Genomic DNA, 57,053 nt, shown 5'->3' with positions numbered 1-57,053 from the left:
CGGCCGTATCCGGGCCCGTGGGCCGGACAATCGCCTCGCGCGGGGGGCGCGTGGATCGCACTTTCACGTCCAGTCGCCATTCCGCGCGGCTGTCAAACGGCGCGTCGCCGAGCCAGTTGATCTCGCGCACGGGCACGATCCGTTTGGCCAGCATGTCCTTGGGCCCAACGACAACCTGCCGCGAATCCACATCCAGTTTCACCACGTAGAGCGGATCCGCCAGACCACCGATCCCCAAGCCTCTGCGTTGTCCGATCGTATAGTGGATCACGCCGTCATGTGTGCCCAGTACCCGTCCGTCCGCATGAACGATCTCGCCCGGTTCCGCGGCGCCGGGGCGCAGTTTTTCGATCACGCTGGCGTAGTTGCCATTCGGCACGAAACAGATGTCTTGGCTGTCAGGTTTGTCTGCCACTGCCAGCCCGTATTTCGCCGCCAGCTTGCGGGTTTCGGCTTTGCTGGCCAGATGACCCAATGGAAACCGCAGGAAATCCAGTTGTTCGGGTGTGGTAGAGAACAGGAAATAACTCTGGTCGCGGGCCGGGTCGGCCGCCGAGTGCAATTCGGGTCCTGCTTGGCCAACAGCGCGCTGAATGTAATGACCGGTCGCCATGCAATCGGCGTCCAGATCGCGCGCCGTTTCCAGTAGATCCTTGAATTTCACCCGCTCATTGCAGCGGATGCACGGCACCGGCGTGGCGCCAGCCAGGTAGCTGTCGGCGAATTCATCGATCACCGCGTCTTTGAAGATGTTTTCATAGTCCAGCACATAATGGGGAAATCCCATGTCTTCGGCCACGCGGCGTGCATCATGGATGTCGACGCCCGCGCAGCAGGCGCCCTTTTTGGCCAGGGCGGCGCCATGATCGTAAAGCTGCAAAGTCACCCCGACCACGTCATAGCCTTCTTCGGCCAACATTGCGGCGACGACAGAACTGTCCACGCCGCCCGACATCGCCACGACAACCCGTGTGTCGGCGGGGGGTTTGGCAAAACCCAGGGAATTGAGCGGTGCATCGTCGCGAGCCATGGTTAAAACCTTGATTCAAAATTTGCGGAAAGCCTGCGGAATATAGGCAAATTCTCAGTATTCTCAAGGGGGCGTTTCACCCGACCTTAAGACCCCTGCGCCAAATTGATCGCGTGGTTACGACGAGGGTGAGACCTATGTATCTAAAAAAAGTGGATGGTCCGCGGGCAGTGACGCTGCCGGATGGAACGATCATGACCCGGGCTGACCTGCCACAGCCCGACACGCGCCGGTGGGTCGCGTCGCGTAAGGCGGCATTGGTCAAGGCGGTGGCGTATGGGTTGGTTTCAGAAAGCGAAATCCTCAAGATGTACGATCTGTCCGAAGAAGAATTTCGATCTTGGCAGGGGGCGGTCGCCCAGTACGGCGAAGCGGCGCTCAAGGCGACGGCGGTTCAGAAGTATAGACAACCATAGGTAGAATCTCGTAAAGTGTTAAAACTGGTAACGTGTAGTTAACCAATTTTGTTTTACCTACACCGGACAGAACGGTTAACGCGGAGACGAAACAATGCGCATCTTGCTGGTCGAAGACGATCCGACGACATCCAAGAGCATCGAACTCATGCTGAGTCATGCGAATCTGAATGTCTATGCCACCGATCTTGGTGAAGAAGGTATCGACCTTGCCAAGCTCTATGACTACGATTTGATCCTGCTGGACTTGAATCTGCCCGATATGAATGGGCACGAAGTGCTCCGCCAGCTGCGTCTTGCCCGGATCGACACGCCGATCCTGATCCTGACCGGCGCGGACGACACCGAAAACAAGATCAAGGGATTTGGATTTGGGGCAGATGATTACCTGACCAAACCGTTCCACCGCGAAGAACTGGTCGCGCGCATTCATGCGATTATTCGCCGTTCAAAAGGGCATTCCCAGTCAGTCATCAAGACCGGCCAGATTGAAGTGAACCTGGATGCCAAGACTGTATCAGCCAACGGCAAGGCCATTCACCTGACCGGCAAAGAATACCAGATGCTTGAGTTGCTGAGCCTGCGCAAAGGCACAACGCTGACAAAGGAAATGTTCCTGAACCATCTTTATGGCGGAATGGACGAGCCGGAACTCAAGATCATCGACGTGTTCATTTGCAAGCTGCGCAAAAAGCTCAGCAATGCGACTGACGGTGAAAACAACATCGAAACAGTCTGGGGTCGTGGTTATGTGTTGCGCGATCCCGAACCCGTCAGCGATCACCAGATCGCCATCGGGGCCTGACAACTTCCACTCACGGCGCTTTGCCTGAATAGGCAGGGCACGACAGCACTGGACCTCTCTCAGGTGTCCCCATAAATAATCAGGGCACATGCGGGGGGTCTTTTCATGTCTGACAGAGATACACCGGTATCGGAATTGACCGAGGCGGACGCGAAAAAGGAATTGGCCCGACTGGCTGATTTGCTTGGGGCCGCGAACACGGCCTATCATACGCAAGACGCCCCGCAGATCAGTGATGCCGAATATGATCAGCTGAAGCGACGCAATGCCCGGATCGAAGCGCGGTTTCCAGCGCTCAAAAGGGCCGATAGCCCGACCGATCAGGTGGGGGCCGCGCCGGCAGAAGGGTTCCCAAAGCTCACCCACACCGTTCCAATGTTATCGCTGGCCAACGCGTTCAACGACGATGACATCCGTGATTTCGACACCTCGGTGCGCAAGTTCTTGGGGCTGGAAACGGCGATCGAATATACAGCAGAACCCAAGATCGACGGGCTTTCGCTCAGCTTGCGGTATGAAAACGGTATCTTGGTTCAGGCTGCCACCCGCGGCGACGGGACCACAGGGGAAAACGTTACCGCCAACGCTTTGACCATCACCGAACGGATCCCGGACGGCGCCGAACATCCTGACATTCCGAACCGCATCCACGGTGCGCCGAAAATCTTGGAAGTGCGGGGCGAGGTCTATATGAGCCACGCAGATTTCGCAGCCCTGAACGCGGCCCAAACGGCCAGAGGGGCCAAGACTTTTGCAAATCCACGCAATGCGGCCGCCGGATCCTTGCGCCAACTTGATCCCGCGATCACCCGTTCGCGCCCACTTCGGTTTTTTGCCTATGCCTGGGGCGCGCTTTCTGAGCCGCTTGCCAAGACGCAACTTGATGCCATCCACCGCCTGTCCGAATTGGGGTTTGCAACCAATCCGCTGACCCGCCTGTGCACTGGCCCGGATGAGATGATTGAGCATTATCGCACGATCGAAGCGCAACGTGCCACGCTGGGCTATGACATTGACGGTGTGGTTTACAAGGTCAATGACCTCGCGCTGCAGGACCGGCTGTGGGTTCGCGCGTCGACGCCCCGCTGGGCGATTGCACACAAATTCCCGGCCGAATTGGCTTGGACCCGGCTGGAACGGATCGAAATTCAGGTCGGTCGCACCGGCGCGCTCAGCCCCGTGGCGCGTCTGATGCCGGTGACAGTGGGCGGGGTCGTGGTGTCAAACGCCACCTTGCACAACGAAGACTACATCGCCGGACGTGACAGCAAGGGTCATCCGATCCGCGATGGCAAGGACATTCGCGAAGGAGACTGGGTGCAAGTCTATCGCGCAGGCGATGTCATTCCCAAGATTGCGGATGTTGACCTGTCCAAACGCCCGGCAGATGCGAAAATTTTCGACTTCCCCAAAACATGTCCCGAATGCGGCTCGGCGGCGATCCGCGAAGACGGCGATGCTGTCCGGCGCTGCACCGGCGGCTTGATCTGCCCCGCGCAAGCGGTGGAAAAGCTCAAACACCTGGTCAGTCGCGGGGCGTTGGACATAGACGGGCTAGGCGCCAAACAGATCGAACAGTTTTACGACGATGGGTGGGTGCGCGAACCTGCCGATATTTTTACCCTCGAAGAACGGTTCGGCCACGGGCTTAAACAGCTTAGTAATCGTGAAGGCTGGGGCGAAAAATCGGCGAATGCGCTGTTTTTCGCGATCCGGAATGCGCGGCAGGTCAAACTGGCACGGGTGATTTTCGGACTTGGAATAAGGCACGTCGGCGAAAGCAATGCCGGTCTCTTGGCCGCCCACTACGGCAGCTGGGCGAATTTTGAAGCGGCCATGACCCGGGCACAGGTGGGCAGCGGCCCCGAATGGGACGAGTTGATGAACATTGACGGGGTGGGACAGGTCATGGCCCAATCGCTTGTCACCACTTTCCACCAAGACGCCGAGCGCGCATCAATCGACCGTCTGGTTGCCCATTTGCAGATCGAAGACGCCCCGCAGGCCGCTCATGACAGCCCAGTGTCGGGCAAAACCGTGGTCTTTACCGGTGCACTGGAAAAAATGACACGGGCCGAAGCCAAGGTCCGGGCCGAAGCGCTCGGGGCGAAGGTGGCTGGGTCAGTCAGTGCCAAGACCGATCTTTTGGTCGCTGGCCCGGGCGCGGGATCCAAAGCGAAAAAGGCCAAAGAATTAGGCATAGAAACAATTGATGAGGACGCCTGGCTTGCCCTGGTCGAAGGGAAATGACCGGACGTCCCGCCGACCTGTTTCCTCTTTTTGCCGGGCTCGAAACGCTTGACGGCGTGGGGCCCAAGACGGCCAAGGCATTTGCGGGCCTGAACGTGGAAAAACCGCGGGATCTGATTCTGACGCTGCCACATTCCGTCATTGACAGGGCCCGTCGGTCATCGGTGCTCGATGTACAGCCGCCCAGTGTCGTGACGGTCGAGGTGACCGTTTTGCGCCATCAACCGCCCTCGCGACGTGGGCTGCCATACCGGGTCCATGTCGAAGATGCGCGCACGGATTTTCAAATCGTGTTCTTTCGCGGAGGCGGGGATTGGATCACCAAACAGCTACCGGAAGGGGCGCGGCGGGTTGTATCGGGCAAGGTGGAAATTTTCGATGGAATGGCCCAGATCGTGCATCCCGATCACATTCTTCCGCCTGCTCAAGCAGATACTATTCCGGATTTCGAACCGGTCTACCCTTTGGCGGCGGGGCTGACGCAACGCGGCGTTGCCAAGGCGGCGCAGGCGGCGCTGGCGCGGGTCCCTGACCTTGACGAATGGATAGATCCGGCCCTGCGCGCGCGCGAAGGATGGCCGGCGTTTCAAACAGCCTTGCAAACCGCACATGCGCCACTTTCTCTTGATGAGATGTCCGCCACAGCCCCTGCGCGGCAGCGCTTGGCCTTTGATGAGCTTTTCGCGCATCAATTGACCCTTGCCCTGGCCCGCGCGGTGCAGCGCCGTGGCAAAGGGATGAAAACCCACGGCGACGGGTGTTTGCGGGGCAGGGTTCTAAGCGCGCTGCCCTATGAACCAACCGGGGCTCAAACCCGCGCCGTGGCCGAGATCGAAAGCGATATGGCCGCCCAGGCACGCATGAACCGCCTGTTGCAGGGCGACGTCGGGGCGGGAAAAACGCTGGTCGCACTCATGGCGTTGCTCATCGCGGTTGAGGCTGGCGGGCAGGGCGTGATGATGGCTCCGACCGAAATTCTAGCGCGCCAACACATGGCCGCGCTGAAACCGATTGCTGAACCTGCGGGTGTGACGATTGACATCCTGACGGGCCGCGACAAGGGCGGCGAACGGCGCGCCAAACTGGATGCCTTGGCGCGGGGCGACATCGATATTCTGCTTGGTACCCACGCGGTGTTCCAGCAGGATGTGGTGTTTCGCGATCTTCGCCTTGCCGTCGTGGACGAACAGCACCGCTTTGGCGTGTCTCAGCGTATGGAACTGGGCGCCAAGGGTCGGGCAGTGGACATGCTGGTGATGACAGCCACCCCCATTCCCCGCTCGCTCAGCCTGGCACAGTATGGCGACATGGATGTGTCTGTGCTGGATGAAAAGCCACCCGGGCGCAAATCGGTGACGACTGCGCTTGTGTCACTTGGTCGATTGGATGAAGTGGTTGCGCATCTGAAGAATGCAATTGCTGATGGCCGTCAGGCCTATTGGGTTTGCCCGCTGGTCGAAGACAGTGAGGTGAGTGACCTGTCGTCTGCCGATGCGCGGTTCAAAAGCCTGCGCGCGGCCATGGAAGACGGGGTCGTCGGATTGGTGCACGGACAAATGCCGCCTGCCGAAAAAGATGCGGCAATGGCGTTGTTCGAAGCGGGAAAGACCGCCGTTCTGGTGGCAACAACCGTGATTGAGGTTGGGGTCAACGTGCCGAACGCATCCATCATGGTGATCGAACGGGCTGAATCCTTTGGCCTGGCGCAGTTGCACCAGTTGCGCGGGCGGGTTGGGCGCGGGTCCGAGCAATCGACCTGCTTGATGTTGTACGCCGAACCGCTGAGCGAAACCGGCCGGCACCGGCTGGAAATTCTGCGTGGGACCGAAGACGGGTTCCGCATCGCCGAAGAAGACCTGGCCATGCGCGGGGCGGGCGATGTGATCGGCACGGCGCAATCAGGACTGCCGCGGTTTCGGATCGCCGACATTGAGCGTCAATCCGCCCTTATGGCTTTGGCTCAATCCGACGCGCGGAAATTGCTTTTGGATGATCCCAACTTGGAAACCCCGCGAGGGACAGCGGCGCGTATGCTGTTATGGTTGATGGAGCAGGACAAGGCTTTCCGATATTTGTCAGTGGGTTAGCCTATAGCGTTCTCTTTTGTTCGCGAATGTTCTCAAAAAGTTCTTTACTTAACGTCGCAAAGGTGAGAACAAAGAGCTAACAAATCATTAACCATGAGGCTCCCATGTTGACCGAGATCCGCTCCATTCTCTTCCGTTCGCAGTCGACTTTGGCCGGTGATGTGCTCGGCATGGTATCGATTGGTGTGATGTTCTTTGCCGGTTTGCATTTGCCCGGCATTCTCTGACTTTAGGTTTCTGCCTGCGTTCTGTTGGCGACCTGGCGTCCTGTCCCCAAGCTTTGGACGCGCTTCTCACGATCATCGCCTGCTCGTGACACATGGCCGGGGTTTACCTCATCCCTTGGCCGGGTCGCCGATCGACAGATACGCCACTTTCCGCCGCCTCCTGCCCCGGAGCGCGGCGGTTTTTTTAGGTTTTGTACGCCAATCGCAGACCGCCCCAGTGGCGACCCCTGATATAGATTGGAGCGGACAGATCCTTCATCAAGACAAAATTCCCACCGCCCATGTCGCGCCGATACATCTGCAGCAGAAAGGTCTGTGTATTCCGACCGGCTTTCAGACCAACCCGGTCGTCAAATATGCGCCGATTTCGACAATTGGCCATGTTCCATTCCGCATCTGCGCCCTGTTGCTGCGAGAATTTCTTGTTATGCGTTGGCAGATAGCCATTTCGGTCCACGGCCGCGCAAAACACCACCGATGGATCGAACGCGGCTGCGTCTTCCTGGATGGATGGCAAAAGGCGATCGGTCAGATCGGTGAACCGCGTTGTCATTTGTGCGGGGTTCGTGCCGGGAATGGGCGTATAGCGCGTGTCGAACAGCGCTTCTATCGTGATGTCGCCCCGATCGATTGCGTCTTCGAATGCAAGTGAAACCCGTTGCGCATCTTCCACCACGCGGGCGATAAACCGACCGTCCAGCGATTTGCCCCCCAATTCGACCGACTGCTGGACCATCGTTTCCGATGTATCGATCAGGTTTTGCGACTTGTCCCGTGCCTGGTGGATGCCCTCGGCGGTGTCGTGAACGCTGGCAGCAATGCTGTCAAAAGCCGGACGGAAGGTTTCCATCGCCTTGAGGGCCCGGGCAGCGTTATCCTGAATGTGGTTGGATTTGTCATGGGTCGAGCGCACGCCATCCGCAATGGCCAACAAGGCGCGGTCGGTTTCGGAAGACCGGTCGATGATTTCGCTGGCGTCCTTGCCAACGTCACCTGCTTCGACGGAAAGTTTCGATACCCACGATGACAGGTCCGTCACGGAACCTTCTATCTCGGCCGCCGCGCGAGAGGTCTTTTGGCTGAGTTCGTTGATCGCCTCGGCGACGACACCGAAGCCGAGTCCATGTTCGCCAGCGCGCGCCGCTTCGATCTTGGCGTTGATGGCCAGAATGTTCACCTGGCGCGCGATGTCTGCGATGTCGTTGTTCTTGGATTCCACTTGTATCAACGCATCGGCGACCTGGCCCATCCGTTCGACCAATGCGGCGACCCAGCCAGCCACGGAATTCGACTGTTGGCCGGATTGGCGCACGTAGTCGACAGAAGATTCGACCGTATCCAAAGTGCTCTTGGCGGTTTCCACCACTTCTTCGACTGCGCCGCGCACTTCACCGTTGGCAAACAACATGTCCTCAACACCGGCGGACACATCGGCCAGGCGCCGCAACTGGTCTTTTGATTTTTCGTCAACGCCGTCCAGGAACCCGGCCAGGTTCACCACGTCGAAACCCAAGCCCGAGGCCAGTTCGGCCATTACGGTGAGCCGGTCATCCCCATGCGGCACTTCGGCACAAGAGGCAATCCGTTCAGGGTTTTGCATTCGGCGATCTCCGTTCATCGAAACAGAGTTAGCCCAGAGTGTTTACCACGCCGTTAAGCGCCGGCTTGCTCCAATGCCTCTAGCGTGGCGTCAAATGCCAACATGATCGACGCATGGCGGTTCTTGAAGTCGCGGGCCGGGACCAGCGCATCGAACCCATCGAAAGGGGCGGTCGGAGGGGCGCCCCCGTCCTTCAGCATCGCCAAAAGTTGGTCACGCGCGGTCTGGACCTGCGCCCGGGTTGCCCCGATGACGTTGGTGCCGACCAAAGCGGCCGATGCTTGCCCGAGCGCGCAAGCCTTAACATCCTGGGCAAAGCGGCTGACCTTGCCATCATTGACATCCAGGTCCACGGTGACGGTCGATCCGCAAAGCGGCGAGCGCTTTTTCACGCTGGCGTGTGGCGCGTCCAGGCGGCCCAGATGTGGAATGCTGGCCGCAAGTTCCAGTATGCGGCCCGAGTAGAGCGAAACGAGATCGGCGTCGGACATGGGTTTCCTTCCCTTGGCTGGCCTCTTACATAGGCCGCGACACTGCCCACGGAAAGGATGCGCCATGACTTTCAACCCTGCAACCCTGCGCTATAACGACCAAGGTCTGATCCCTGCCGTTGCCCAGGACGCAACAAGTGGCGAGGTATTGATGATGGCGTGGATGAATGCCGAATCGGTCACGCGAACGCTTCTGACCGGCAATGTCACTTACTGGAGCCGCTCGCGGCAGGCGTTCTGGGTCAAGGGCGAAAGCTCGGGGCATGTGCAGAAACTGGTTGATTTTCGCGTTGATTGCGACCGCGATTGTATTCTTGTGACGGTGGATCAAACCGGTCCGGCCTGCCACACCAACCGTCGGAGCTGTTTCTACACGGCCGTGCGGGATGGCGCGGAAGTTGAACTGATGTCCCCGCAAGAATAGCGCCGCCCATACCGTGCCGAATGGGCCTGCGGGGCCCGCCATACGTCGGCGTAGGGTCAGAGCCCGACCATGCGCCGAATATCGCTCGGTGTGGCCCCGTCGGCCCGGTAGGCCGCGATGGCACGGGCGTCGTCGCGCTTGGCCAAGCGCTTGCCTTGGTCATCGCGGATCAGGCGGTGATGGTGATAGTCCGGTGTCGCCAGGCCCAGCAGTCTTTGCAGGACCACGTGGATTTTGGTTGCCTCAAACAGGTCCTGCCCCCGCACGACATGCGTTATGCCCTGAGCGGCATCGTCCAGGACGACCGAAAGGTGATAGCTGCCCAGAAAGTCCTTGCGCGACAGGACGACATCGCCAACCTCGCGCACCAACTCCTCTGGGGTGAAGGTGACCGTGCGGGTCTCAAGTGTCTGGATGTCGGTTATTTCGTGAAAATTCGCCATGGTCGTGCCACCACCCGGTCGATCGATCCGGCTGTCGCAAACTGCGCGCGCGGCGGTCTCCATGTGCAAGCGCAGCGCGGTCTGTTCCGGCATGGGGGTCGACGAATAGGCCGCGCCCGTCGCGTCGTGCCAACTGCGGCAGGTTCCCGGATAGATCAGCCCGTCTGGCCCGTGGATCGGATCGCGTTCTTGCGGCGCGCTGGCGGCCTGCGCGATGTCGCGCCGGGTGCACGTGCAGGGGTAAAGCCAACCGCACTTCCACAGCCGTTGAAGAGCTGTGCGATAAGCTGGCAGCCGATCCGACTGGCGCATTACGGGGGTTTCCCACGTCAGCCCCAGCCATTCCAGATCGTCAAAGATCTGCTGCTCCCATTGGGGTTTTGAACGTTGGCGATCGATGTCTTCAAAGCGCAACAAAAATCGCCCGCCGTTGGCCATCGCCATGTCGTGGGCCATCAGCGCGGAAAAGGCGTGACCCAAGTGCAGCGGCCCTGTCGGGCTGGGGGCGAACCGGGTCGTGACTGACATCAGCTTTGGCCTGAAAGCCAGTCCTGAAAATGGATCTTGGCGCGATCTGTGTAGGCTTTGTAGCGGTCTTTGCGGCCCCGTCGTCCGCCGCGCAATCCTTCGACGGGCGGCAACAGGCCAAAATTCACGTTCATCGGCTGAAAGGTCTTGGCCTCGGCCCCGCCGGTGATGTGGTGGATCAGTGCGCCCATGGCCGTGGTGCGCGGGGGGCTTGCGATTGGCTGGCCAAGGATCTCGGCGGCCGCAAGGCGCCCTGCCAAAAGGCCCATCGCCGCGCTTTCCACATACCCCTCAACCCCGGTCACTTGTCCGGCAAAGCGGATGTACGGGCGCGAGCGCAGGCGCATCTGGTCGTCCAACAGTGTGGGCGAGTTCAAAAATGTGTTGCGGTGGATCCCGCCCAAACGTGCGAAAGACGCGTTCTCCAGGCCGGGAATCGTACGAAAAACAGTTGTTTGGGCGCCGTACTTCATCTTGGTTTGAAAGCCGACGATATTGTAGAGCGTGCCCAATTTGTTGTCCCGGCGTAGCTGGACAACCGCGTAGGGCTTTTCATCTGGCTTGTGGGCATTGGTCAGGCCGATAGGCTTCATCGGACCGAACCGCAGGGTTTCGCGCCCGCGTTCCGCCATGACTTCGATTGGCAGACAGCCGTCGAAATAGCCGGCCGTTTCGCCTTCGTGGAATTCCGTTTTGTCCGCGGCCAGAAGAGCGTCGATGAAGGTTTCGTACTGGTCTTTGGTCATTGGGCAGTTGAGGTAGGCTTTCTGCTCTTCCTCGGTCTCGCCCTTGTCGTAGCGGCTCTGGAGCCAGGCGACGTCCATGTCGATACTGTCGGCATAAACGATCGGCGCGATAGCATCGAAAAACGCCAGTCGGTCGGTGCCGGTTTCCTGCGCGATGGCGTCTCCCAGCTTGGCCGAGGTAAGAGGACCGGTCGCGAAAATCCAGCTTCCGCTATCGGGAAGAGACGTGATTTCAGCGTCTTGGACCGTGATGTTCGGGTGGTTCTTAAGATTGTCTGTCACCCATTGCGCAAAGGGGTCGCGATCTACGGCCAGGGCCCCACCGGCGGGCAGACGGTGCTTGTCAGCCGCCGCCATGATCAGCCCATTCGCAGCCCGCATTTCCCAGTGCAAAAGGCCGACGGCGTTTTGTTCGCTGTCATCACTGCGGAATGAATTCGAGCACACCATTTCGGCAAGGTTGCCGGTTTGGTGGGCAAAGGTTTCGACCTTGGGGCGCATTTCGTGGATCACGACCTGGACGCCCATATGTGCGGCCTGCCAAGCGGCTTCGGATCCGGCCATGCCGCCGCCGACGATATGAAGGGTTTTATTCATCCGGGCGATGTAGGCGCATTTGGCGGGGATGGGAAGGGGGCTTTCCACCCCCATCGCGGCCCGTTACGCCGCCCCCGATGATATTTTCGAAAAGAAGAGTGTGGTTTACTCGGCCACAGGCGTTTCGGCCTCTTCTTCGTCTTGTTCTGCGATCCACGCAACGCTGACGACTTCCTCGCCCGCGGCGGTGTTGAATACCTTGACGCCGCCAGCACTGCGTGAGCGGAACGAGATCCCATCTACCGGGCAACGGATCGATTGGCCCTTCGAGGTGGCCAACATGATCTGGTCCCCTTCGGAAACCGGGAAAGAGGCGACGAGCTGGCCACCGCGCATCGCCTTGTCCATGGCGGCAACACCTTGGCCACCGCGCCCGCGGACGGGGTAGTCGTGCGACGAGCTGATTTTGCCGGTTCCATTTTCCGCGATGGTCAGGATCAGGTCTTCGGCGTTGCGCATTTCTTCAAACCGCTCGGCACTGATGTTGCCTGCTGGAACATCATCGTCGTCTGAGATTTCTTCATCGGTACCAGACAATTGGCGACGCATCTTAAGGTAGGCTGCGCGTTCCTCTGAGGTGGCTTCGAAGTGGCGGATAACTGACATTGACACCACGCGGTCGTTCTCTTGCAGGCGCACGCCGCGCACACCCGTGGAATCGCGGCCCTTGAAGACCCGTACTTCGGTCGTGGGGAAGCGGATTGCACGGCCGCGCGCGGTGACCAGCATGACATCGTCATCTTCGGTGCAGATCCGCGCATTGACCAGGCGAACGCCCTCGGGCAGTTTCATAGCGATTTTGCCGTTGGATTTCACGTTGGTGAAATCGGACAGGGCGTTCCGGCGCACGTCACCGGCGGTCGTGGCGAAGAAGATCTGCAGGTTGTCCCACTCTAGTTCCGGCGCATCGACCGGCATGATCGCGGCGACCGATACCCCCGGCGGGATTGGCAGGATATTGACAATTGCCTTGCCCTTCGATGTACGGCCACCCAACGGCAGGCGCCAGGTCTTGATCTTGTAAACCATGCCGTCAGTGGTGAAGAACAGCAGTTGGGTATGGGTGTTGGCCACAAAGAGGTTGGTGACAACGTCCTCTTCCTTGGTCTGCATGCCCGACAACCCTTTGCCGCCACGCTTTTGGGCGCGGAAATCAGCCAGGGCGGTGCGCTTGATATAGCCACCCGATGTGACGGTGACGACCATGTCTTCCTGTTCGATCAGGTCTTCATCGTCCATGTCGCCGGACCAGTCGACGATTTCGGTGCGGCGGGGCCCGGCAAATTCGTCGCGCACTTCGCGCAGCTCGGTCGAGATGATGTCCATGATCCGGGCGCGCGACGACAGGATATCCAAGTAATCCCGGATGTTTGCGGCCAGCTCTTGAAGTTCGTCCGTCACCTCGCGAACGCCCATGGCGGTCAGGCGTTGCAGGCGCAATTCAAGGATGGCACGGGCCTGCACTTCGGACAGGTTATAGGTGCCATCGTCGTTGATCTTGTGGGTCGGATCATCGATCAGCGCGATGTATTCGGCGATGTCCTGCGCGGGCCAGCGCCGCGTCATCAGTTTCTGCCGCGCATCAGCCGGATCGGCCGAGGCCCGAATGGTCGCGACAATTTCATCCACATTCGACACGGCGACGGCAAGACCACATAGAACATGGCTGCGTTCGCGGGCCTTGCGCAGCAAATAGGCTGTGCGCCGCGCAACAACTTCTTCGCGGAACTGGATGAAATAGCGCAAGAAATCGTTGAGCGTCAGCTGCTCGGGACGCCCACCGTTCAACGCCAGCATGTTGCAGCCGAAGCTGGTCTGCATGGGCGTGAAACGGAAGAGCTGATTCAGAACAACCTCGGGCGTGGCATCGCGTTTCAGTTCGACCACCACACGCACGCCGACGCGATCTGATTCATCCTGAACGTGGGCGATGCCCTCGAGTTTCTTTTCCTTGGCCAGGTCAGCGATCTTTTCGATCATGTTGGCCTTGTTGACCTGATAGGGGATTTCATCGAGGACAATCGCATAGCGGTCCTTGCGGATTTCCTCGACCCGGGTCTTTGCGCGGATCACGACGCTGCCGCGCCCTTCCAGATAGGCTTTGCGCGCACCCGATCGGCCCAGAATGATGCCACCTGTGGGAAAGTCCGGGCCGGGGATGATCTCCATCAGCCGTTCGGTGCTGATATCGGGATCTTCGATCATCGCCAGAGTGCCGTCGATCACCTCGCCCAGGTTATGGGGCGGGATGTTGGTGGCCATGCCGACAGCGATACCGCCGGCACCATTGACCAGCATGTTCGGAAAACGCGCCGGCAAGACGACAGGTTCCTGATCCTTGCCGTCGTAGTTGTCCTGAAAATCAACGGTATCTTTGTCGATATCGGCCAGAAGGCTGTTGGCCACTTTGGCCATGCGCACTTCGGTGTATCGAAAGGCTGCGGCCTTGTCGCCGTCCATCGAGCCGAAGTTGCCCTGACCGTCGAGCAACGGCACAGACATGGAAAAGTTCTGCGTCATCCGCACCAGCGCATCGTAGATCGCCGCGTCACCGTGGGGGTGGTATTTACCCATCGTGTCGGCGACCGGGCGCGAGGATTTGCGGTAAGGCTTGTCAAACGTATTGCCGACCTCATCCATCGCATAAAGGATGCGCCGATGGACGGGTTTAAGCCCATCGCGCAAATCGGGAATCGCGCGGCTGACGATCACGCTCATCGCATAATCGAGATAGCTGGTCTTCATCTCTTCCGAGATCGAAATCGTCGGCCCGTCATAGGCCGGACGCTCGGGACCGGAATTGTCTTCGTTGTCAGACGTTTCTGGGGTGTCGCTCACGTGGCTTGCCGCTCTGTTGTTATCGCTCTGTATATTGTTGCGAGCACTCTATCAGAGACAGGATATGGGGTGCAATGGCCGATGCGCACAGCCTTCGGCAGCCACGGATGGCGAGTGATAACACACTGTTTTTGTTGATTTGTTAATGGAATCGCGCTGTCATTCTGACATGGGAATGTGAATCGCAACAGGGATGCACGACGAATGACACAGGAAACGGAACTTTTGCTGGCAGGATATGGTCTGACAACGGCCGAGATGTTTTACAGGATGCCGGATCACCAATCGGTGCTCAATTCCTACATTTGGCAAGACTACGATCTGGCCCCGGACTATCCGAAATTGTTCGAGTTCATTGAATTTTGGCAACGCGAGCTGGATGGCCCGCTGCACTCTGTTCGCTTCACTCACCGCAATCTGATTGCGCCGGGTCAGTGGCGCAACGTGGTGGGGGAACTGCCCCTGCACTAAGTCCGGCGCGCAGCCATCACCCACAACACGGCAAGCCCCAGCGAAAACAGCATGTTCCATGTGGCCATCGACAGGCCCAGCATCGCCCATGCGACCTCATCGCACATAATGACGGTATCGGCGATCTGGGTCGACAGCAGGTCGGCGCCGGATAGCCCGGACAGATCGTTGCCGGCCCCCGTGCAAGACGTCGGGCCCTGCCACCAGCCGCGCTCGACCCCTGTGTGATAGGCGCCGATGCCCGCAGTGCTAAGCGCCGCCAGCGCGCCTAGCCAAGCCAGCCCATACGCCCGCGTAGAGAGCGCGACCATACCCACCAGTATGGCGGCCGCGTGGGGCCAGCGCTGCCATAGGCACAGTTTGCACGGTGCGAAACCAAGGGCCTGAAATACAAAGGCCCCGGCCAGAAGCGCGACTGATCCGCCAGCCGCCAGAAGGATCATTCGTTGACGTGTCAAAGGAATTTCACCGCTGCAAACCCTCCGACCAGAAGCACCATGAAGACCGTGAACATCAAGCCCAAACGTTTCTCGATGAAATCACGAATGGGTGCGCCGAAGAAATAGAGCAGGGTGGCCACGATGAAGAACCGCGCCGCCCGCGCGACGATCGACGCCACGATAAACACCGGCACCGATAGTCCCGTGACCCCGGACATGATGGTAATGACCTTGAACGGGAATGGCGTGACCCCGGCGATCAGCACCGCCCAAGCACCCCATTCGTTGTACTTGGCAGCGAATTCGTCGAAATAGGCGTCTTTTCCGTAAAACCGCAGGATCGGATCGCCCACGGTTTCGAAAAGGCCCCAACCGATGAAATAGCCAAGCAACCCGCCCAGTACCGACGCCAGGGTGGCGACCCCGGCGATCAGAAACGCCTTGCGTGGCATCGCAACGATCATCGGGATCATCAGGATATCGGGCGGGATCGGAAAGACCGACGCTTCGACAAAGGCCACAAAGGCCAGCGCCCAGATCGCGTGGCGATGGCCTGCCAAAGACAGCGTCCAGTCATAGAGTTTGCGAAGCACTGACGGTGTCCTTTCGCCTCTGGTCGGGCTTTGGGTCTGTTTGGCCGGTGGCGCCTGTCACGTCAACCACTTGCGCCTTGCAAGGGCGGGCAGGGGCGGTATCCTTGCAACGGTTCAAGATGGAGGGCGTGATGCGCTGGCAAGGACGGCGGGGCAGCCGCAACATCGAAGACCGGCGACGCATGGGCGGTGGTGGCATCAAGATCGGCGGGCTCGGCCTGGTGATTATCTTGATCGTCGGCGCGGTGCTGGGCATTGACGTGCGTCCGCTTTTGAACAGCGGCATCGTGAACACCAGTGGGACCGGCGGCGAAGTGACAGCGGCCGATCAACGGGCTGGCGAATTCGTGTCGGTGACCCTGGCCGACACAGAAGAGGTGTGGGCCGACATATTCCAGAGCCAGGTGGGGCGGGCCTATGATCCGGTCACTCTGGTCCTGTTCAAAGGTGCCACGCAGTCACAATGCGGTGGGGCCAGTGCCCAGACCGGCCCGTTTTATTGTCCGCTCGACGAAAAAGTGTACTTGGACACCGATTTTTTCACCACGCTGGAACAGCGCATGGGCGCGGGCGGGGATTTCGCAGCTGCCTACGTGGTGGCGCACGAGGTCGCCCATCACGTGCAGGACGAACTGGGGATCCTGTCCGAGGCCAACGCCATTCGCCAGCGCGCAAGCCAGGAACAAAGCAATCAGATTTCAGTGCGAATCGAATTACAGGCCGATTGTTATTCGGGCATTTGGGCTCACCATGCCCAAGAAAATCTGGGCACATTGGAACGGGGCGATATTGCCGAGGCGATGAATGCCGCCGAACAAATCGGCGATGACACGTTGCAGCGCAATGCCGGCCAGCGTCCGATGCCCGACAGTTTCACACATGGGACGTCCGATCAGCGCCAGCGCTGGTTTGCCAAGGGGTACGAAACCGGTGAGATGCGGGCGTGCGATACTTTCAGCGCAAACCGCCTGTAGCCATACGCCTTGGTATGGCACGCCAAACGACATGCTATCGACGATTGGCTCTGGACGTTGCTGGCGCGCTTCGCTAAACCGCGCCCAGCCTGCCCGTGTGGCGGAATTGGTAGACGCAGGGGATTCAAAATCCCCCGCCTAACGGCTTGCCGGTTCGAGTCCGGCCACGGGTACCACAGGCTGCTTTTCCCCCATCCCAGACCTGCGACCTTCGTGGCGTGTGGGTCCCCTTGCATCCTGCGACGGGCCGATGCCTATTACGACTTCGGAGGGAATGAATGCGTCACCTTTTCATGATCATGTTGGTCTGCGCGTCGATGGTGGCCGGGTTGACCGGCGCGCGGGCCGATGTGCGCATCGCGGTGGCGTCGAATTTCATCGAGCCTGCACGCGCCCTTGGCGCCGTCTACACGGCACAGACTGGCGTTGACTGGCGGATCTCGCACGGCGCGTCGGGCGCTCTTGCGGCGCAGATCGAAAACGGCGCGCCGTTCGATCTGTTCCTGTCCGCCGATACCGACCGTCCCGCCTATCTGGACCAAAACGGGCGGGCGCTGGACCTGGCCACCTATGCCGTCGGGCGTTTGGTTCTGGTGCTCGCCGCTGGCGAAACCGCCCCTTTTCCGCAGGTTATCGAAGGCCTTCGCACCGCTGTTCCCGATCCGGCGGTGGCGCCTTATGGGCGGGCGGGCGAACAAGTTCTTTTGGGGCAGGGGTTCGTGGTAGCGGGCGATGCAGGGATCGTGTCTGGCGATGCGGTGCGCTCGACCCCTGCGCGCCCGGCGCTGGATGTGGTTTTGGCCCCCAATGTTTCGGCGGCGGCGTCGTATTTCGCGGTGGGCGCGGTTGATGCAGCTTTTGTCGCGGCCAGCCTGGTCCCCGCCATTGCCGCAAAACGGGACCTTCGCGTGATCGCTATGGACCAAGGCCATTCGCCGATCCGTCAAGACATGGCGCTGTTGACCGACCGACCCGAGGCACGCGCGGCGTTCGAATGGTTGCAATCTGATGCCGCCCGCGAAATCATCGCGCAAGCCGGCTATGACTTGCCGGAGCGTGAGTGATGGACGGGCTGTGGGCGCCGATCTGGCTGTCGCTGCGCCTGGCGGGGCTGACAACGATCATTCTGTTGATCCTTGGCCTGCCGTTGGCATGGTGGTTGGCCACCACCCGTTCCCGCGCCCGCCCCGTGATCGAAGCGATGACGGCCTTGCCCCTGGTTTTGCCGCCGACCGTACTGGGGTTCTATCTGTTGATCCTGATGTCGCCGCAGGCCCCTTTGGGCGCGGCGTTTCTACGGTTGACCGGCGGGACCCTGACATTCAGTTTTGCCGGCTTGCTGGTGGCGTCGGTGCTCTATTCGCTGCCCTTTGCCGTCCAGCCCCTGCAAACGGCTTTTGCCCAGATCGGCCCTGGCCCTCTCGAAGCGGCGCGAACGCTGGGGGCCAGCCGGTTTGACGCGTTTCGCAGCGTTGCCCTGCCACTGGCGCGCCCCGGGGTGATTACGGCCGCCGTGCTCAGCTTTGCCCACACTTTGGGCGAATTCGGTGTGGTGCTGATGGTGGGGGGGAACATCCCCGGACGTACCCGCGTCATTTCGATCGAAGTTTTCAGCGCCGTTGAAACCCTGGATTATGCGCGCGCGCATGTGCTGGCAGGTGGGCTTTTGGTGTTTTCATTTATCGTTCTGGTTGCGGTATATCTGCGCGGCCCAACACGGCAGAGGGCGCGTCTTGGCTGACCTTGTGTTCGACATTTCCATTGATCGGGACGGGTTCACGCTAGACATGGCCGAAACCATCCCGTTGCACGGGATCACGGCGATCAAAGGGCACAGCGGCTCGGGCAAGACCACGTTGCTGCGCGTGCTGTCAGGGCTGGAACCGACGGCCCGCGCCAGGATTGAAATGGCCGGCACGCGGATTGATGACACCCCCGTTGAAGCGCGGCGCATCGGCTTTGTGTTTCAGGACGCGCGGTTGTTTTCCCATATGAGCGTCGCGCAGAATCTGGCCTATGGCGCGCGGCGGCGCAGGGTCGCACAGACACGGATCGACGATATCATCCAGGCGCTCGATCTGGCTCCGTTACTCGGGCGTGCGCCAGCGGGGTTGTCTGGCGGCGAAGCGCGGCGCGTGGCCCTTGGGCGTGCGATGGCCTCGGGGCCGCAGCTGCTATTATTGGACGAACCGCTCTCAGGGCTGGATAGCGCCCGGCGGGCGGAAATCCTGCCATATATCGCACGGGCCTCGGACAGTCTGGGCCTGCCCGTGATTTATGTCAGCCATGCCGGGCGCGAAGTGGATTTCCTGGCCGACCGGCTGTTGCGGATGTCTGAGGGCCGATCGTTGGGGTGGGAGCATCCGCCACTTGCCTTGCCAGCGACCGCGCGCCGCGATGGGCAGGTCGAAGTCTTGGGCCAGATGGTGAACGTCGGTCATAGCGACCCGCCGGGGACGCAAGGAGAGATCCGACCGCTTGGTCAGATCCTGATTGCCGACCAGGATCCCGGCAGAACATCTGCCGCGCTGTCCATGAAAGCGCAGATCAGGGACGGGCAGCTTGATCTGGGCGCGGGACAGCGACTGTCCCCGGATCACGTGACCGGCCATTGGCCCGTGACAGATCTGGCCGAAGGGACACCGCTGTGGATCTGCGCGGGGGATGTCGCATGGCGGCCCCGCGCTTGACGTAGCATCTTGAAAAAGCCGCAATCGGGCCTGTTGTGTCGCATCAGCGTACTCAAACCTTGTCTAATTCGCCCAAGGGATTCGGATTGTTCTGAGATTGCGGTTTTCAGGCGCTGGAATCGCTGTTCTTGTTAACCAATTAAGAAGTTTTGTGACGCGACTTTGGGGTCCCGAATATCGAAACGATCGATTAATAAATTTCCGGACCAAGGCGGCGTAACGCGCTGTATAAGCCACTGTTAAAAAACCATAAACGAGATCATCGCCAAAATTTCTAGACGTTCACTGTCACAACCTTGCCGGGTAATTGTTCTTATTCCGTCAACAACACCCATTCGGCGACGGCTGGAATTGGGCAGAACTGGCATCTCGCTGACACATTTCAGTCTCTTTTTCCTTTCGATGGCCCCATGAACTGCCTAAATAGATGTTGCCCAACTGGGGGGCGATGTCTGCTAAGGCCACGGGGGCGGCCGCACATGCACTTCTACGTTTGTAGAAGAGCAGAGGTGTGTGTCGCTTTAAGACGGTGTTTCGACACACCGCGCGCGCATTTCTGGCGATCCGCCTTTGATGGGGGATCGTGGCGTCAGCCCCTCTTCTTCAGACATTGCCCGCATCGTGCGGACCGCCCGGTCTTTCACCGCATCGCCCGCTATAGGCGCACAAGATTTTCGGCGATTGTGTCGAACGGCAGGTGTCTGGGCACTTGCACGGAACGGAGAGAGCGATGACGTATTGGAAAACCAACGATGGCACTGGCACCGCAGGCAACGGGTTTGACCTGTCCGCCGCAGAGCACTTGATCGGGCTGTGGGATTTCAACGACGGGGCGAAAACCGCAGATACCGGCTTGACCGATGGGTTCGCTCAGAACGGACATCTCCATGGTGGGGCATCCATCGCGGATGGCGCGCTGAGGCTGGATGGACTGCTCGATTATTTTGACGTGTCCGGGGCCACTGTACCGTTCGATCTGGCCACTGGCACCGTCATGGTTCAGTTCACGCCCGGCTTGCATGTCGGCCTCAGCCCGAACACCGTGGTCAGCCGCGGAGAATACTGTGATCGCGCCAGCGAGGGATATTTCGGTATCCAGGTCACCGCCGCGGGCCAGGTTCAACTGCAGCACCACGACAATGGCACGTCGGTCACGCTCGCGACCGAGGCCGGGTTCTTTGCGCCCGGTGATGAACTGCGTATGGCCTATACTTGGGACGCAGCATCCAGCGGAACACTGGTTGTAGAAAATATCACGACCGGCGAAAGCACCGCTTTGGGCCACGATGTGATTGGTTTGTCGATGGATATCAGCGACAAGGACAACGAGAATTTTACCTTTGGCGCGCGCGAAGTCGATGATGCCCAGTACGATCAATACTTCAGGGGTCAGATCGACTATGTCGCCGTTTTTGATGCCAATATCGTGGCATCCAGCGACGGGATCGTATCGGGCACTGGCGATGATGACCTGATCGATTTGGCTTATACGGGCGATCCCGACGGTGACATGGTCGACGCGGGCGACGCTGTTCGGGTGGGCGACGCCGGCGACGATGATCTCATCCAGGCGGGCGCGGGCAATGACACGGTCAACGCGGGCCTTGGCAACGACGAGATTTATGGCGACAGCGGCACGGGCACGCCCATCACCGTCCGAGAGAGCTTCAACTGGTCGGATCTGGACGATACCGACAGGTTTGGCTACGGCACGGTGGATAATGGCGAAAGTCTGGATGGCGACACGTTGGTCCAGAGCACCGGCAACGTCACCGTGACGGTCGTTGCCCCGGCCTCGCCACTGGACAGTGAATTCGACACGCGCACGATCTCCGTGGCCGGGATCGATGGCGGGGATGAGTCGGTCGACGCGAATTCATCCCTCTATTCCGCAGCGCAGGCGGGCGAAAGCGACGCGTATGAAATCAGCTTTTCGACCCCCGTGCAGGATGTCAGCTTTAACGTAGCCGACATCGACGCCGACTTGGGGCAGGTGACGGTTTATGCCTTTGATGCCGACGGCAACAAGATACCCGTCGCGCTGACCGCCGGCAGTGATCTGGTGCTGAGTGATATGGACGGCGTCAACGGCGCCGACACCGCCACGACCACGAATTCCGACAATGTGGCGCCGACTGAGGCGTCAAACACGGTGACTGTCGCAATAGCAGGCCCGGTGGCACGGATTGAGATCGTGCACACCAGCGCCGGCAGCGGCACCTCGGGTATCAATGTTTCGGACATTTTCTTTGACGCGATTATCGGCGTGGCCGAAGGCGCGGGCGACGATGTTCTGGCGGGCGAACTGGGCGACGATCTGGTCTATGGGCAGGGCGGCGACGACACGATTCTGCTGGCCGATGATTTCGGCGCTGACACGATCGTGGGCGGCGAAACCGCCGAGTCAGACGGCGACACGCTGGACGCCACCGCAGTGACCGAAGACACCACGGTTGTCTTCACCAACAACCCCGAGTCCGGGACCATCGCAAACGGCGCGGATACCGCACGTTTTTCGGAAATCGAAAACGTGATGCTCGGCAGCGGTGATGATGACGTTACCGGCGGCACCGGGAACGACCAGGTTGATCTGGGCCAGGGCCGCGACGTGGCCAACTTGGGGGCGGGCAATGACACCGTCAGCCTGGGGCAGGGTGGCGATGGCAGCCCTGATGGCGATGCCGATTTGCTGGTGTTTTCGGATGGTGATGGCGACGACACGGTGCAGGATTTCGACGCGCCGGTCGTGAATGCGGATGGCACCGTCACTGGTATCGACATGTTGGATGTCACAAACCTGCACAATGCGGGCGGCGATCCGGTCAACACCGACGATGTGACCGTTGCAGCCGATGGATCGGGAAACGCGGTTCTGACCTTCCCGAACGGGGAAAACCTGACATTGGTCGGGGTTCCTGTGGCTGCGCTCGATACGCCGGACAAACTGCACGCGATCGGTATCCCACTGCCGCTTGACGGCATTGTTTCCGGAACGGATGGCGATGATCTGATCGATCTGGCCTACACGGGCGACCCCGACGGTGACATGGTCGACGCCGGTGACGCGGTTCTGCCAGGCCAAGGGCCGGACGACGATATCATCGTTGCAGGCGCGGGATCCGACACGGTCTATGCCGGGTTCGGCGACGATGATGTCACGACTGGCGATGGCAACGACAGCGTCTTTGGCGAAGATGGCAATGACGTGATCAACACCGCGGGCAGCGATCCCAGGATCGACGCGCAGCTTAGCCCGCTGGATACGCCCGATTCCACTCCGGACGATGACCGCGACTTTGTCGATGGCGGGGCCGGGAATGACATCATCCACACCGGCGATGACCGTGACACGATCTTTGGCGGTGACGGCGCGGATCTGATCTTCTCCGGGATCGACGACGACTGGATCGATGGCGGCGACGGGAATGACATCATCACGGCCGGGCAGGGCGACGATACCATAATCGGCGGTCTTGGGGCCGACCTGATGGATGGCGGGTTGGGTGACGATCTGTTCACCGGGCTAACCGCGGGCGATGTGATCATTGGCGGCGAAGATGTCGATGGGAATGACATCGACACGCTGGATCTGTCAGGATTGGGCGCGGTGCGCGTGACCTATGATCCGATTGATTCCGAATCTGGCATCGTCGAATTTCTTGACGGAGAAGATGGCGCGATGACCGGCGCGCTCAGCTTCCACCAAATTGAAAACGTGGTGCCCTGTTTCACACCCGGCACGCTGATCGCTACGCCAAAGGGCGAACGTCCGGTCGAAGAACTGCGTGAAGGCGACAAGGTCATCACCCGCGACAACGGGATCCAGGAAATTCGCTGGGTCGGCGCCAAGGAAATGGATTGGAAGGCATTGGCCGCCAATCCGCATCTCAAGCCGATCCTGATCAAGGCGGGGACCTTGGGCGATGGCTTGCCCGAACGGGACATGATGGTATCGCCCAACCACCGGATGTTGGTCGCGAATGACCGCACCGCGCTCTATTTCGAAGAGCGCGAAGTTCTGGCGGCGGCCAAGCACCTGATCAACCATCAGGGCATCATGCAGGCACAAGTGATGCGCACGACATATATCCATTTCATGTTCGACCAACACGAAGTTGTGCTGTCTGACGGGGCATGGACCGAGAGCTTTCAGCCCGGGGATTATACGCTCAACGGTATCGGCAATGCACAGCGGGTCGAGATCCTCGAGTTGTTCCCGGAACTGGCAACGGTCGAAGGGATCAAAGGCTACACCACCGCGCGCCGTGCCCTGAAAAAGCACGAGGCGATGCTGCTGGTCGAATAATGCAGCCTCCGGGCCTTGTTTTGGCCCGGATCCGATCTTGAAGGCGGGGGCGCTTTTGGATCAACCGCCCATCAAGGGCAAGAAACACCCGTGGGGGGCCACGGGTGTTTCATTTTTCGTGGCGTTTGCGCCAGGCCAGCCAGTCTTCGCGAGTGTCCAGATCCACGATCGCGCGCTCGTCCGGGCTGGGCACTGACAAAACTGTTTCGCCGCGCAGCACCGCGCGTCCGCCTTCATCCCCGCGCAGTCGCAACAGCGGCGCGAACAGGCGCGAAGGGAACAGCACCGGCGATCCTGTGCGGCCGTCGGGCGTTGTCAGCCGTGCCGGAAAATCGGGCGCTTGACGCCACCGTTTGACCAGGCGCAGCAGATCGCGCGAGGTAATTTGCGGCATGTCCGCCAGCATCATGATGCCTGCCTTAGCCCCGTCCGGCAGGGCACCGACGCCCGCGCGAAAACTGGCCGACATGCCGTCGCCCGCATCCGTGGCTGTGACCCGCTCGGCTGGTAGATCAGCGATAGCGGCGGTCCGCTCGGGTCTGTCTGGCGGCAAGATCACGTGCACAGGCAGGCCAGTGCCTAATGCCTGCACTGTTTGCCGGCGGATCAGGGGCACCCCGTCAATCGGTTCCATCAGCTTGTCGCCACCGCGCATACGCGATGATCCACCGGCCGCGAAAAGCAGGATATGCGCCGTCATTTTTCTGGGATCAGGCCGCGCGGGCTGAACCGCATCACGACCAACAGCACAATGCCCATCAGAAGCATCCGCATATGTGCGACACTATCAAGAAGATGAATCTTGAGCGCTGAACCATCGGCCAAGCCGGACGTAAGCAGCGCCATGATTTCGCCGCCCCGGTTTTCCACCTCGACCCAGAGGAACCAGATCAGCAGCCCCCCCAGCACCGCGCCCCAATTGTTGCCCGAGCCACCGACAATGACCATCACCCAGATCACGAATGTGAATCGCAGCGGGTTGTAGCTGGCCGGTGTCAACTGACCGTCCAGCGTGGTCAACAATGCCCCACCGATGCCGCAGACCGCCGCACCAAGCACGAAAACTTGCAGGTGGCGGCGCTTGACGTCCTTGCCCATCGCTTCTGCGGCCACTTCGTTGTCGCGGATCGCGCGCATCATCCGGCCCCACGGTGACCGCAGCGCCAGCTCTGATCCGAGCAGGATCACGGCCAACACCATCGTGAACAACAGAGTATAGCCCAGATCAACCGCGACCGACGAGGCGGCAATCGGATCCGCGCCCCAGCTTTCCACACGGGAGACAAAGGTGGGCGAATTTTGCAGTTCGATCTCGTAGGGAACTGGGCGGGGCAGGCCGATCACGTTCTTGACGCCGCGGGTCAGCCAGTCTTCGTTTTTCATCATCGCCAGAATGATTTCACCGATGCCCAGTGTCGCAATCGCCAAATAATCCGAGCGCAGGCCAAGCGCGGACTTGGCAACCAGCCACGCCGCCCCGGCCGCGATCAGCCCACCCACGGGCCAGGCAAATAGCACCGGCAGACCCAGCCCGCCCAGGTATCCGGTGGCAGCAGGATCGACAGCCTCAATCGCCTGAACTGCCGGATCGAACATGGCGCGAAACAGGAAAAACCCGACGGCCAAGACACCGGTCACTGCAAGGGCGCGTGTCTTGCCCGCAGCCAAGCGGCGCCAGAGCCAGATTGCGCCTCCAATGACGGCGGCCCCGAACAACAGCGCGCCCCAGACACGCAGTCCTCCGGCAGCCCACGCGGCCGGCACCGGCGGCATCGACACCAGCACCACAGACAGCCCGCCAAGTGCGACGAACCCGACAACGCCGACATTGAACAGCCCCGCATACCCCCATTGCATATTCACGCCCAAGGCCATGATGGCTGAAATCAGCCCCATGTTCAGCAGCGTCAATGCATAGCGCCAGGTTTCATTCAGGCCGATCGCCACAAAAATCGCGCCGATTGCGGCAAACAGAAGAACAGCACGCCAGTTCATACCGATTTCCCCCTGAAAATGCCGGTCGGCCGGAAGAGAAGAACAATGATCAGGATCACAAAGGACACGGCCAATTTATAGTCGGTCGACAGCAATTGCAGCAGGCTGTCCGGTTGCCACCCCTCGGGGCCCAAATACCCGACCACCTTCTTGAAGGCATAGGTCAGCATGACCTCGGAATAGGCGACAACGAACCCGCCCGCGATAGCGCCCAAAGGCGATCCCAAACCGCCGACGATGGCACTTGCGAAAATCGGCAAGAGCAGCTGAAAATAGGTGAAAGGTTTAAAGCTCTTGTCCAACCCATAGAGCGTGCCGGCGACGACAGCCAGCGTCGCGACGATGATCCATGTGATCGCAACCACCCGTTCGGGATTGATGCCGGAAAGCAGCGCCAGGTCTTCGTTGTCAGAATAGGCGCGCATGGACTTGCCCGTGCGCGTGCGGTTCAGAAACCAGAACAGCAGTGCAACCACGATCACCGCCGTCACCACGGTCAGCATCTGGCTTGTGCGGATCACCAAAGGCTCGGCCAGCCCGGTGGCAGACTTGAATTCGCGCGCTGTCAGGATAAAGCGTTCTCCGTCAGCAAAACGGCGATCATCTGGCCCGATGATCAGACGCACGATGCCATTCATTACAAACATGATGCCCATGGACACGATCACAAGCGTGACCGGCGCGGCCTTGACCCGGCGGTAAAAGCGATAGACCACCCGGTCTGTGGCCAGCACCATTGCCGCCGTCACCACGATGCCGACCGGCAGGGCCAGCAGCGCCGTCGGCAGCGGACCGGCAGTGATCCCCACCGCCTGCAGCGCGCTGGTGGTCAACACGACGACCATAGTGCCAAAGGCCATAGTGTCTCCGTGGGCGAAGTTGGAAAAGCGCAAGATGCCGTAAATCAGCGTGACGCCCAGAGCACCGAGCGCCAATTGTGCCCCGTAGGTCGTGGCCGGGATGAGGACGTAATTGGACAATGCGACGATGGCGTTCAGAAAATCCATGTTTATCCCCCAAGAAATGTTTTGCGCACTTGGGGATCGGCAAGAAGCGCACTGCCTGTGTCGGTGAACGCGTTTGCGCCCTGCACCAGAACATATCCCTTGTCCGCGATTTCCAGCGCCTGGCGCGCGTTCTGTTCCACCATGAGGATCGATATGCCGGTGCGGGCCACTTCGATAATGCGGTCGAACAGTTCGTCCATCACAATCGGACTGACTCCCGCGGTGGGTTCATCCAACATCAGAAGCTGCGGCTTGGTCATCAGCGCGCGTCCGACAGCGACCTGCTGTCGCTGCCCGCCCGACAATTCGCCCGCCGCTTGCCGCCGCTTGTCGCGCAGGATCGGGAACAGATCGTAAACCTGCTCAATCGTCTCGTAGATGTCATCGCGCCGGATGAAGGCGCCCATTTCCAGGTTCTCTTCGACGCTCATCGAGGTAAAGATATTGTGGGTCTGCGGCACGAAACCCATACCCTTTGCCACGCGCGCTTGCGGGGTCAGGTCGGTGATGTCTTCGCCGTTCAGTGTGACCGTTCCGGCGCGCAGCGGCAGCATGCCGAACACCGCTTTCATGGCGGTCGATTTGCCCGCGCCATTTGGCCCGACGATGACGGCGATCTGGCCAGTATCCACCGTTAGCGTGCAATCATGCAGGATGTCAGCCGCACCATAGCCGCCGCGCATACCCCGCGCCTCTAGAAAACTTGTCATCCTATACGCACCCGTATGGGGTGGGCCATACGCTGCCGTATGTCATGCGTTCGCCCCCGCCTTGTTCTTCAGGCCGGTGCCCAGATAGGCCTCGATCACCTGTTCATTCCTCATGATGTCTTCGGCGCTTCCTTCGGCCAGCACCTTGCCTTCGGCCATAACGATCACCGGGTCGCACAACCGTTTGATGAAATCCATGTCGTGCTCGATCATGCAAAACGTATACCCGCGTTCCTGGTTCAGCCGGACGATTGCGTCCCCGATTGTGCCCAACAAGGTGCGGTTCACGCCTGCGCCCACCTCGTCCAGGAACACAATCCGCGCGTCGACCATCATGGTGCGGCCCAGTTCGAGCAGTTTTTTCTGCCCGCCAGACAGGTTTCCGGCCCGTTCGTCCGCAAGGTGCGAGATGGTCAGGAAATCCAGAACTTCGTCCGCTTGGTCGCGCAGGGCCTTTTCCTCGGCCGCGATCTGTCGGCGGGCAAACCATGTGTTCCACAGCGCTTCGCCGGATTGATGCCCGGGCACCATCATCAGGTTTTCGCGCACGCTCAGCGACGAAAACTCATGCGCGATCTGAAACGTGCGCAGCAAGCCACGGTGAAAAAGATCATGCGGGGGCAGCCCGGTTATGTCTTCACCGTCCATGAAAACATGTCCCGAAGTGGGTTCAAGAACGCCCGCTATCGCGTTGAAAAGCGTCGTTTTTCCCGCTCCGTTGGGGCCGATCAAGCCTGTGATTTTGCCTTCGGCAATCTCAAGAGATGCGCCATCGACCGCCCTAAAGCCCCCAAAGTGCTTGTGCAGGTTTTCAACCCGGATCATCGCGTCATACCCCGTCCCGTCGCCGCGCATAGCAAAAGGGCAGCCCGGCATTTGTCCCGGGCTGCCCTTAGAGCAATTGTCGGTTCAGCGGAAGCTTACCGTTTCGTAAGCGCCACCTTCGATCTTGTATTCGCGATACGTGCCCGCGGCTTCACCGGGCCCGATCAGTTCGACACCGGTCGCGCCGACATAGTCGATTTCTCCGCCCTCAGCGAGGATATCCAGCGCCTTGCCCAATTCACCCGGCAGGATCGGTTCGCCCGGGGCATTGGCCACGTCCAGAATGTTGGCGGCTACGGTTGCACGATCGGCGTTGCCCCCCTTGGCCATCGCCAGGCCGATCAGCGCAGCGGCGTCATAGCTTTCGCGGGTGTAGACACTTTCGCCGTTCACGCCGCCGGCCGCAGAAATTTCCGCGAACTTGTCCGCACCTTCGCCCTGGCTCCACGGAGCAGCGCCAAAGGACCCTTCGAGCACGTCGCCCAAATCGGCAAGCAGGGCATCGGCATACATGCCGTCACCGAGCAGGAAGGTGTCAAAGGCGCCGGTGTCGGTCGCGCCCTGAATGATCCCCTTGCCACCCTGGTCGGCATAGCCAAATACGGCCAGCAGATCGCCCCCGGCGGACGCCAGCGCGCCGATTTCGGCGGAATAGTCGGCCTTGCCGTCTTCGTGTGCAGCCGAGATGGTTACAGTGCCGCCAGCTGCCTCGAAGGACGAAATGAAGCTGTCGGCCAGACCTTTGCCGTAATCGTTGTTGGTGTAGGTGACGGCGACGGATTTGACACCGCGGTCAGCCAGAATCTCGGCCAGAACTTCGCCCTGGCGCGCGTCCGAGGGCGATGTGCGAAAGAACAGACCGTTGTCTTCGGCCGTGGACAGCGCAGGCGAAGTTGCCGACGGTGATACCATCACCACGCCGTTGGGAACCGCAGCATTGGCCAGAACCGCGCCGGTGACGCCCGAACAGTCGGCGCCCATGATCGCGGCCACATTGTCCGAGGTAATCAGACGTTCGGCCGCCGCAGTTGCCGCAGCAGCGTCCACGCAGGTCGAATCAGCGCGCACGGGTTCCAGCGTTTTGCCGCCCAGGAACTTGCCGCTGTCGCTGATTTCCTTCATCGCAAGCTCGGCGCTGTCGGCCATATGGGGTGTCAGCGATTCAATCGGGCCCGTATAACCCAGGATCACGCCGATCTTGACCGAGTCAGACTGGCTTTCTGCGCCTGCGGTTCCGGCAATGATGGCGCCTAAAGCCGTGGCCATAAACAATTTTTTCATTCAACGTCTCCCAAATTGGATCTTTACCCTGCCCAGCAGGTTAAGCAGCGTAGCGCGAAAAGAAAAGGGGGCAGCAGGGCTGTCTAACTTTAAGTCACTGCGGGAAAAAATCGGCAACTCTCCGCCTGTCAGAGCAATTATTGGCCGCCGGTGTTTCATGTTGCCAAATCAACGTGCGATATGGTGAGGCAATCTTCTACTCACGGACTGCACAACAGCGCGATCGGCAATTTCCGCCAGTATCGCGCTGCCGGGCAAGGGAAGGGCTGGAAACGCGTCGCGATCCGACTAGTTCGAGGCTATGTTTACGCGCAGACGATTGATTGGTGTCACAGGCGCCGCTTTGGGTGGAAACGTTATGTCTTCTGCCTTTCCCTTGGCCGCAACGGCTCAGCCTATGGTGATGATTGACCGGATGTTCGACGGTTTTGAGTTGCCGTGGGGCTTTGATTTCCTGCCTGACGGGCGCGTCCTTGTGACCGAAAAGGCCGGGCGTCTTTGGCTGATGGGGCAGGACGGTCGGCAAGAATTGACCGGATTGCCCGAGATCACCCTACATGGCCAAGGCGGGTTGCTGGACGTGACTGTGTCGCGCGATTTCGTCAAAAGCCGCGAAATTTTTCTGACCTATGCGACCGCAATCGGGGCGGGCACGGGGACGGCACTCGGCATTGCGCGGCTTGAGCCCGGGCGCATCGTTGCGCGCGAGATTTTTCGGATGTCTCAGGGATCAAACGCGCGACAGCACTTTGGATCACGTGTGGTCGAAGCTGCGGATGGAACGCTGTTTGTGACCATTGGGGATCGGGGCGACGCCGACGCCGCACAAGATCTGGCACAGCACAATGGAAAAGTATTGCGGCTGAACCGGAGTGGGACCATTCCCTCAGACAACCCCTTTGTTGGACGCAGCGATGCCCGGCCCGAAATCTGGTCGTTCGGGCATCGAAATCCGCAAGGCGCGGCGTTGGATCCCCCCGCGCAACTTTGGACCGTTGAACATGGCGCACGCGGCGGGGACGAAATCAACCGCATCACCAAAGGGACAAACTATGGCTGGCCAGTCATATCCTATGGGACGCATTATTCGGGCAGAAAGATCGGCGAGGGCACCGAAAAATCCGGAATGGCGCAACCTGCACATTATTGGGACCCATCCATTGCCCCCTCTGGTTATGCCATTCATTCCGGCCAGGGGGCCGCTGCGTGGCGCGGTCTGCATTTCGTCGGGTCGCTGAAATTCGACTACATATCCGTGCTCGATCCGCGCGACTGGTCCGAGACCCGGATCGAGTCCCGTGCAACGCGGCGCGTGCGCGATGTGACCCAAGCGCCGGACGGCAGCGTATGGTTCCTGTCCGAAGACAATGGCGCGGTCTTCCGAATGCGGCCGCAGTAGCTGCAACCGGGCAGATGTCATGCACCGGCCATACGGCGGCGTATGCGGTGCGGCGTATAGGAAATAGGGGTTTCATCGTGATACGGTCGGACTTATAAGCGCAGACCTGATATCGCTAACTCGACTGACGCGGAGAGCAACATGACTGAGTGGTCCAAATCCAGCTGGAGAACCAAGCCACGGATCCAGATGCCCGACTACACCGACGCCAAGGCGCTGTCGGCTGTCGAAGGTCAACTTGCCAAGTATCCGCCGCTGGTCTTTGCCGGGGAAGCGCGCACCTTGCGCAACGAATTGGCCAAGGTCGCCCGAGGCGAGGCATTCTTGTTGCAAGGCGGGGATTGCGCCGAGAGTTTTTCCGAATTCGGCGCCGACACCATTCGCGATACATTCAAGGTGATGTTGCAGATGGCAATGGTGCTGACCTTTGGTGCCAAGGTCCCCGTGGTCAAGGTCGGCCGCATGGCGGGTCAATTCGCCAAGCCGCGCAGTGCGCCCACCGAAACCGTCGACGGGCTGGAACTGCCCAGTTACCGCGGTGACATCATTAACGGGTTTGATTTCGACAAAGCCAGCCGTGTGCCCGACCCTAGGCGCATGCTGCAGGCCTATACGCAGGCGGCGGCGTCGCTGAACCTGCTGCGCGCCTTTTCAAAAGGGGGCTTTGCCGATATTCACCGGGTGCATGCCTGGACTTTGGGTTTCACGGAATCCGACGAAGCCGAAAAATACCGGGACATGGCCAGCCGGATCCAGGATGCGCTGGATTTCATGAAGGCCGCAGGCATGACCGGGGATCACAGCCCCGATCTTCAGACCGTCGATTTCTACACCAGCCACGAAGCCCTTCTGTTGGAATACGAAGAAGCACTGACGCGGGTTGATTCGACCTCTGGCGCGACGATCGCCGGCTCGGGCCACATGGTTTGGATCGGGGATCGCACCCGTCAACCGGATGGCGCGCATGTGGAATTCTGCCGCGGAATCCAGAACCCGATTGGTCTGAAGTGCGGGCCAAGCACGACCGGCGACGATCTCAAGGTGTTGATGTCCAAGCTGAACCCAAAGAACGATCCGGGGCGCCTGACGCTGATCGCGCGGTTCGGGGCCGGGCAGGTGGGCGATCATCTGCCGCGTCTGATTAAGACGGTTCAGGCCGAAGGTGCCAACGTGGTCTGGTCCTGCGATCCCATGCATGGTAACACGATCAAATCCGCTTCGGGTTACAAGACCCGGCCGTTTGACAGCGTGCTGCGCGAGGTGCAGGAATTTTTCGCCATCCACAAGGCGGAAGGGACAATCCCTGGCGGCGTCCATTTCGAAATGACCGGCAAGGACGTGACCGAATGCACCGGCGGCGTGCGCGCCGTGACAGACGAAGATCTGTCGAGTCGGTATCACACCGCCTGTGATCCGCGCCTGAACGCCAGCCAGTCGCTGGAATTGGCGTTCCTGGTGGCCGAAGAACTCAGCAAGGTGCACGAGGCACAGACCGCCAAAGCTGTCTGACGCCGGGTCGCACCAAAAAATAGAGCCGGGCGTGTTGCGCCCGGCTCTTTCATTATAAAATCAATAGCTTAAATGAGCGCTGCCGCTTGCTCTCACATAATTGGCAGCGCGGTGTCCAGCGGTCACTCACGAAGCCGCATGGATTTCGAAATGTCAGATATCCCGGCGTTTTGCGCGGGCAAATATCAGTCGTCGGACTTGATCAGACGCAGGGCCGGACGCGGTTTGCCATCGCGGCCTTCGGTAATTGAAATGGTCGGTTTCTTGGGCCCATCGTTTTTGGCTTGCGCCTCATAGGCCGCTTTGGCTTCGGCAAATCCGGGGGGCACCGGCGTCTTTGCGGTGGGGCGGGCGCCGGGCATCGGCGCCGTCACGACCGGACCATCCGAGATAATCGGGCTGGTCGCGATATCGACAATCTGAAAGCGGCGCGGTTGGCGACCAATGTCACCGCGCGACTGAAGGCAGCCGAGCGCACGGTTCACATCGCCAAGATCGCTCTTCAGTGGGCACAACAGCAATTCAGCGTCCAGTGCGGCGCGCCCCACGCCCCGTTCGCCGCGTAGCGAAATGCGTGTGACTTGCGGGGTTTCGAACACGGCTTCCAGCGCCTTGGACAGATCGCCGCGGCTTTCGGGTACGAACATCGAAGTCAACGGCATGCCGCGGACCTCCATGCCCATCAGGTCCGACAGGTGCATCCCGGCGAGTCTGAAGCGGGCAATTCCGGTGGCGATCCGTTCGAGGATGAACGCGTATTCCAACGCCTCATTCATGCCGCGCGGGTCGATTTCCGAGCGCGCGGGAACCGGACGGCCGTTCCGCAACCCGTTCCAGTATGCTTCTACTTGACTCAGTGCCGGATAGATCATCTCGGACCTGCGAGGTTGAAGAGACACGATGTTTTCGCCACGAACGTACTCGATTGTCACGTCGATCACCACTTGCTTGACGTAGCTCTCTGAATTGCTGCCCAGAGCCGCGTCTGTTAACGAATAGCGTAAGGAACCTTACTCAGACCTTAATATGCCACAACTCTGCCCCATTTGGGAAAAATTCAATGGAAATGGTTAACGTGCCGAAGATCAGATCGATGACAGGGTTCGCCAGCGTTTCCGGGCAGGATGATCGGGCGGATTGGGTCTGGGAAATGCGCGCGGTCAACGGCAAAGGGTTGGATATCCGGCTTCGACTGCCGGACTGGATGGACGGTTTAGAGCCGTTCGTCAGGGCCGAAATTCCCAAGAAAATAAGGCGTGGCAGCGTCACCGTGTCTTTGCGCGTCAATCGATCGACCCGCAACCGCGTCGGCGTGATCAGCGAAACCGGCATGACAACCGCGCTGGATCGCATTCGCGCTGTCGAAGCGGCGGCGCGGGTGGCCGGTGTCCAGCTTGCACCGACCAGCGCGGCCCAAATCTTAACCATTTCCGGGGTGGTCGAAACCCCTGCCGATGGTGACGACAATATGTCGCTGCAGGTGCAAATCCGGTCCCAATTGCCCCGTTTGTTCGACGAATTTAACCATATGCGCGAATCCGAAGGGGCAGCCCTGCGGGGTGTTTTGGACCGACAGCTGGACGAAATGGCCGAGCTGACCGAACGCGCCGCCGAAATGGCCCGGACCCGCACCGCGCGGATGGGCGAGACGATCAAGGAGAACCTGGCGCGCATCATGGGCGCAGTTGATGCCGACCCCGACCGCGTGGCGCAGGAGTTGGCGCTATTGGCGGTCAAGGCGGACGTCACCGAAGAGGTGGATCGCCTGCGCACTCATGTGGCCAGCGCGCGCGCGCTGCTAGAGCAGGGGGGGCCAGTTGGGCGCAAGTTGGATTTCCTGATGCAAGAGTTCAACCGCGAGGCCAACACTCTGTGCTCGAAGGCCGGGGCACCGGATTTGACCGCGATAGGGCTTGACCTCAAGCACGTGATCGACCAGATGCGCGAGCAAGTGCAGAACGTGGAGTGATCATGGCGGACCGGCGCGGCCTTCTCATCATCTTGTCTTCGCCTTCGGGTGCAGGGAAATCCACACTGGCGCGGCGCTTGCGCGATTGGGACCCGTCGATCCGGTTTTCGGTTTCGGCCACCACGCGCGCTCCACGCCAGGGCGAAGTGGACGGCAAGGACTATTTCTTTGTCTCGGAAAGCGACTTCAAAGCCCAGGTGGCCCAGGGCGGCATGCTGGAGCACGCCCATGTGTTCGGCAATTTCTATGGCTCGCCCAAAGCGGCGGTGGAAGAGGCGATCGGGCAGGGGCAGGATGTGCTGTTCGATATCGACTGGCAGGGCGCACAACAAATCCGCAACTCGGATCTGGCCAAGCACACGCTGTCGATCTTTCTGTTGCCCCCGTCGATCAAGGAATTGAACCGGCGCCTCATCAGCCGCGGCCAGGACAGCGAAGAGACGATCAATCGGCGCATGCAGCGTAGCTGGGATGAAATCAGCCACTGGGATGCTTATGACTTTGTGCTGATCAACAACGATCTTGACCAGACCGAGGTGCAACTGCGTACAATCATCGAAGCCACCCGGTTGCGCCGTATTCAACAGCCCAGCCTGATTGACCACGCGCGTGCCCTGCAATCAGAATTCGAGGAGACCCGATGACGCTCTATGCCCTTGGCGATCACGCCCCCGTCCTGCCCGAAAACGGTGATTACTGGGTCGCTCCCGGCGCCCATGTGATCGGCAAGGTCGTGTTGGAGGCGGCCACGTCGGTCTGGTTCGGCAGCACGTTGCGGGGCGACAACGAAGTCATCCACGTGGGCCGAGGCAGCAATATCCAGGAAAACTGCGTGCTGCACACGGATATGGGTTTTCCGCTGACCATCGGGGAAAACTGCACGATCGGTCACAAGGCCATGCTGCACGGCTGCACGATTGGCGATGGCGCGTTGATCGGCATGGGGGCGACGATTTTGAACGGCGCCGTCATTGGTAAAAACGCCTTGATCGGGGCAGGGGCCTTGGTAACCGAAGGCAAGGAAATTCCAGAAGGTGCCGTGGTGATGGGCGCGCCGGGCAAGGTGGTCAAACAGATGTCGCCCGAGCAAGCCGCGCGTGTCGCCGCCGGGGCGCAGAATTATCAGAAAAACATGCAGCGCTACCGCGACGATCTGAAAGCGCTTGATTAAGCGTCAGACCGTCATCATCGGTGCCAGTCGCGCACTGTCAAGAAAATCGAAATCAAGTCCGGGATAACAGGCCGCGACCTCACGCCGGATAATATCGGGCGCAGGCAACTGACCGGTTAGCGCACGAAACATGCCTTTGAACCCTGCCGCGTGCAAAACAGCCGCCAGGTCCAGGCAATCGAACTGCGCACAGATTGCGGGCGACAGAACAAATTCTGGTCGGATCATATCCAGGAGCGCTGCGTCGATCTCATAGAAATCGGCCAGCGCCACAGATTGGCTTTGTGGAAAGGCGCGATTACTGCGCCGCCAGCCGGTTACATCCCCCACAGCCAGTACCCGCGGTCCCAGCCCCTTGTTTCTTTGCGAGCGCACAGCCGACAAATCGACAATATCATCGTCTTTAAAGCAGAACATTATCTGCCCTTCGTTCCATTCCACCGGTCACCAGAGGTTGATTTCCAACCGCCGTGGACCCCATAGAAGCGAACATTTGGCGCAATGTGCAAGGCTTTTCTTAACTTGGTTTGCATTTTGCGATAACGATTCTCATGAAATTGGGCAGAAACCCTGCCTGTCACGCGGTTGTTTCATTTGGCGTGCATGCAAGCCGGATCTGGGACGGAATGCAGTTCGAAATATAGACGGCGCTGGCATCTTCATCCACACCGCCGTTAAGACTGGGCCAGCCCAAAGGAGATTAAGACCGTGTCGCCAGCGTTGGTTTCCAATTTTCTGTCGGCGATTCCCATGCCGTTGATCGTGATCAATTCCGGCGAAAGGATCGTGGCAGCCAATGAGCGCGCCACCACGATTTTCGGCGCAGGCCTGGACGGGCGCCACTATGTGACCATGCTGCGCACACCGCTGCTGCTGGACTGTATCGAAACCGCTCTGCGCCTGTCTGAACCAAGCCAGACGCAGATCACCTTGCGCAAGGACGCCGGGCGCGAGAGCGTGTTCGACGTGCGCGCGGTCCCGGTGGACGGCATGGTGGTGGTCAGTTTCGAAGACCAGTCCCAGCTGCAGGATGCCGTGCAGATGCGCCGTGATTTCGTAGCAAATGTCAGCCACGAACTGCGCACGCCGCTTACCGCGATGAGTGGGTTCATCGAAACTCTGCGCGGACCGGCCAAGGACGATGCGGCGGCGCGCGAGCGCTTTCTTGAAATCATGGACCGCGAGGCCGGACGGATGAACCGGCTGGTGTCGGACTTGCTCAGCCTGAGCCGGGTGGAAAGCCAGGAACGTCTGCGTCCCACCAGCCAGGTCGACGTGACCGGACTGATCGGTTCGGCCGTTTCGGCGCTACGCCCCTTGGCCAAATCCAACGGCGTCGAAGTGGTAATCGAAGCACCCGGCGCACCGGTTCACACGCTGGGCGACACCGACCAGCTGCAACAGGTGTTCGTCAACCTGATCGAAAACGGCATCAAATATGGTGGGGCAGGCGGTATCGTGACGGTTTGCGTGACCGAACACGATCATGACCCGTCCTTGCGCATTCCCGCGATCCAGATCGATGTCGCGGACCAGGGCGAGGGGATCGATACGCACCACATTCCCCGCCTGACGGAACGGTTCTACCGGGTCGACGGGCACCGCTCGCGCGAGATGGGTGGGACCGGACTTGGATTGGCGATCGTAAAACACATCGTCAACCGCCATCGGGGTCGCCTGCGGATCGAAAGCCACCCCGGCAAGGGCACCTGCATGACGGTTCTTTTGCCGCACGACATGTGATCGGATCGACGGGACGGCGAAATCATGCGAACACGGTCGCAGGCGGATCATGGTGATACGCGGGTGTGATTATAATGCATAATGCGCCACACATAGGCAGATCGACACGCTTGGGACCAATTAGGTTGTCCCAATTGGCAGCGGGCCATTGTGATCTTGGCGTCGCGGCACCAGATCTATACCCATAGTCTGATAATCAGTATTATGTTACCTTTACGATATGACGCCGGGTGAATAGCATTTGCAGTTTACCGCGCTAATCGCAGTAACAAGTCTGGTTGGATAGATCGTCTGGGTCTTTCACAGAACCCAGTGTTACCCGATTTCAGTTCCCACTGTTGGCACAATATGCCTATTTCCGCGGCACTTTTATGGGCTTCGGTGCGAGCCGCACAAAGGTATATAGTGACGTAACGTAATGTGGTAGATTGTAACGTGCGAGTGATCACAAAAAACATGCAATTGGGCCGCTCAAATGACTTAAAGGACTGAAAATTCGGCCAAATCTGTTGGGCGCCTGACGCGAATTGACTGGCCAGTGTTAAACCTTTGATTGTTGACATGCATCTACCAAAACGCTTTGGTTGCGAAAAGTGAGTTAGCGCGCGTTTTTTTCCCCCTAATCCACCTGCCGGCCAAGGTGCAACAACTGAGGTGAGCCTCGCTGAGCGCACAGTTTGGGGCCGGTTGGGGAAATGGGACTAATTCGTTCTGGCGGTCTTTCCGCTGCGTCAGCACCAGGTTTGTGGACCGGGTGCATCAAAGAGCTGTGCGAAAAAAGGGAGGTTCGAACATGCTTGCGTATCTGGAGGGGCTGACAGATGCCGGTTCAATTGAAGAAGTGTGGCATCTGCATGTGAAACAGATGGCAAGTTACGGCTTTGATCGATTGATCTACGGGTTCACGCGCTATCGCACGGCCACGGGTTTTGGCGATCGCGAAGACCTCTTGATCCTGTCAAACCACGGCGATGCCTATCTCAAACCGTTTATCGACGAGGGCCTGTATTTCCAGGCGCCCATGGTCAAATGGGCCTTGCACAACACCGGCGCCTGCCATTGGGGCTGGATCGCCGAGAACGAAGACATGCTGACCGACAGCGAACGCAAGATTTTCGAGTTCAACAAATCGCATGGTGTAACGGCGGGGTATTCGATCAGCTTTCCCGATCTGTCCAGTCGTTCCAAGGGCGCGATTGCCCTGACAGCGCGGGTCGGAATGAGCCAGGCCGAAGCGGATGCGGTTTGGAAACGCCACGGGCGTGAAATCATCGTGATGAACAACATGGCCCATCTCAAGCTGATCAACCTGCCCTATTGGGGCGAGCGCAAGACACTGACCGCGCGCCAACGCGAAGTGCTGGAATGGGTGGGTGATGGCAAGACCACCGCGGATATCGCAATCATCATGGGGCTGACGCCGGCGACGGTGGAAAAGCACCTGCGGCTGGCCCGCGAGGCACTGGACGTCGAGACCACTGCGCAGGCTGTTTTGAAAGCCGCGGTACAAAATCAGATCTTTGTTTTGGAGGCGTGAAAACATGACCCTTTGGTCAGGTATGGAATCCCTGACTTCCTTTAGGTCAAGTAAAACACCATAGTGCGATTGTTCCGTGAGTGGTGGCTTTAGCCTAGGAGCATAGACCCGAGCAGCACCGTGATTTCAGTGTCTTAACGGGTCCCGGGCAACCGGATGTCGGCAGGGATCTGTATTGATCCAGTTCCCCTGTCGACCCCTGAAAATAGGCCCTGCCGCCTCATCCCATTTCTGGCAGGTGCCCTATAGGAGCGGCGCTGCATCCCCGGTCAGCGCCGCTTCCGCTCCCCCCTGCCCCGCCAGCCATTGCCCCCGCCATCCGATTCGCACCCCCGTTGGCAACCCGTCGGCACCCTGTCTGCATCCCGTCTGCACAGCGTCGGATTGCCGTCGGACATCTGTCGGGCAAAATGTATGGCACCGCGGTTCAGACCCGCCGTGGACGAGCGGATCTGATAAATCGCCGCCTCGATTGCCAGATGAGTATTCAACGTGAAATTTCCGTGATATTCTATCTGCGGTTGTTGGGAACAAGAGACCCGGACATGCGAGATGAGCAAGACGTTGCCACGGCGATCTGGCGGGTGTCCCCCGATCCGATGTGCATCCTGGACCGGCAAGGCCGGTTCGTGGCGCTGAACCCGGCGTGGCACACTGTTCTGGGCTGGACAGAGCAGGACATGTTGGGCCGCGCCTATCAGGATTTTCTGCATCCCAATGATGTCAAACCGTCCGAAAAGGCGTTTGAACAGGTGCTGCGCGGGGAACCGGTGCTGCGGTTCGAAAATCGCTACAAATCAGCCAGCGGCTCGTTTCGCTGGCTGTCCTGGGTTTGCGTGCCCGAGGGCGACAATTTTTACAGCGCCGTGCGCGATGTGACCGACGACAAGCGGCGCAAGAAACGTATCAAGGACCAAGAGCGCGAGGCGCGCCTGCGCGAACAGTTTCTTGCCATTCTGGGTCATGACCTGCGCTCGCCGCTGGCCTCGATGACGTCGGGGGTTCGGCTGCTGTCGAAACAGGATCAAACCGAACAAGGGCGCACGATCTTGCGCAACATGTCGGCCAGTTCGCGTCGCATGACCGAATTGATCAACAACCTGATGGATCTTGCGCGCCTGCAACTGGGCGGTGGAATCGTGATCGAACGCGCACAGGTCACTGATCTGGCCGAGCGGATCACGCAGATCGCGACCGAAATCGAAACCGCCACCGAATGCGTCACCATACGGCAGACTCTGGAAATTCCCGGCGCGGTCGAATGCGATGCACCGCGCTTGATGCAGGTCGTATCGAACCTGTTGGCCAATGCGGTCGCGCACGGATCGCCGGGTGTGCCGATTGATCTGACGGTGCGCCATGACAAAGGGCGGCTGATCCTTTCGGTCTGCAACATGGGCAAACCGATTTCGCAAAAGACGTTGGATACCCTGTTCGAACCCTTCTTCAAGGGCACGCGGGATCAGGCCGAAAACGGGGGGCTGGGCCTGGGCCTGTATATCTGCGCGCAGATCGTGACCGCGCATAACGGCACCATAGATGCAACATCGCAAGACGGGCGCACCTGTTTCACCGTCGAAATCCCAGGCTGATCCAAGCGCCGCGGTCCCACGGGCCACACCGGCACCGGCCGGTCCAGCTTTGATGGCGGTTTCAGGCCAACACACGCGGGGGGCACGCCTGCCCTATCCAGCGACTGTCATCGCGCGTTGCTGCCCCCCGAACGCGAAAACGCCCCCGCAGATGTCTGCGAGGGCGCTGTTGTTACGGCCTGGTTTTCACGGGCCGGTTGTCCCGGCCTGTGCCCGAAGGGCACACGGCCCAAACGGTTTAGCCCTGAACGGCTTTGGCCACTTCGGCAGCGAAGTCTTCTTCGACTTTTTCGATGCCTTCGCCCACTTCCAGTCGGATATAGCCGACGATTTCAACACCGGCTTCTTCGGCGGCCTTGGCCACGGTAACGTCCGGGTTGATCACGAACTGCTGGCCCAGCAGAGTCACTTCGGCCAGGAACTTTTTCATGCGCCCTTCGATCATCTTTTCGATGACCTGTTCGGGCTTGCCGGATTCGCGCGCGATGTCGATCTGGATCTGACGTTCCTTTTCAACGATCGCCGGGTCCAGATCGGCCTCGGACAGCGACTGGGGGTTGGCGGCGGCGATGTGCATGGCGATCTGTTTGCCGATGCCGTTGTCCGCCCCTTTCAGCGCGACCAGCACACCGATCTTGCCCATGTCATCGGCTGCGGCGTTGTGCACGTAAGACACCACCACGTCGCCCGAAACCTTGGCCATCCGGCGCAGGGTCATGTTTTCGCCGATCTTGGCGATCTTGTCGGTGATCAGTGTCGCCACCGGCTTGCCGTCGACCTCGGCCTTGGACAGCGCGTCGAGATTGTCTGCGTTCAAAGCGGCCGCGGCGATGTCTTTCACCATGGTCTGGAATTCGGCGTTCTTGGCGACGAAGTCGGTTTCCGAGTTGATTTCGACCGCAACGCCGGTGCCACCGTCAACCGCAACGGCGACAAGGCCTTCGGCTGCGGTACGGCCCGATTTCTTGGCGGCTTTGGCCAGGCCCTTGGTACGCAGCCAATCGACCGCGGCGTCGAAATCGCCGTCGGTTTCGGTCAGCGCTTTTTTCGCGTCCATCATGCCTGCGCCGGTTGCTTCGCGCAGTTCTTTAACCTGAGCGGCGGTAATTGCCATGTTGGCTCTCCTCGATATCAGGGGTGTCCGGGGCGGATCTAGCCGCGCCCGGTGAAAGTTTAATGACGTCAGGCGCTTAGCCCTGTGCAGGGGCCGTTTCGGCGACAGCTTCTTCTACCGGGGCCTCTTCCATGGCGCCGATGTCAACGCCGGCGGCGCCCATCTGTGCGGTCATGCCGTCCAACGCAGCGCGCGCGGCCAGGTCGCAATAGAGCGAAATGGCACGGGCCGCATCGTCATTGCCCGGGATGATGTAATCCACGCCATCGGGCGAGCAGTTGGTGTCGACAACGGCCACAACCGGAATGCCCAGTTTCTTGGCTTCGGCGATGGCCAGGTCTTCCTTGCTGACGTCGATCACGAACAACAGGTCGGGCACGCCGCCCATTTCACGGATCCCGCCCAGCGATGCCTGCAGCTTCTGCTGGTCGCGTTCCATGTGCAGACGCTCTTTCTTGGTCAGGCCTTCAGCGCCCGTGGCCAGAGCTTCGTCGATTTCCTTGAGGCGGTTGATCGACTGGCTGACGGTTTTCCAGTTGGTCAACGTGCCGCCAAGCCAGCGGTGGTTCATGTAGTACTGCGCCGACTTTTCCGCCGCGTCGGCGATCGGTCCGGCAGCCTGCCGTTTGGTGCCGACAAAGAGCACGCGGCCGTTCTTGGCCACGGTCTCGCGGATCACGTTCAGGGCCGCGTCCAGCATCGGGACCGTCTGTGTCAGGTCGATGATGTGGATGCCGTTGCGGTCACCATAAATGAACTCGCCCATGCGGGGGTTCCAACGTTGGGTCTGGTGACCAAAGTGTACGCCAGCTTCAAGCAGCTGACGCAGTGAAAATTCGGGGAGCGCCATGTCCAATATCCTTTTCCGGTTTGCGCCTCGGCGAAGCCATCAGGGATCTCTCCCAACCGGCGGACGTTTCGGGGATGTCTGTCCGAAAGCCCAAGCTTCGCCTGTGAAGTGGCGCGCGTCTACACCCTGTGTGGGGCTTTGGCAAGGGCGGACGGCCCGAATTGGCAAATTCTGTTCAGGTCTGCCGTGCGATATGCCCGTTTGCGAACGTATTGGAAAGGGCGTGCGGGGCCGTGGCATGGGCGGGATCCATCATGCCCCTTGGGTGGCCGCAAACCCCGCCCGGCGCGCGGTGGCTGACGATGGGTAAGCCCTTGCGTCCGACGAAGGCGCAGGCCACCAAGGGGCATGACCGCCGCGCCTGACATCCTGTGCATTGGCAGCGTCCTGTGGGACCTGATCGGCCGCGCGCCCGTCGCGATGCGGCAGGGCAGCGACGTGCCGGGGCGTATCACCCGTGTGCCGGGCGGTGTGGCGATGAACATCGCGATGGCGCTGGCCCGGTTCGATGTGACGCCGGCGTTGCTGTCGGCGATTGGCGACGATGACGACGGTCGCGCCCTGTGCGCCGCGGCCCAGCGGCGCCGGATCGTCACCGACCACATCTATGTTTCACCCGATCTGCCGACCGACCGCTATATTGCCGTCGAAGGCGCGAACGGTCTGATCGCGGCAATTGCGGATGCCCATTCGCTAGAGACGGCGGGCGACAAGATCCTGTCGTCGCTGGCCGACGGGCGGCTGGGCAGCGCGGCGATGCCCTATGGTGGCAAGATCGCGCTGGATGGCAACCTGAACGAAGAATTGCTGGCCCGGATCGCCGGATCGCCCCTGTTCGCGGCGGCCGATCTGCGTCTGGCCCCGGCCAGCCCCGGCAAGGCCGAGCGGCTGATGCCACTGCTGCGCCACCCGCGCGCGACGATTTACGTGAACCTGGAAGAAGCCGGGCTGCTCGGTCACCGCCCCTTTGACGATGCGGCCAGTGCGGCAAGCGCGCTGATCGCGCGGGGCGCGCGCCGCGTGCTGGTGACCGACGGGGGCGCGGCCAGCGCCCTGGGCCAGCAAGGCGCTGACGTGATCACCGCCGCGCCGCGCAAGGTCATGGTCACCCGCGTGACCGGCGCGGGCGACACGTTCATGGCCGCCCATATCGCGGCTGAAATTCGCGGCATGATCGGCGCCCGGGCGCTGGATTTCGCGCTGGATGCCGCCGCCACCTATGTCTCAGGAGAACTGCCCCTATGACCCCCCTGACCCTTTCGCCCGAAGTTGCCCAGGCGCGCGCGACCGGCGCGCCCATCGTGGCGCTGGAAAGCACGATCATCACGCACGGCTTTCCCTATCCGCAGAACATCGACATGGCGCGGCAGGTTGAAACCGACATTCGCGATGGCGGCGCTGTCCCGGCCACCATCGCGGTGCTGGACGGCACGCTGCACGTGGGTCTGACCGACGATCAGTTGGGCGCGCTGGCACAGGCGCGCGACGTCGCCAAGGTCAGCCGCGCCGACATGGCCGCCTGCATGGCGCGCGGTGCAACCGGGGCCACCACCGTGGCCGCCACCATGATCGCCGCGCGCGCCGCGGGGATCGAGGTCTTTGCCACCGGCGGCATCGGCGGGGTGCACCGGGGCGCGGAAACCAGTTTTGACATTTCCGCCGATTTGCAGGAACTGGCCCAGACCGCCGTGACGGTTGTGGCCGCCGGGGCCAAGGCCATCCTGGACCTGCCCAAGACCTTTGAAGTGCTGGAAACCCTGGGCGTGCCGGTGATCGCGGTGGGGCAAGACAGCCTTCCCGCTTTCTGGTCGCGCACATCGCCCCTGCCCGCCCCCTTGCGCATGGACAGCGCCGCCCAGATCGCTGCCGCCCACCGGATACGCGCCGCGCTTGGCATTCCCGGCGGGCAACTGGTGGCCAACCCGATCCCGGCATCGGCCGAAATCCCCGCGCAAACCATGGCCCCCGTGATCGCGCAGGCCCTGGCCGACGCCCAGGCGCAGGGCGTCACCGCCAAGGCCGTCACGCCCTTTTTGCTGCAACGCATCTATGAGCTGACCGACGGCGCATCGCTGAGCGCCAATATCGCACTGGTGCGCAATAATGCCCGGCTGGGCGCGGAAATTGCCTGTAGTTTAAGCGAAACCGCGAAATGATCGGGGCTGGTTTTCAGGGGTTTGTTGCGGCACTGTGGCAGAGCGCCTAAGTAATAAGCAACCAAGCCCTTTGAAGACCCGCCATGACCAACCCTTTTGATGACGATCCGGAGACGCTTCGTGCGCCCAAGCGCCGCTTTGCCAGCCTGCGCGCCTCGTTCCTGACCGGGCTGGTCGTGGTCGCGCCCATCGGGCTGACCGCCTATGTGATCTGGACAGTCATCGGCTGGATCGACGGCTGGGTGCTGCCCTTTGTCCCCGCCCGGTTCCAGCCCGAGCAATATATCGGCATCAACCTGCGCGGCGTGGGCGTCATCATATTCCTGATCTTCACCATCATCGTGGGGTGGATCGCCAAGGGGCTGGTGGGCCGGTCGCTGATCCGCTGGGCCGAAGGGCTGGTCGAACGCACCCCCGTCGTGCGGTCGATCTATGGCGGGGTCAAACAGATCGCCGAAACGGTGTTCAACCAGTCCGACACGTCGTTCGAAAAAGCCTGCCTGATCCAGTACCCGCGTCCGGGGCTTTGGGCCATCGCCTTTGTCTCAACCCACGCAAAGGGCGAAATCGCGCAAAAAACGCCGGTGAACGAAGACATCGTATCGGTGTTCCTGCCGACCACGCCAAACCCCACATCGGGCTTTTTGCTGTTCGTGCCCAAGAAGGATGTGATTTATCTGGACATGAGCGTGGAAGAGGCCGCCAAGTTGGTCATATCGGCCGGTCTGGTCTATCCGCCGGACAAGCCGCAAATCACGTGAGGCAAGTCAGCTGAGCCAAGTCGGCTGAGGCAAATCACTTGGCGCAAATCACCTGACATCAACCACGCGGCGCAAATTATCCGGCGCAAATCATCTGGCGCAATTCATCTTTTGCCGCGTCAGCCGAACATGTCCTCTAGCACCAGGGTGCCGGTCACGTTCAGATCCTTGCGGTGATCGCCCAGAAAGGTTTCGGCAGCGTCTTGCCCAGCCGTTTTCAGGGCCAGCAACACCGATGGGGTTGGCGTCAGCTTGGTGTTCACCGACAGTTGGCGCATGATGTCATCGTCAGCGATCATATGGACCAGCACGTCTTTCTTCTGCCCTTCGGGCAATTTGTGATCGGCGATCAGATCCTTGACGAATTTGATCGCCCGCAGCTCGCGCAGCAGGGATGAATTGAAGCTGATCTCATTCACGCGGTTTTCGATTTCGGCCGGGCTGACCGGAATGCCCGGACGTTCGATCGGGTTGATGTTCACCACCACGATGTCATCGGGCAGGTGGCGCGCAAACAGCGGAAAAAGCGCCGGATTGCCCGTATAACCGCCATCCCAGAAGGCATCGGTGACGCCGGTTTTCGGGTCTTCCATCACGATGGCCTGAAACACGTTGGGCAGGCAGGACGAGGCCAGGATCACATCCGCCGTAATCTCGTCGTCCTTGAACACGCGGATCTTGCCGGTGCGCACATTGGTGGTCGCGATGTGCAGCTCGGGGCCGACCTTGCCACAGATATGTTCGTATTTGAACTTGGCCGCGATGGGCTGCAACGGGTTGCGGTACATCGGGCCATAGACATACGGGGTGAACATGCTCTGGGCGAAGTCCATGCCGGGGCGCAGCGCGTCCAGCGCCATGTTCCAGATCGCAGGGCTGGGCGCCAGCGCCTCGATCCAGGCGGTCAGACGCAAATCGTGGATCGCCCCCACCTGCCCCCACAGCCAGTCCAGATTGTCGCGCGCGGTCTGGCGATCGCCCTCTACCAGACCGGCCTTGAGCGCCGCCGCGTTCAGCGCGCCGGCCGAGGCGCCGGAAATGGCCGCAATTTCAATATCTTCGTCCAGAAGCAGCCGGTCCAGCACGCCCCATGTGAACGCGCCATGTGCGCCGCCCCCTTGTAGGGCCAGATTGATCCGTTTCTTCTTGGCCATGCATGGGCCCCTTTCGACCTTGCTTCGGGTGGTGGCTTACAGCGCGGTCCAGCCGCCATCGACGCTGATCGTGGTGCCGGTGATCTGGGCCGCCGCGTCGCTGGCCAGAAAAGCGACCGTGCCGCCGATCTGCTCGACGGTGGCGAATTCCTTGGACGGCTGGCGATCCAGCAGCACGTCGCGCACCACCGTGTCGCGGTCCATGTCGTACTTTTTCATCGTGTCGGGGATCTGGGCTTCGACCAGCGGGGTCAGCACATAGCCCGGGCAGATCGCGTTGGCGGTGATCGGTTCTTCGGCGGTTTCCAGCGCCGTCACTTTGGTCAGCCCGACAACCCCGTGTTTGGCCGCCACATAGGCCGATTTGAACGGCGAGGCGGTCAGCCCGTGCGCCGAGGCGATATTGACCACCCGGCCCCACCCGGCCGCGCGCATCACCGGCAGCGCGGCGGCGGTGGTGTGAAAAGCCGAACTGAGGTTGATCGCGATGATCTGGTTCCACTTGTCGACCGGAAATTCGGGAATCGCGGCGACATGCTGGATCCCGGCATTGTTCACCAGAATATCCACTTGGCCGGCTTTTTCGATCAGCGCGCGGCAGGCGTCCGGGTCGGACATGTCGGCCTGAATGTAACGGGCAGTCGCGCCGGTTTCCATGGCAATTTGTTCGGCCAGTTTGTGATCCTCGTCGGTGTCGGTAAAGGAATTGAGCACCACATTGGCCCCCAGCCGGGCCAGTTCCTTGGCCACCCCCAGCCCGATCCCCGAATTCGACCCCGTGATGACGGCGGTTTTGCCTTCGACTGACATGGTGTGTTCCTTCTGAAATGACGTCACTGCAACAGAAGATAGTTTCTGCAGCTGCAAAATACAGGGGGGAAAATGCCAGGGGGAAATGCCGGGGCGGTTTTTTGGAGCCAGAAAGCGCGGATCTGCGGCGGGGAATCACGCCGGGTCGGGAATCACCGATCTGGCGCGGTTTTGGGCGCAACGCGCAGGTCAGATTGCGCCATAAAAAAACGCCCGCACGAAGCGGGCGTTAAGTTATTGAGGCAGGTTTCATACAGGCAAGAAACCTATCGAGCAGTGCCCCTTTTATACGCAATCCTCTGCCGGGGGCCAAGCTAAAAGTTTGAAATAGCTTAATTGCGCGTCTAGGCTCGGGGCCAACAAGAGCATGAAGCCGCAGGATTGTTCACGAAATGAGACCACAGTTTTTCCGTTCGGCGGGGCTGAGCCTGGCCGCGTTTGGTCTGGCGGCATGGGCGTCAATCGCGCTGGCCGAGCCGCGCCATGCCATAGCTATGTATGGCACCCCTGCCCTGCCACCCGATTTTGTGTCCATGCCTTATGTCAATCCGGACGCGCCGCGCGGCGGCAAAATCGTGTTTGGCGAACCTGGCGGCTTTGACAGCCTGCATCCATTCATCGTTAAGGGCAACGCGCCTTGGGGCGTCGGGGTCCATGTGTTCGAAACGTTGATGGGCCGTTCGATCGACGAACCGTTCACGCTCTATGGGCTGTTGGCCGAATCGATTGATGTGCCCGCCGACCGGTCCTGGGTCGAATTTACCCTGCGCCCCGAGGCCCGGTTTTCCGACGGCGCCCCCGTGAGCGTCGCGGATGTCATCTGGAGCTACGAGGTCCTGGGCACAAAGGGCCATCCGAAATACCACAGCGCCTGGGAACAGGTCAGCGCGGTTGAACAGACCGGGCCGCGCTCGGTCCGCTTTACCTTCGCCGCAGCCAACCGCGAACTGGCGCTGTTGATGGGCATGCGCCCGATCCTGCAAAAAGCGCAATGGGAGGGGGCCGATTTCGCGCGTTCGGGCTTTGATGTGGTCCCGGTCGGGTCCGGCCCATACGTGATCGACGCGTACGAGGCGAACCGGTTCATCCGCTTCAAGCGCAACCCCGACTATTGGGGCAACGATCTGCCCTTCATGGCGGGCAAGGCCAATCTGGATGAAATCCGCTATGACTTTTTCGGTGACGGCGATGTGATCTTTGAAGCGTTCAAGGCCGGTGAAATCACCACCCTGCGCGAGACCAGCCCGGCGCGCTGGCAGCGCGACTATGATTTTCCCGCCGTGCGCGATGGGCGGATCGTGAAAAGCGAAATCCCCAATGCCCTGCCATCCGGAATCAAGGGGTTCGTGATGAACACGCGCCGCCCGATCTTTTCGGACTGGCGGGTGCGCGAGGCGATGATCCTGGCCTTCAACTACGAGGCTATTTCCGAAACCATCCAAGGCGACGTGAACCCGCGCATCACGTCGTTCTTTTCAAATTCGGATCTTGCCATGCGGCCCGGCCCGGCGACGGGTCTGACACGCGATTATCTGGCACCATACGCCAGCGAATTGATCCCAGGCGTGCTGGACGGTTATGCCGTGCCCAAGGCCGATGGACCACGCAACCGGGCGGGCCTGCGCCGCGCCGCCGCGCTTTTGCAAGACGCGGGCTATACGGTGGCGAATGGTGGGCTGGTCGGCCCAGACGGGCGGGCGGCCAGCTTTGACATCCTGCTGCGACAGGGCGCGACGCAAAATCAGAACATCATTGATCTCTACCTGCCGGCGCTGGCGCGTCTGGGCCTGCGCCCCACGGTAACGGTCGTGGACAGCGCGCAATACGTGCAGCGCACCGACCGGTTCGATTTCGACATGGCCTATTACGAACGGCGGTTTTCCCTGTCACCGGGAACCGAGCAAAAGCTGTACTGGGGCCGCGAAAGCCGCGATGTCACAGGATCGCGCAACTGGATGGGGATCGACTCGCCCGCGGTGGACGCGATGATCGACGCAATGCTGAGCGCGCCGGATGGCACGGCCTTTACCGCCGCGACCCGCGCGCTGGACCGGTTGCTGACCGCCGGGCGCTACGTGATCCCGATCTGGCACCCCGACCGCGCGATGCTGGCGCATGACGCGCGCCTGCGCTATCCTCAGACCTTGCCGATATCGGGCGCAACGGTTGGGTTTCAGCCGGACGTCTGGTGGTGGGAAGATGAACAAAAGGAATGACTTGTGAAGCGTAGTTCAACCATTGCATTCGCTATGGCCTTGGCCCTGTCTCTTGGCGGTTGCACCACCGCACGCGTCGGCGTCAAGGCCACCAGCACCGCCGCCAAGGGCGCGGTCAAGGTGACCACCAGCGTGACCAAAACCGTGCTCTGACGCCGCCCCATGCTGTCTGTCATCGCCCCCGAGCAACTGCGTGACCCTGCGCCGCAGTCCTTCAATATGGCCCGGTACGTACTGGCCGCTGGTCAGGCCACGCCGGACAAACCCGCGCTGATCATCGCGGGAAACCGGCGCGAAGTCTGGAGTTACGCAGAGCTTACGCGCGCCACGCGTGGCCTTGGGACTGCGCTGCTGGACCAGGGGCTGACCCCGGGCGATCGGGTTTTGATGCGGCTGGGCAATACGGTCGAATTTCCGCTGACTTATCTGGCGGCGATCGCCGTGGGGCTGATCCCCGTGCCCACATCCCCCATGTTGACCGGCCCCGAAGTGACCAAAATCGCGGATGAAATCAGCCCCGCGCTGGTTGTCGCGGACACGGGTATTGCCTTGCCATCGCAGGACATTCCCGTGCTTGGCGCTGATGCGCTGCACGATCTGCATCAGCGCCCGCCTTGCGACTGGCACATGGGCGCGCCGGATCGCCCGGCCTATATCATCTATACCTCGGGCACGTCGGGCGCGGCGCGCGCGGTCACCCATGCGCATCGCGCGATCTGGGCACGGCGCATGATGCACGACGGCTGGTTCGGGCTAACCCCGAGCGACCGGGTTCTGCACGCGGGCGCGTTCAACTGGACATATACACTGGGCACCGGGCTGATGGATCCGTGGGCGCTCGGCGCGACAGCTGTCATCCCCGCTGTGGGCACCGCGTCCACCGATCTGCCTGCATTGCTGGCGCGTGATGCGGCGACAATCTTTGCCGCCACGCCCGGCGTGTACCGACAAATGCTGCGCGCCGACATGCCCGACCTGCCGTCATTGCGCCACGGGTTGTCCGCGGGTGAAAAACTGCCCGCAGCGATCCGGGCGCGCTGGAGCGCCGCCACAGGCACCGCGATTTACGAGGCGTTTGGCATGTCCGAATGTTCCACCTTCGTGTCAGGCGCCCCATCGCGCCCCGCGCCAGAGGGGGCCTTGGGCTATGCGCAAGAGGGACGATACGTTGCCGTATTGTCACCCGATGGCGTCCCCGTACGGCGGGGTATGGGCGGCACGCTGGCCGTGCATCGCAGCGATCCGGGGTTGATGTTGGGATATTGGGGCGCGCCCGAAGCGACCGAGGCGCGTTTTCACGGCGATTGGTTCGTCACCGGCGATCAGGTCAGCATGGCCGAAGATGGCGCGATCACCTATCTGGGCCGCGACGATGACATGATGAATGCGGGGGGCTTTCGGGTGTCGCCGGTCGAGGTTGAGGCCGTATTCACCGCCCACCCCGACATCCACGAGTGTGCGGCGGTGGAGCAACCCGTCAAGGCCGACACCACCGCCGTTTGCCTGTATTACACCGCCGATGCCCCTCTTGCGGAGGCTTCCTTGGTTTCGTTCGCCGCGTCGCGGCTGGCCCGGTACAAGACGCCCCGGGTCTTTGTTCATGTCGCGGCGCTGCCCAAGAACCGGAACGGCAAGATCCAGCGTCGCGCGTTGCGCAAGGCGCTTTAGTCCGCGAGGATCTGGCCCGATACGAATTCAACTTCGCTCATCTGGCCAAAGTCGGATTTGGCCACGACCCAGTCTTCTAGCACATTGTTCAGCGCCCCCAGGGCCACGGCGAGCGCCGCCATCCCGCCCACAAGCAACGTCATGAATGGTACCCGCAACCGCGCACTGCGCTTTGCCCGGGTCGTTGGGGTCGAAAGATCCTGAATATGTGTCATCGCACTGCTCATTATCACTTGTACTCAGAATGTTAGGCGATTCTGGCGCGTCGAACCAAGCGAGATGGCATGTTACGAGCGCCGGGTTGATGGCGCGAACAGACCAGGTATAAAGGGTGAACTTCGATGGGTTTGCAAATTTGCAAACCGCGCAAAACACAAGATGTAGGGCCACCGGGAACATCGCGCGCTCGCGCATTCGTGACCACGGGGAACAGTGTTCTTTTTTGGCGCGCTTGACCTGCGCCACCGCAACGCTTAGCCCGTGCGAATGATCAAGCTGGACATATTCTCAGACCCGATTTGCCCGTGGTGCTACATCGGAAAAACGAACCTGGACCGCGCGCTGGAACAGCGCCCGGACCATCCGTTCGCGATTGAATGGCACCCGTTTCAACTGAACCCGGACATGCCAGCGGACGGGATGGACCGCATCGAGTATCTCGAAACCAAGTTCGGCGGACGCGACGGCGTGGTGAAATCCTATGGCCCCGTGCTGGAGCACGCCGAAAAAGCCGGCCTAAAGCTGGACCTGCCCGCAATCGAACGCACGCCCAATACGCTTGACGCCCATCGGCTGATCCATTGGGCCGGGGTCGAAGGCGCGCAGACACCGGTGGTGTCCGCCCTGTTCGCCGCCTATTTCAAGGAAGGGCGCGACATTGGCGACCACCAGGTGCTGGCCGATATCGCCATACGCTTCGGTATGGATCGCGATGTCACCCTGCGTCTGCTGGACAGCGATGCAGATGTCGATCTGATCCGCCAGCGCGATGCCCACGCCCGCGAACGGGGCGTGGATGCGGTGCCGCTGTTCATCGTGGGTGGACGTCATGCGGTGCCCGGCGCGCAACCGCCTGAGTTGTGGCTGCAGGTTCTGGACGAGCTGGCCGAACAGGGCGATTGAGCGCGTGTGCGATGGCGTCTCTGGCACACTGAGCGCGCCGTTATTTTCGGCCGTCGCCAATAGCTTTGCGTTCACATCGCCGCCCTGCCCGCCCTTGCCGCCGCGCTGCACTCGGATGCGCTGATCAAGGGCTATCCGCCTTAGCGATCTTGGTAGCGATCTTGGTGCTGGGGGGCTGGCGCGGGGCATCTGTATGGCCGCAGCGCGGCTGTTTTGCCGGACACCCCGGGCGGATCAGCCCGCCTTGGCGTGACGCGCCAGATCCTGCGCAATGGCGAAAACGCCCTTGATCTTGTCGCTGTCTTTTTTCCAGTCTCGCCGGATGACGATCTTGTTGTCCTTGACCTTGGCCAGCCCGTTCTGGGCCTGAACAAAGTCAACCAAACCTTTGGGATTGGGGAATTTATCGTTGTGGAACTGGATCGTGGCGCCCTTGGGGCCGCCATCCAGCCGCGCAATCTGTGCCTTGCGGCACATTTCCTTGATCCGAACGATCAGAAGCAGCGTGTTGACCTCTTTGGGCAGTTTGCCGAAACGGTCGATCAATTCGGCGGCGAAGCCTTCCAGTTCCACCTTGGAATGCAACGCGGACAGGCGGCGATAGAGCCCCAGCCGCACATCAAGGTCGGGCACGTAATCCTCGGGGATCAAAACAGAAACGCCCAAGTTGATCTGCGGCGACCAATCGCCATCGTCCAGCGATGGAATGCCTTCGGACTCGCCCGATTTGATCTTGGCGATCGCCTCTTCCAGCATGGATTGGTACAGTTCGAAGCCCACCTCGCGCATCTGGCCGGACTGCTCTTCGCCCACCAGGTTGCCGGCCCCGCGAATATCCAGATCCTGGCTGGCCAGGGTAAAGCCTGCGCCCAGCGTATCCAGACTGCCCAGGACGCGCAGACGTTTTTCCGCGCCCGGCGTCAGCGGCACGCGCGGCTTGGTTGTCAAATAAGCATAGGCGCGCACCTTTGCCCGGCCCACCCGGCCCCGGATCTGGTAGAGCTGCGCCAGACCGAACATGTCAGCACGATGGATGATCATCGTGTTCGCGGTGGGGATGTCGATGCCGCTTTCGATGATCGTCGTCGCCAAAAGCACGTCGTACTTGCCGTCGTAAAACGCGTTCATCCGGTCATCCAGTTCGCCCGCCGCCATCTGGCCATGGGCGACGACAAAGCTGACCTCGGGCACGGAATCGCGCAGGAACTCTTCGATTTCGGGGATGTCCTTGATGCGCGGAACAACAAAGAACGACTGCCCGCCGCGATAGTGTTCGCGCAGCAGCGCCTCGCGCACGGTGACGGCATCAAATTCGGACACATAAGTGCGGATCGACAGCCGGTCGACGGGCGGCGTGCCGATGATCGACAGGTCGCGCACCCCGGTCAGCGACATTTGCAGCGTGCGCGGGATTGGCGTGGCCGACAGGGTCAGCACGTGGATATCGCTGCGCAGTTCTTTCAGGCGTTCCTTGTGGTTCACGCCAAAGCGCTGCTCTTCGTCGACGATCAACAGGCCGAGGTTCTTGAACTTGACTTGTTTGGCCAGCAGCGCGTGGGTGCCCACGACGATATCGATTTCGCCACTGGTCAGCCCCTCGCGGGTCTTGGCGGCGTCGCGCGCGCTAACAAAGCGCGACAAGGGCCTGACATTGATGGGAAAACCGCGAAATCGGTCGGCAAAGGAATTGAAATGCTGGCGCGCAAGCAGCGTGGTGGGCGCGATCATGGCTACCTGCAGGCCGGACACGGCGGCGATAAAGGCAGCGCGCATGGCAACCTCGGTTTTGCCAAAGCCCACGTCGCCGCAGATCAGGCGATCCATCGGCAGACCCGCTTCCAGATCGTCCAGCACATCTTCGATGGCTTTCAGCTGATCTTCGGTTTCCTGATAGGGGAATCGCGCGCAAAAGGCGTCCCACATCCCGTCTGGCGGGGTCACGATGGGGGCCTTGCGCAGGTGGCGCTCGGCGGCGATGCGGATCAGCTTGTCGGCAATCTCGCGGATGCGCTGTTTCAGCCGGGCCTTTTTCGACTGCCAGGCGCCGCCGCCCAGCTTGTCGAGCAGGCCTTCATCCTGGCCATAGCGCGACAGCAGTTCGATGTTTTCCACCGGCAAATACAGCCGGTCGCCGCCCGCATATTCCAACAGCAGGCATTCGTGTCGGGCGCCAAGCGCATCGATGACTTCCAGCCCGCGAAAAATGCCGACCCCGTGATCGACGTGCACGATCAGATCGCCGGGCGACAGCGATTGCGCTTCGGTGAGAAAGTTTTCGGCCCGGCGCTTTTTCGGGCCGCGGCGCACCATGCGATCCCCGAGCACGTCCTGTTCGGAAATCACCGTCAGGCCACGGCCTTCGAACCCGGTGCCCAGGGGCCAGATCGCCAGGTACACGCCGCCTTTGCCCTCGGGGACATCGTTGAAGGTCGAAATGCGGGTTGCGCCGACCAATCCCTGGTCTTCCAACAGCCCCTCAAGCCGCTCACGCGCGCCTTCGGAAAAAGACGCGATGATCACCTGACCGTCGCGCCGCTTTGCCTCAATATGATGCTCTAATGCGTCGAAAAGATTGACATCTTCGCGCTGTCGTTCGGGCGCGAAATTGCGCCCGACGCGCCCGCCTGCGTCCACCACATTCGGGCCGGTTGCCTGCGGCAACGGGTGCATCTGTACCACGCGGTGGCCGGCAATCGCCCGATCCCAGGCGGCATCGTCCAGATAAAGCAGCCCCGGCGGGCACGGCTTGTAAACGGTATCCACACGGCTTTTCTGCCCGAGCGCGTGGCGGCGGGTTTCGTATTGATCGACGATGCCTTCCCAACGTGACATACGCTGCGCAGAGGATTGATCTTCCAGCGTTATTTCTGCTTCTGGAAGATAGTCGAACAGGGTTTCCAGATGCGCGTGGAAAAACGGCAGCCAGTGTTCGATGCCCTGGTGTTTGCGCCCGGCGCTGACGGCCTCGTAGAGCGGATCGTCGGTGCCTGCGGCGCCAAATTCGATGCGGTAGTTCTGGCGAAACCGGGTGATCGCCGCCTCGTCCAGAAGCACCTCGGAGACGGGCGCCAGATCAACCTGCGATAGAGTTTCGGTGGTTCTTTGCGTTTCGGGATCAAAGCGGCGCGCCCCGTCCAGCACATCGCCAAAAAGGTCCAGCCGCACCGGGCCGGCCTGACCGGGGGGATAAATGTCGATAATGCCGCCGCGAATGGCGTAATCGCCCGGTTCGAGCACCGTCGGCGCCTGCGTAAACCCCATGCGCACCAGAAAGCCGCGCAAGGCCTCTTCGTCGATCCGTTCGCCCACGCGCGCCGACCAGGCCGCCTGTTGCAGCACCGCGCGGGCGGGCACCCGCTGGGTTGCGGCGTTCAGCGTCGTCAACACGATAAAACGCTTTGGCACCGCGCCTTTGGCCAGTGCGGCCAATGTGGCCATGCGCGTGGCCGATATGTCCGGGTTCGGCGACACGCGGTCATACGGCAGGCAATCCCAGCCGGGAAAGGCTAGCACGGGCATGTCGGGGGCGAAGAACGCCAGCGCGGCGCGCATTGCGGCCAGGCTTCTGTCGTCGCGCGCCACATGGAGCACGACGTGATCGCGCGCGGCTTCGGCCAGCAAAAGCGCGTCGAATCCCTCGGGCGCGCCGCCCCGGGTGATATGTCTGGATTGGGTCATGCGATCAGTACCCGAAAGGCCCCACGGCGATATTTTTGTACATGCCCCACATGGCCGTCACCAGGATCGATATCATGCCGATCGCCTGCGTATACAAACGGTGACGGCGCAGACGGCGATAAAGGTCATCCCCCTCCGCGCCAGAGGCCTGGATGCTGGCCGCAGCCCGCGACGACAAGATGCCAACCAGCGACATCGGAAAGGCCAACAGGAACAGCGCCTGTGCAAACTCGGCCCGGTAAACGAACCCCAAAAGCGCCAGCATGGTCAAAACCAGACAGCCCAACCCGGTGATCCACAGGCCCGCCACCTGCCCGATGTTCAGGATGCGGTTGACGTTGATGCGCACCAGATCGTGCATGTCCACCTCGTCCTGGCCGCCGTTTCGCTTGGCCCGCAAGATCAGGTCAAACGGCACGCCCAGCACGAAATGCGATGCGGTCGACCAGACCACGGCCAGCGCGATCCAGTACCACAGGTTCGAGAATGATCGCATGTCGATCACCTCGAATATGGTCTGATAGACGTCCAATGCTGGCCCTTCCCGGTGCGTGTCTTGCGCAATCTAGCTGCGGGTTGCGGCGAATCCCACCCTTGAGCGCGGTGAAAATACATGTCACCCCTTCGGGCGCAACAATTGCGAGGTGCCCGATGCCCAAATCCATCGCCCCCTTCCCGATGACCCGCCTGCGCCGCACCCGAAAAATGGGCGCGCTGCGCGATCTGGTCCGCGAGAACGAGCTGAGCGTGAACGATCTGATCTGGCCGGTATTCATCCGGGAAGGCCACGATGACGAAACTCCGATTCCGTCGATGCCGGGGGTCAGCCG

General features: G+C 60.7%; 51 protein-coding genes and 1 tRNA gene (2 of these 52 cut by a window edge). 29 read left to right on the top strand and 23 right to left on the bottom strand.

What is annotated here, in order from left to right:
- On the bottom strand, positions 1-1,030 hold the 5' portion of the coding sequence (gene mnmA, locus ACP2AV_RS07095) for a tRNA 2-thiouridine(34) synthase MnmA (RefSeq protein WP_426372001.1). It extends 113 nt beyond the left edge of the window; the window shows 1,030 of its 1,143 coding nt (coding positions 1-1,030); the start codon lies at positions 1,028-1,030; the stop codon falls past the left edge of the window.
- Positions 1,031-1,167: 137 nt separating this feature from the next.
- Between mnmA and ACP2AV_RS07090 the strand changes: the two genes are divergently transcribed.
- The 5 genes from ACP2AV_RS07090 (at position 1,168) to ACP2AV_RS07070 (ending at position 6,815) form a co-directional block, all read left to right on the top strand.
- Positions 1,168-1,446, top strand: coding sequence for a DUF1153 domain-containing protein (locus ACP2AV_RS07090; protein WP_426372000.1), 279 nt, complete (start codon positions 1,168-1,170; stop codon positions 1,444-1,446).
- A 94-nt stretch (positions 1,447-1,540) separates the two neighbouring features.
- On the top strand, positions 1,541-2,251 hold the full coding sequence (gene ctrA, locus ACP2AV_RS07085; RefSeq protein ID WP_426371999.1) for a response regulator transcription factor CtrA: 711 nt from the start codon (positions 1,541-1,543) through the stop codon (positions 2,249-2,251).
- Positions 2,252-2,356: 105 nt separating this feature from the next.
- Entirely contained in the window at positions 2,357-4,501 is a 2,145-nt protein-coding gene (gene ligA / locus ACP2AV_RS07080; protein ID WP_426371998.1) for an NAD-dependent DNA ligase LigA, read from the top strand.
- The gene (gene recG, locus ACP2AV_RS07075) at positions 4,498-6,588 is read left to right on the top strand and encodes an ATP-dependent DNA helicase RecG (RefSeq protein WP_426371997.1); all 2,091 of its coding nucleotides are present in this window, start codon (positions 4,498-4,500) and stop codon (positions 6,586-6,588) included. Before ligA ends, recG begins: the two co-directional genes overlap by 4 nt.
- A gap of 104 nt (positions 6,589-6,692) precedes the next feature.
- A complete protein-coding gene (locus ACP2AV_RS07070) occupies positions 6,693-6,815 on the top strand; it encodes a hypothetical protein (RefSeq protein WP_426371996.1) in 123 nt (40 codons plus the stop codon).
- A gap of 184 nt (positions 6,816-6,999) precedes the next feature.
- On the opposite strand, the gene ACP2AV_RS07065 is transcribed toward ACP2AV_RS07070, so the two are convergent.
- A complete protein-coding gene (locus ACP2AV_RS07065; RefSeq protein WP_426371995.1) occupies positions 7,000-8,415 on the bottom strand; it encodes a methyl-accepting chemotaxis protein in 1,416 nt (471 codons plus the stop codon).
- Between the two features lie 53 nt (positions 8,416-8,468).
- On the bottom strand, positions 8,469-8,906 hold the full coding sequence (locus ACP2AV_RS07060; RefSeq protein ID WP_426371994.1) for an iron-sulfur cluster assembly scaffold protein: 438 nt from the start codon (positions 8,904-8,906) through the stop codon (positions 8,469-8,471).
- A 64-nt stretch (positions 8,907-8,970) separates the two neighbouring features.
- Here ACP2AV_RS07060 and hisI point away from each other — a divergent pair, with 64 nt between their 5' ends.
- The gene (hisI, locus tag ACP2AV_RS07055) at positions 8,971-9,330 is read left to right on the top strand and encodes a phosphoribosyl-AMP cyclohydrolase (protein ID WP_426371993.1); all 360 of its coding nucleotides are present in this window, start codon (positions 8,971-8,973) and stop codon (positions 9,328-9,330) included.
- Between the two features lie 56 nt (positions 9,331-9,386).
- Here the strand turns inward: hisI and gluQRS are convergent, their stop codons facing one another.
- The 3 genes from gluQRS to gyrA all read right to left on the bottom strand — a co-directional run bounded on the left by gluQRS (position 9,387) and on the right by gyrA (position 14,482).
- Complete coding sequence (gene gluQRS, locus ACP2AV_RS07050; RefSeq protein WP_426371992.1) at positions 9,387-10,301, bottom strand: tRNA glutamyl-Q(34) synthetase GluQRS; 915 nt, start codon at positions 10,299-10,301, stop codon at positions 9,387-9,389.
- Complete coding sequence (gene trmFO, locus ACP2AV_RS07045; RefSeq protein ID WP_426371991.1) at positions 10,301-11,644, bottom strand: methylenetetrahydrofolate--tRNA-(uracil(54)-C(5))-methyltransferase (FADH(2)-oxidizing) TrmFO; 1,344 nt, start codon at positions 11,642-11,644, stop codon at positions 10,301-10,303. The genes gluQRS and trmFO overlap by 1 nt, the downstream gene beginning before the upstream one ends.
- Positions 11,645-11,749: 105 nt before the next feature.
- Positions 11,750-14,482, bottom strand: coding sequence for a DNA gyrase subunit A (gene gyrA / locus ACP2AV_RS07040; protein ID WP_426371990.1), 2,733 nt, complete (start codon positions 14,480-14,482; stop codon positions 11,750-11,752).
- A gap of 204 nt (positions 14,483-14,686) precedes the next feature.
- Here gyrA and ACP2AV_RS07035 point away from each other — a divergent pair, with 204 nt between their 5' ends.
- Positions 14,687-14,953 carry an usg protein gene (locus ACP2AV_RS07035; protein WP_426371989.1) on the top strand — a complete coding sequence of 89 codons (267 nt, stop codon included), beginning with the start codon at positions 14,687-14,689 and terminating at the stop codon, positions 14,951-14,953.
- Here ACP2AV_RS07035 and ACP2AV_RS07030 read toward each other — a convergent pair.
- Together ACP2AV_RS07030 and ACP2AV_RS07025 are read right to left on the bottom strand one after the other, a co-directional pair.
- The gene (locus ACP2AV_RS07030; RefSeq protein WP_426371988.1) at positions 14,950-15,396 is read right to left on the bottom strand and encodes a disulfide bond formation protein B; all 447 of its coding nucleotides are present in this window, start codon (positions 15,394-15,396) and stop codon (positions 14,950-14,952) included. The genes ACP2AV_RS07035 and ACP2AV_RS07030 overlap by 4 nt on opposite strands.
- Positions 15,397-15,407: 11 nt before the next feature.
- Positions 15,408-15,986, bottom strand: coding sequence for a YqaA family protein (locus tag ACP2AV_RS07025; RefSeq protein WP_426371987.1), 579 nt, complete (start codon positions 15,984-15,986; stop codon positions 15,408-15,410).
- A 131-nt stretch (positions 15,987-16,117) separates the two neighbouring features.
- Here ACP2AV_RS07025 and ypfJ point away from each other — a divergent pair, with 131 nt between their 5' ends.
- The 6 genes from ypfJ to ACP2AV_RS06995 all read left to right on the top strand — a co-directional run bounded on the left by ypfJ (position 16,118) and on the right by ACP2AV_RS06995 (position 23,956).
- Positions 16,118-16,960, top strand: coding sequence for a KPN_02809 family neutral zinc metallopeptidase (gene ypfJ, locus ACP2AV_RS07020; protein ID WP_426372172.1), 843 nt, complete (start codon positions 16,118-16,120; stop codon positions 16,958-16,960).
- Between the two features lie 91 nt (positions 16,961-17,051).
- A tRNA-Leu gene (locus ACP2AV_RS07015) sits at positions 17,052-17,136 on the top strand.
- Positions 17,137-17,238: 102 nt separating this feature from the next.
- Positions 17,239-18,024, top strand: a complete 786-nt coding sequence (gene modA / locus ACP2AV_RS07010; RefSeq protein ID WP_426371986.1) for a molybdate ABC transporter substrate-binding protein — start codon at positions 17,239-17,241, stop codon at positions 18,022-18,024.
- On the top strand, positions 18,024-18,701 hold the full coding sequence (gene modB / locus ACP2AV_RS07005; protein WP_426371985.1) for a molybdate ABC transporter permease subunit: 678 nt from the start codon (positions 18,024-18,026) through the stop codon (positions 18,699-18,701). The genes modA and modB overlap by 1 nt, the downstream gene beginning before the upstream one ends.
- Positions 18,694-19,650 (top strand): ATP-binding cassette domain-containing protein, encoded by a 957-nt coding sequence (locus tag ACP2AV_RS07000; protein ID WP_426371984.1) that lies wholly within the window; start codon positions 18,694-18,696, stop codon positions 19,648-19,650. The genes modB and ACP2AV_RS07000 overlap by 8 nt, the downstream gene beginning before the upstream one ends.
- Positions 19,651-20,380: 730 nt before the next feature.
- Positions 20,381-23,956 (top strand): Hint domain-containing protein, encoded by a 3,576-nt coding sequence (locus ACP2AV_RS06995; RefSeq protein WP_426371983.1) that lies wholly within the window; start codon positions 20,381-20,383, stop codon positions 23,954-23,956.
- Positions 23,957-24,065: 109 nt separating this feature from the next.
- On the opposite strand, the gene ACP2AV_RS06990 is transcribed toward ACP2AV_RS06995, so the two are convergent.
- From ACP2AV_RS06990 to ACP2AV_RS06965, 6 genes are all read right to left on the bottom strand, one after another.
- Positions 24,066-24,656: a nucleotidyltransferase family protein gene (locus ACP2AV_RS06990; protein WP_426371982.1), complete on the bottom strand. Its 591-nt coding sequence runs from the start codon at positions 24,654-24,656 to the stop codon at positions 24,066-24,068.
- Complete coding sequence (locus tag ACP2AV_RS06985; RefSeq protein WP_426371981.1) at positions 24,653-25,951, bottom strand: branched-chain amino acid ABC transporter permease; 1,299 nt, start codon at positions 25,949-25,951, stop codon at positions 24,653-24,655. The genes ACP2AV_RS06990 and ACP2AV_RS06985 overlap by 4 nt, the downstream gene beginning before the upstream one ends.
- Positions 25,948-26,958, bottom strand: a complete 1,011-nt coding sequence (locus ACP2AV_RS06980) for a branched-chain amino acid ABC transporter permease (RefSeq protein WP_426371980.1) — start codon at positions 26,956-26,958, stop codon at positions 25,948-25,950. The genes ACP2AV_RS06985 and ACP2AV_RS06980 overlap by 4 nt, the downstream gene beginning before the upstream one ends.
- Positions 26,959-26,960: 2 nt before the next feature.
- On the bottom strand, positions 26,961-27,668 hold the full coding sequence (locus tag ACP2AV_RS06975; RefSeq protein WP_426371979.1) for an ABC transporter ATP-binding protein: 708 nt from the start codon (positions 27,666-27,668) through the stop codon (positions 26,961-26,963).
- 42 nt (positions 27,669-27,710) lie between these two features.
- Positions 27,711-28,493, bottom strand: coding sequence for an ABC transporter ATP-binding protein (locus ACP2AV_RS06970; RefSeq protein ID WP_426371978.1), 783 nt, complete (start codon positions 28,491-28,493; stop codon positions 27,711-27,713).
- A gap of 84 nt (positions 28,494-28,577) precedes the next feature.
- Positions 28,578-29,774, bottom strand: a complete 1,197-nt coding sequence (locus ACP2AV_RS06965) for an ABC transporter substrate-binding protein (protein WP_426371977.1) — start codon at positions 29,772-29,774, stop codon at positions 28,578-28,580.
- Between the two features lie 397 nt (positions 29,775-30,171).
- Between ACP2AV_RS06965 and ACP2AV_RS06960 the strand changes: the two genes are divergently transcribed.
- Positions 30,172-31,173: a PQQ-dependent sugar dehydrogenase gene (locus ACP2AV_RS06960; RefSeq protein WP_426371976.1), complete on the top strand. Its 1,002-nt coding sequence runs from the start codon at positions 30,172-30,174 to the stop codon at positions 31,171-31,173.
- 141 nt (positions 31,174-31,314) lie between these two features.
- The gene (locus ACP2AV_RS06955; protein WP_426371975.1) at positions 31,315-32,682 is read left to right on the top strand and encodes a class II 3-deoxy-7-phosphoheptulonate synthase; all 1,368 of its coding nucleotides are present in this window, start codon (positions 31,315-31,317) and stop codon (positions 32,680-32,682) included.
- 185 nt (positions 32,683-32,867) lie between these two features.
- Here the strand turns inward: ACP2AV_RS06955 and ACP2AV_RS06950 are convergent, their stop codons facing one another.
- Positions 32,868-33,614, bottom strand: a complete 747-nt coding sequence (locus ACP2AV_RS06950; protein ID WP_426371974.1) for a PAS domain-containing protein — start codon at positions 33,612-33,614, stop codon at positions 32,868-32,870.
- A gap of 128 nt (positions 33,615-33,742) precedes the next feature.
- Between ACP2AV_RS06950 and ACP2AV_RS06945 the strand changes: the two genes are divergently transcribed.
- From ACP2AV_RS06945 to ACP2AV_RS06935, 3 genes are read left to right on the top strand one after another with little or no spacing between them, the layout of a single operon-like run.
- Positions 33,743-34,651 carry a YicC/YloC family endoribonuclease gene (locus ACP2AV_RS06945; protein WP_426371973.1) on the top strand — a complete coding sequence of 303 codons (909 nt, stop codon included), beginning with the start codon at positions 33,743-33,745 and terminating at the stop codon, positions 34,649-34,651.
- Positions 34,652-34,653: 2 nt separating this feature from the next.
- On the top strand, positions 34,654-35,295 hold the full coding sequence (gene gmk / locus ACP2AV_RS06940; RefSeq protein WP_426371972.1) for a guanylate kinase: 642 nt from the start codon (positions 34,654-34,656) through the stop codon (positions 35,293-35,295).
- Positions 35,292-35,822, top strand: coding sequence for a gamma carbonic anhydrase family protein (locus ACP2AV_RS06935; protein ID WP_426371971.1), 531 nt, complete (start codon positions 35,292-35,294; stop codon positions 35,820-35,822). The genes gmk and ACP2AV_RS06935 overlap by 4 nt, the downstream gene beginning before the upstream one ends.
- Before the next feature lie 3 nt (positions 35,823-35,825).
- Here ACP2AV_RS06935 and ACP2AV_RS06930 read toward each other — a convergent pair whose 3' ends face one another.
- The gene (locus ACP2AV_RS06930; RefSeq protein ID WP_426371970.1) at positions 35,826-36,239 is read right to left on the bottom strand and encodes a hypothetical protein; all 414 of its coding nucleotides are present in this window, start codon (positions 36,237-36,239) and stop codon (positions 35,826-35,828) included.
- 291 nt (positions 36,240-36,530) lie between these two features.
- On the opposite strand from ACP2AV_RS06930, the gene ACP2AV_RS06925 reads away from it, so the two are divergent.
- The 3 genes from ACP2AV_RS06925 (at position 36,531) to ACP2AV_RS06915 (ending at position 40,694) form a co-directional block, all read left to right on the top strand.
- Positions 36,531-37,565 carry an ATP-binding protein gene (locus ACP2AV_RS06925; protein ID WP_426371969.1) on the top strand — a complete coding sequence of 345 codons (1,035 nt, stop codon included), beginning with the start codon at positions 36,531-36,533 and terminating at the stop codon, positions 37,563-37,565.
- Positions 37,566-38,358: 793 nt separating this feature from the next.
- Positions 38,359-39,102 (top strand): LuxR family transcriptional regulator, encoded by a 744-nt coding sequence (locus ACP2AV_RS06920; protein ID WP_426371968.1) that lies wholly within the window; start codon positions 38,359-38,361, stop codon positions 39,100-39,102.
- A gap of 545 nt (positions 39,103-39,647) precedes the next feature.
- Complete coding sequence (locus ACP2AV_RS06915) at positions 39,648-40,694, top strand: PAS domain-containing sensor histidine kinase (RefSeq protein WP_426371967.1); 1,047 nt, start codon at positions 39,648-39,650, stop codon at positions 40,692-40,694.
- A gap of 238 nt (positions 40,695-40,932) precedes the next feature.
- Here ACP2AV_RS06915 and tsf read toward each other — a convergent pair whose 3' ends face one another.
- Together tsf and rpsB are read right to left on the bottom strand one after the other, a co-directional pair.
- Positions 40,933-41,808 (bottom strand): translation elongation factor Ts, encoded by an 876-nt coding sequence (gene tsf / locus ACP2AV_RS06910; protein WP_426371966.1) that lies wholly within the window; start codon positions 41,806-41,808, stop codon positions 40,933-40,935.
- 76 nt (positions 41,809-41,884) lie between these two features.
- A complete protein-coding gene (gene rpsB, locus ACP2AV_RS06905; RefSeq protein WP_426371965.1) occupies positions 41,885-42,658 on the bottom strand; it encodes a 30S ribosomal protein S2 in 774 nt (257 codons plus the stop codon).
- A gap of 348 nt (positions 42,659-43,006) precedes the next feature.
- Between rpsB and ACP2AV_RS06900 the strand changes: the two genes are divergently transcribed.
- The 3 genes from ACP2AV_RS06900 (at position 43,007) to ACP2AV_RS06890 (ending at position 45,575) form a co-directional block, all read left to right on the top strand.
- On the top strand, positions 43,007-43,903 hold the full coding sequence (locus tag ACP2AV_RS06900) for a PfkB family carbohydrate kinase (RefSeq protein WP_426371964.1): 897 nt from the start codon (positions 43,007-43,009) through the stop codon (positions 43,901-43,903).
- Positions 43,900-44,814 (top strand): pseudouridine-5'-phosphate glycosidase, encoded by a 915-nt coding sequence (locus ACP2AV_RS06895; RefSeq protein ID WP_426371963.1) that lies wholly within the window; start codon positions 43,900-43,902, stop codon positions 44,812-44,814. Before ACP2AV_RS06900 ends, ACP2AV_RS06895 begins: the two co-directional genes overlap by 4 nt.
- An 83-nt stretch (positions 44,815-44,897) precedes the next feature.
- Entirely contained in the window at positions 44,898-45,575 is a 678-nt protein-coding gene (locus ACP2AV_RS06890; protein ID WP_426371962.1) for a DUF502 domain-containing protein, read from the top strand.
- A 119-nt stretch (positions 45,576-45,694) separates the two neighbouring features.
- On the opposite strand, the gene ACP2AV_RS06885 is transcribed toward ACP2AV_RS06890, so the two are convergent.
- A complete protein-coding gene (locus ACP2AV_RS06885; RefSeq protein ID WP_426371961.1) occupies positions 45,695-46,729 on the bottom strand; it encodes a patatin-like phospholipase family protein in 1,035 nt (344 codons plus the stop codon).
- Between the two features lie 36 nt (positions 46,730-46,765).
- The gene (locus ACP2AV_RS06880; RefSeq protein WP_426371960.1) at positions 46,766-47,539 is read right to left on the bottom strand and encodes a 3-hydroxybutyrate dehydrogenase; all 774 of its coding nucleotides are present in this window, start codon (positions 47,537-47,539) and stop codon (positions 46,766-46,768) included.
- Between the two features lie 392 nt (positions 47,540-47,931).
- Between ACP2AV_RS06880 and ACP2AV_RS06875 the strand changes: the two genes are divergently transcribed.
- Genes ACP2AV_RS06875 through ACP2AV_RS06865 form a run of 3 tightly spaced genes read left to right on the top strand, consistent with a single transcriptional unit; the run spans position 47,932 to position 51,423 of the window.
- Positions 47,932-49,755 (top strand): extracellular solute-binding protein, encoded by a 1,824-nt coding sequence (locus ACP2AV_RS06875; RefSeq protein ID WP_426371959.1) that lies wholly within the window; start codon positions 47,932-47,934, stop codon positions 49,753-49,755.
- A gap of 3 nt (positions 49,756-49,758) precedes the next feature.
- Positions 49,759-49,908, top strand: coding sequence for a hypothetical protein (locus tag ACP2AV_RS06870; protein WP_426371958.1), 150 nt, complete (start codon positions 49,759-49,761; stop codon positions 49,906-49,908).
- 9 nt (positions 49,909-49,917) lie between these two features.
- Positions 49,918-51,423 carry a class I adenylate-forming enzyme family protein gene (locus ACP2AV_RS06865; protein ID WP_426371957.1) on the top strand — a complete coding sequence of 502 codons (1,506 nt, stop codon included), beginning with the start codon at positions 49,918-49,920 and terminating at the stop codon, positions 51,421-51,423.
- Here ACP2AV_RS06865 and ACP2AV_RS06860 read toward each other — a convergent pair.
- Entirely contained in the window at positions 51,420-51,638 is a 219-nt protein-coding gene (locus ACP2AV_RS06860) for a hypothetical protein (protein ID WP_426371956.1), read from the bottom strand. The genes ACP2AV_RS06865 and ACP2AV_RS06860 overlap by 4 nt on opposite strands.
- 271 nt (positions 51,639-51,909) lie before the next feature.
- On the opposite strand from ACP2AV_RS06860, the gene ACP2AV_RS06855 reads away from it, so the two are divergent.
- The gene (locus tag ACP2AV_RS06855; protein WP_426371955.1) at positions 51,910-52,545 is read left to right on the top strand and encodes a DsbA family oxidoreductase; all 636 of its coding nucleotides are present in this window, start codon (positions 51,910-51,912) and stop codon (positions 52,543-52,545) included.
- 234 nt (positions 52,546-52,779) lie between these two features.
- Here ACP2AV_RS06855 and mfd read toward each other — a convergent pair whose 3' ends face one another.
- Entirely contained in the window at positions 52,780-56,223 is a 3,444-nt protein-coding gene (mfd, locus tag ACP2AV_RS06850; RefSeq protein ID WP_426371954.1) for a transcription-repair coupling factor, read from the bottom strand.
- A gap of 4 nt (positions 56,224-56,227) precedes the next feature.
- Positions 56,228-56,755: a component of SufBCD complex gene (locus ACP2AV_RS06845; protein WP_426371953.1), complete on the bottom strand. Its 528-nt coding sequence runs from the start codon at positions 56,753-56,755 to the stop codon at positions 56,228-56,230.
- 119 nt (positions 56,756-56,874) lie between these two features.
- On the opposite strand from ACP2AV_RS06845, the gene hemB reads away from it, so the two are divergent.
- Positions 56,875-57,053: the 5' end (the start) of a porphobilinogen synthase gene (gene hemB, locus ACP2AV_RS06840; RefSeq protein WP_426371952.1), read on the top strand. 820 nt of this gene lie beyond the right edge of the window; only the first 179 of its 999 coding nucleotides appear in the window; it begins with the start codon at positions 56,875-56,877; its stop codon lies beyond the right edge, outside the window.

This window comes from Aliiroseovarius sp. PTFE2010, assembly GCF_049943335.1.
In the GTDB taxonomy this organism is placed as follows: domain Bacteria; phylum Pseudomonadota; class Alphaproteobacteria; order Rhodobacterales; family Rhodobacteraceae; genus JBNFVY01.
This window is presented reverse-complemented; position numbering and strand designations above follow the sequence as displayed.

Excerpts from the sequence above, each read along its gene's own strand:
- ACP2AV_RS07090 (WP_426372000.1), top strand. The coding sequence starts at position 1,168 with ATGTATCTAAAAAAAGTGGATGGTCCGCGGGCAGTGACGCTGCCGGAT.
- ctrA (WP_426371999.1), top strand. The coding sequence starts at position 1,541 with ATGCGCATCTTGCTGGTCGAAGACGATCCGACGACATCCAAGAGCATC.
- ligA (WP_426371998.1), top strand. The coding sequence starts at position 2,357 with ATGTCTGACAGAGATACACCGGTATCGGAATTGACCGAGGCGGACGCG.
- recG (WP_426371997.1), top strand. The coding sequence starts at position 4,498 with ATGACCGGACGTCCCGCCGACCTGTTTCCTCTTTTTGCCGGGCTCGAA.
- ACP2AV_RS07070 (WP_426371996.1), top strand. The coding sequence starts at position 6,693 with ATGTTGACCGAGATCCGCTCCATTCTCTTCCGTTCGCAGTCGACTTTG.
- ACP2AV_RS07065 (WP_426371995.1), bottom strand. The coding sequence starts at position 8,415 with ATGCAAAACCCTGAACGGATTGCCTCTTGTGCCGAAGTGCCGCATGGG.
- ACP2AV_RS07060 (WP_426371994.1), bottom strand. The coding sequence starts at position 8,906 with ATGTCCGACGCCGATCTCGTTTCGCTCTACTCGGGCCGCATACTGGAA.
- hisI (WP_426371993.1), top strand. The coding sequence starts at position 8,971 with ATGACTTTCAACCCTGCAACCCTGCGCTATAACGACCAAGGTCTGATC.
- gluQRS (WP_426371992.1), bottom strand. The coding sequence starts at position 10,301 with ATGTCAGTCACGACCCGGTTCGCCCCCAGCCCGACAGGGCCGCTGCAC.
- trmFO (WP_426371991.1), bottom strand. The coding sequence starts at position 11,644 with ATGAATAAAACCCTTCATATCGTCGGCGGCGGCATGGCCGGATCCGAA.
- ACP2AV_RS07035 (WP_426371989.1), top strand. The coding sequence starts at position 14,687 with ATGACACAGGAAACGGAACTTTTGCTGGCAGGATATGGTCTGACAACG.
- ACP2AV_RS07030 (WP_426371988.1), bottom strand. The coding sequence starts at position 15,396 with ATGATCCTTCTGGCGGCTGGCGGATCAGTCGCGCTTCTGGCCGGGGCC.
- ypfJ (WP_426372172.1), top strand. The coding sequence starts at position 16,118 with ATGCGCTGGCAAGGACGGCGGGGCAGCCGCAACATCGAAGACCGGCGA.
- modA (WP_426371986.1), top strand. The coding sequence starts at position 17,239 with ATGCGTCACCTTTTCATGATCATGTTGGTCTGCGCGTCGATGGTGGCC.
- modB (WP_426371985.1), top strand. The coding sequence starts at position 18,024 with ATGGACGGGCTGTGGGCGCCGATCTGGCTGTCGCTGCGCCTGGCGGGG.
- ACP2AV_RS06995 (WP_426371983.1), top strand. The coding sequence starts at position 20,381 with ATGACGTATTGGAAAACCAACGATGGCACTGGCACCGCAGGCAACGGG.
- ACP2AV_RS06990 (WP_426371982.1), bottom strand. The coding sequence starts at position 24,656 with ATGACGGCGCATATCCTGCTTTTCGCGGCCGGTGGATCATCGCGTATG.
- ACP2AV_RS06985 (WP_426371981.1), bottom strand. The coding sequence starts at position 25,951 with ATGAACTGGCGTGCTGTTCTTCTGTTTGCCGCAATCGGCGCGATTTTT.
- ACP2AV_RS06980 (WP_426371980.1), bottom strand. The coding sequence starts at position 26,958 with ATGGATTTTCTGAACGCCATCGTCGCATTGTCCAATTACGTCCTCATC.
- ACP2AV_RS06975 (WP_426371979.1), bottom strand. The coding sequence starts at position 27,668 with ATGACAAGTTTTCTAGAGGCGCGGGGTATGCGCGGCGGCTATGGTGCG.
- ACP2AV_RS06970 (WP_426371978.1), bottom strand. The coding sequence starts at position 28,493 with ATGATCCGGGTTGAAAACCTGCACAAGCACTTTGGGGGCTTTAGGGCG.
- ACP2AV_RS06965 (WP_426371977.1), bottom strand. The coding sequence starts at position 29,774 with ATGAAAAAATTGTTTATGGCCACGGCTTTAGGCGCCATCATTGCCGGA.
- ACP2AV_RS06960 (WP_426371976.1), top strand. The coding sequence starts at position 30,172 with ATGGTGATGATTGACCGGATGTTCGACGGTTTTGAGTTGCCGTGGGGC.
- ACP2AV_RS06955 (WP_426371975.1), top strand. The coding sequence starts at position 31,315 with ATGACTGAGTGGTCCAAATCCAGCTGGAGAACCAAGCCACGGATCCAG.
- ACP2AV_RS06945 (WP_426371973.1), top strand. The coding sequence starts at position 33,743 with ATGGAAATGGTTAACGTGCCGAAGATCAGATCGATGACAGGGTTCGCC.
- gmk (WP_426371972.1), top strand. The coding sequence starts at position 34,654 with ATGGCGGACCGGCGCGGCCTTCTCATCATCTTGTCTTCGCCTTCGGGT.
- ACP2AV_RS06935 (WP_426371971.1), top strand. The coding sequence starts at position 35,292 with ATGACGCTCTATGCCCTTGGCGATCACGCCCCCGTCCTGCCCGAAAAC.
- ACP2AV_RS06930 (WP_426371970.1), bottom strand. The coding sequence starts at position 36,239 with ATGTTCTGCTTTAAAGACGATGATATTGTCGATTTGTCGGCTGTGCGC.
- ACP2AV_RS06920 (WP_426371968.1), top strand. The coding sequence starts at position 38,359 with ATGCTTGCGTATCTGGAGGGGCTGACAGATGCCGGTTCAATTGAAGAA.
- ACP2AV_RS06915 (WP_426371967.1), top strand. The coding sequence starts at position 39,648 with ATGCGAGATGAGCAAGACGTTGCCACGGCGATCTGGCGGGTGTCCCCC.
- tsf (WP_426371966.1), bottom strand. The coding sequence starts at position 41,808 with ATGGCAATTACCGCCGCTCAGGTTAAAGAACTGCGCGAAGCAACCGGC.
- rpsB (WP_426371965.1), bottom strand. The coding sequence starts at position 42,658 with ATGGCGCTCCCCGAATTTTCACTGCGTCAGCTGCTTGAAGCTGGCGTA.
- ACP2AV_RS06900 (WP_426371964.1), top strand. The coding sequence starts at position 43,007 with ATGACCGCCGCGCCTGACATCCTGTGCATTGGCAGCGTCCTGTGGGAC.
- ACP2AV_RS06895 (WP_426371963.1), top strand. The coding sequence starts at position 43,900 with ATGACCCCCCTGACCCTTTCGCCCGAAGTTGCCCAGGCGCGCGCGACC.
- ACP2AV_RS06890 (WP_426371962.1), top strand. The coding sequence starts at position 44,898 with ATGACCAACCCTTTTGATGACGATCCGGAGACGCTTCGTGCGCCCAAG.
- ACP2AV_RS06885 (WP_426371961.1), bottom strand. The coding sequence starts at position 46,729 with ATGGCCAAGAAGAAACGGATCAATCTGGCCCTACAAGGGGGCGGCGCA.
- ACP2AV_RS06880 (WP_426371960.1), bottom strand. The coding sequence starts at position 47,539 with ATGTCAGTCGAAGGCAAAACCGCCGTCATCACGGGGTCGAATTCGGGG.
- ACP2AV_RS06875 (WP_426371959.1), top strand. The coding sequence starts at position 47,932 with ATGAGACCACAGTTTTTCCGTTCGGCGGGGCTGAGCCTGGCCGCGTTT.
- ACP2AV_RS06865 (WP_426371957.1), top strand. The coding sequence starts at position 49,918 with ATGCTGTCTGTCATCGCCCCCGAGCAACTGCGTGACCCTGCGCCGCAG.
- ACP2AV_RS06860 (WP_426371956.1), bottom strand. The coding sequence starts at position 51,638 with ATGACACATATTCAGGATCTTTCGACCCCAACGACCCGGGCAAAGCGC.
- ACP2AV_RS06855 (WP_426371955.1), top strand. The coding sequence starts at position 51,910 with ATGATCAAGCTGGACATATTCTCAGACCCGATTTGCCCGTGGTGCTAC.
- mfd (WP_426371954.1), bottom strand. The coding sequence starts at position 56,223 with ATGACCCAATCCAGACATATCACCCGGGGCGGCGCGCCCGAGGGATTC.